The organism is Chryseobacterium daecheongense (assembly GCA_027920525.1).
GTDB lineage: Bacteria > Bacteroidota > Bacteroidia > Flavobacteriales > Weeksellaceae > Chryseobacterium > Chryseobacterium proteolyticum.
Genome location: CP115858.1, coordinates 3,287,275 through 3,344,945, shown reverse-complemented (window position 1 = coordinate 3,344,945; position 57,671 = coordinate 3,287,275). Strand labels below are relative to the sequence as shown.

Here is a 57,671-nt window from a genome sequence, read left to right as displayed (position 1 = left end):
CTTAATGCAGGCACCAATGAGATCACGAATCCATATCAGTATAATTCTGCAGGAGGTAATGTTTTCGTTCTGGTAACTTCACAATTCGGATGTACCACTACTGCAAAAATCACCTTAGCATTCCATCCTGTAGTCGTGGTAAATGAGGCTACCCTTAGATCTTGTTTCATTGAATCGAATCCTTCAACGGCATCTTTCAATCTTACAGCTGCTTCCGTAACAACACAGCCGGGTATTACTAAAAAGTATTACCCATCCATGACAGACGCTGTTAACGGAACCAACGAAATCACTACGCCATCTCCGTACATTGCACCGAATGGTGTGGTTTATATCAAAGTGACCAATGCAAATAATTGTTATACTGTTGCAAAAGTAAATCTGATCGTATTACCTCCTGTAAAATCTACAGTCCTTGCAGATAAAATAATCTGTATGGAAGACACAACTACACTGGATGCAGGACCTGGATTTGACGGGTATTTATGGAGCACAGGTGCTACGACACAAACCATCAGTAATGTAACTGTTGGTACTTATTCAGTACAATTGAAAACCGGGGAATGTACTACCAACCAAACTGTAACAGTTTATGCATCTGAGCAACCTGTTATATCCAATGTTGATATAGCAACAAATACGATTACTGTAAATGTAATCGGAGGTACTCCGCCATATAAATATTCATTGGATAATATCAACTGGCAAGATTCTAATGTATTCAATAATATACCAAGAGGAGATAATCATATTTATGTTAAGGATTCTTATGATTGTGAACCGATTGACATCAATGTGGTTGTTCCAAATTTAGTCAATGTGATCACTCCTAATAATGATGGTGTGAATGATGTGATTGATTATTCTGCACTGGCAGGAAAGCAAAACCTGATATTAAGTATTTATGACAGATACGGTGCAAAAATATTCCAGGCTGACAAAACGAATGGTTACAAATGGGATGGTACTACCAACGGAAGCAAAAAAGTTTCAACAGGGACTTACTGGTATTCTGTGACATGGAATGAAAATGATAAGAAAAATACACCTATCAAATTCTCCAGTTGGATTATGGTAAAAAACAGAGAATAGTCATATTTTTTGATAAAAACCGCTTTTTTAAGTGGTTTTTATTAATTCGAGCGAACTATAATCCAATTATTTTGTTATTTTCGCTATTTTTGTTACATTAAATTCATTTTAAAATGAGAAAATTCTTACTTCTTTTTATTTTATTTACTTATCAAATATATTTTTCACAGTCGGACTGTATCACTGCAATTCCCGTATGTGGAAATTCTGATATTTCCTACACCCCTAGTGGTCATGGTAATGTTCAGGAAGACTTAATGGGATGTTTGGCCACTGACGAGCATTATAGTGTTTGGTATTCTTTTACCATAGCCACTTCAGGAACTTTAACATTCCTTATTACTCCTAATCAGTATTCTGATGACTATGACTTTGGTGTTTATGGTCCTAATCAAACATGTGGCGCTTTAAGCCCACCAATCAGATGTAATTATTCTCCTGCAGACGGACCAACTGGTTTAAGTCTCACACTTACCGGCACAAACACTGATGAGGCTATGAGTGCGTATATGGACGTAGTTGCCGGAGAAACTTATTATTTGATTGTTGATAATTACTCACACACAGCACATGGTTTTTCCATGACATGGGGTGGAACAGCTACTTTAACTTCAGCATTTAATGATCCGGCAGTAACACCGAATCCATTTATTACACCTGGGGTACCTGGTCCTACTCCGGATTCTCCAAATGAAATCCTGAAGTGTGCTTTGCCAACTTCATTTGACTTCAACTCATTAACAACAGGGATTCTAAATGGAAATGCAAATTTTACCGTTACTTATCATGATAATGTAAATGATGCGATAACGGGATCAAACCCATTACCAAGCCCTACGATGGTAGATGCTACAACGATCTACTACTACCGATTAAAATATACAGATCCGAATAACCCTAACAATCCGATTAACGGCTGTTTCCAGACAGGGAAATTTAAATTCAGGCAGGGAAACATTGTGGCAAGTGACGATACCATTTATGCTTGTAATAATAATGGTGCGGGGACGGGAACATTCAACCTGACGTTGGCCAATACATATTCTGGTACCGCGACAAAAAAATATTATCCTACATTGAACGATTTAAATGCAGGAACCAACCAGATTATGAATCCTGCCGCTTACGTTTCAGGAGAAAAAACAGTATATGTAAAAGTAACAACACCTGAAAACTGTTCAGACGACTCGGCAATCACCTTGAAATTCTTTCCGGTAGTAGTGGTGAATGATGCAGAAATTGAATCCTGCTATATTGACACCAATATTACAACAGCAAAATTTGACTTAACAACAGCTAACGTATCAAGCCAGGCGCCCATCACGAAGAAATTTTATGCAACCATGGCCGATGCGGTAAGCGGAACCAATCCAATTGCTAATCCTACAGCTTATGTTTCTGCCAATGGGAATGTTTATGTAAGGGTATTCAGCGCAAATATGTGTTATGCTATTGCTAAAATCACCCTTAAAGTTCTTCCTCCGGTAAAATCGGCGGTTTTAAAAGACGTTACAATTTGCCCTGAAGATACTACAACATTGGATGCGGGGCCTGGTTTTGACGGATATGAGTGGAGCACAGGAGCAACAACACAATCTATCCAAAACGTTGCGATAGGAAGTTATTGGGTAAAACTTAAAACAGGAATTTGCTATACAGTACAGCAAGTAAGTGTAAAGGCTTCCCAACAACCAGTGATCAGCAGTGTAGACATTACAAACAATACAATTACCGTAAATGTTTCAGGAGGAACACCACCATACAAATATTCACTGGATGGTACCAACTGGCAGGATTCTAACGTATTTACCGGACTTCCTAGAGGGGAAAACAAAATATACGTAGTGGATTCTTTTGATTGTACTCCGATTGATATTCAAGTGACAGTTCCTAACTTAATTAATGCCATCACACCTAACGGAGATAATGTAAATGATTACGTAGATTACTCTGAGCTAGGATACAAGAAAAATTTAGTATTCATCGTTTATGACCGATATGGAAATAAATTGTACGAAGCTGATAAACTGAGAGGCTACAAATGGGATGGAACTACCGGCGGTAAAAAAGTGATTACCGGAACGTATTGGTACACCATTTCTTGGAATGAAAATGATAAAAACAATACTCAAACGAATTATAGCGGATGGATATTGGTAAAAAATAGAGAATAATTGAAATTATAAATAGAATTTAAAAAATCACCTCAAAATCGAGGTGATTTTTTTATTAACATTGCTTATCTTTTATTGGTGGTATTTTAATAACCCTTAAGAATAATTTGTTGATTACTATTTTTTAATTTTTTTTTAAATAAACTATCTTTGCACAATGGCGCAGAAAGAAACATTATCATCTCTTACGCATGGAAATTTTGCGAAAGAATTGTCAATTGCAGATGGAAAAATGCCTCCTAATGCAGTGGATTTTGAAAGATTGATTATAGGAACTTTTTTAATTGATAAAAAAGGTCTTGACCATTCCATCGACCTTCTTACTCCGGAGGTATTTTATGATCCCAGACATCAGGTGATATTTGCTACCATTTTGAAATTATATGAAGCCAACCATCCGGTTGACTTAATGACTATTATACAAGACCTAAAAAAGGAAGACAAATTAAATTCAGCAGGAGGGGATCATTATATTATTGATCTCACCATGGGAGTAAGCTCCTCAGCTCACATAGAATATCACGTTCGTGTTATCCTAGAAAAATATATTTTGAGAAGTCTGATTAATGTTTCAGCAAACGTTATAGACTCTTCATATAAAGAATCCACGGATGTTTTTGAGCTGCTGGATAAAGCAGAACAATCTTTTTTTGAAATCACCAACGGGACCATCAAAAAAGGCTTTGATACTGCAAATTCTTTAGTAAAGCAGGCTATCGATACAATTAAATCCCTGAAAGACAAAGAAGGACTTTCCGGAGTACCCTCAGGATTTAGGGATGTGGATAAAGAAACCGGGGGCTGGCAAAATTCCGACCTTATTATTATCGCGGCTCGTCCTGCGATGGGAAAAACAGCATTCCTTCTTTCCATGGCTCGAAATATTGCGGTAGGATATAAAATCCCAATGGTGCTGTTCTCTCTCGAGATGGCATCTGTTCAGCTTATCACAAGGATGATTGCTTCTGAAACCAGAATTTCATCTGAAAAATTAAGAAAGGGAACCTTAGATGATGAAGAATGGCAAAGATTGTTTTCCAATGTATCCGAACTGGAAAACGCTCCGCTTTTCATTGACGAAACCCCATCACTTTCTATATTCGATTTCCGGGCAAAATGCCGGAGACTTGTAATGCAGCATGGTGTAAAGCTTATCATGGTCGACTACCTTCAGCTTATGACCGCAGGAGGAGGTGGAAAAGGGACAGGAAACCGTGAACAGGAAATCTCCATGATCTCGCGTTCATTAAAAGCAATTGCAAAAGAACTCAATGTCCCTGTTATTGCACTTTCCCAGCTTTCAAGAAGTGTGGAAACACGTCCGGGGAAAAGACCTCAGCTTTCAGATCTTAGAGAATCAGGAGCGATTGAGCAAGATGCTGATATTGTATCTTTCATCTTCAGACCTGAATATTATAAGATCACGGTTTGGGATAATGATGAAGAAGGCCAGGAAACTTCGACTGAAAATCAGGCCGAGCTTATTATTGCAAAACACAGGAATGGTGCTACTGCCGATGTACGATTATCTTTCCTTAAACATTTTGCAAAATTCGGAGATATCGAAGCAGCAACGGGTGGAAACCCAGGTTATCCCTCAGGTTTTAATTCGAATGAACCTAGTGGTTTTGATAAGATAAAAACAACCATTCAGCCGGGGGCAGCATTTGATCTTCCGGACAACTCCCAATTGTCAGGATCTTCGATGAATGATTTTGATGATGATGACGACTTCCCTTTTTAATGATGTTGAACTGATAAGAAAAGACAATTTCTGAAATTTTGAGAATTGAGATTTATACAGACGGAGCATGCAGTGGAAATCCCGGAAAAGGAGGTTATGGAATTCTCATGCGTGTTCCGGAAAAGAACTATCAAAAAACATTTTCTAAAGGATTCCGTAAAACAACGAATAACAGGATGGAGCTTCTGGCAGTAATTACGGCTCTGGAAAAGCTAAAGTCAACAGAAAATGATATCCATGTTTTTACAGACAGCAAATATGTAGCAGACGCGATCAACCAAAACTGGATTTCCGGCTGGATAAAAAGAGGGTGGAAAAATGTGAAGAATCCCGATCTCTGGAAAAGGTTTGTTATTCTTTACAATCAATATACTCCTAAAATGCATTGGATCAAAGGGCATGCCGGTCATTTTGAAAATGAGCTGTGTGATAAGCTGGCGGTTGCAGCTGCAGCTTCTTCTGATTTAGAAATAGACACCTATTTTGAGAATATTGAAAACAATTCTCTATTTTAACGAATAAGAATCAAAAAGCACCCCATTATCAAATTCAATTATTCTGTTAAATAATTTAGTTATTTTACTATCCAAATTAACTTTTATTAAAAAATCATTAATATTTTCTGCAAAATTAACACTGAACACATATTTATTACTTAGGATTTAATATATTTACATGTCCAATTTTTAAACATCCTAATTAATGAATAAAAATCTACTATTTTATTTCACTATATTTTTATCCTGTTTATCCGGAAATCTTTTTTCCCAAACCTATCAGCTCACCGGAAATCCTGTGAATACGACAGGGTGGACAGTTGTTCCTTCTGCCGTAGTTAACACAGATTTTGTCATGCTGACTGATGATCTCACCAACAAATCAGGAGCAATCAAACTTAATGATCCTATCAACCTGAAGTACTGTGATAAATGGAGAATCGAGTTTGATTTCAGACTTGACGGTAACGGAACGTCGTCGGGAAGAGGAGACGGTTTTGCATTTTGGTATCTACAGAATCCTCCAGTAACCAGCCAGTTAGGCTCAGGTCTGGGAATTCCGCAAAATGCAATCGGCCTTATGATCGGCTTTGACCTCTACAATAATACTACAGGGGGACAGATGAATAAAGTTCATCTTGCCTATGGTGTGGTTCAAAATACTACTGACACAAATAATATCGAGTATTTCAATACTGTCGGAAGCTCCTTTCACTCACCTGATCTTACGTCTACCATTCCTTTGGTGGGAGCTACTTACAAACATGTGGAAGTAACCGGACAGGTGGATCCTGCTACTCCGGCCAATTGGATTATCAACCTGAAAATTGACGGAACATCAGTCATTAATCAATCATTTGCACCTGCAGGTGCTGCAGCTTCAATGGGAGTGGGATACTTTGGATTCTCAGCCTCTACGGGAGCGGCTTCAGTGAGGAGCTCCATAAAAAATGTAAAAATCTATACAGACAAAGTATCTATTTTACAGAACTCAGTTACCCAATCCTTATGCCCGAATCCTTCAACAGGAAATGGCACGGTCAATCTTACAACCTTTAATTCACAGTTTGTGAATACCCCGGCCAATTACACATTTACATACTATGTACTAGGGAGTTCAACACCTATTGCCAACCCCACCAACTATCAATTCAATACCAATACAACAATCTCTGTTGTTATTAAAGACAATGCAGGTGTCCTTTGTGATAATCCCGACGGAAAGATTCAGTTGGTTCTGGCGCCTTTTACAGCAAATAATGTAACTATTTCCGCTTGTAACAACAATAAAGCCGGGACAGCAACATTTAACCTAAGTACTGCAGCTGTAACGGGAGTACCGGGAGCCGTTAAGAAATATTACAAAACACTGGCTGACCTCAACGCAGGAACCAATGAAATCACTAACTTTTCAAACTACATATCTGCTCCGGGAGTCGTATATGTAAAAGTGACAACACCACAAGGTTGTACAGGAACAGCTCAGATAACGCTGGCATTTCTTCCTGAAGTAGTCGCTAATGATGATACTATTCGCTCCTGTTTCATTGACACCAATACAACATCCGCTTTATTTAACCTGACCACTGCCAATGTAACACCACTGGCCGGAGCAATAAAAAAATACTACACAACTTTAGCAGACGCAATGGGCGGAACGAATGAAATTGTAAATCCGCAAGCATATGTGTCTACAAATGCCGTAGTCTATGTAAAAGTAATTGATGGAAATAATTGTTACACCATTGTGAAAATTACCCTTGTTGTTTTACCTCCTGTTCCATCAACTGTTCTTAAAGACCAGACAATATGTATAGACGAAACTGCAACATTAGATGCAGGTCCAGGTTTTGACGGCTACCTATGGAGCACCGGTGCAACCACTCAATCCATACAAAATGTTCCGGTGGGAATCTATTCGGTTCTGCTTAAAACAGGAAGTTGCTTCACCAGTCAGATTGTAAAAGTACAAGCTGCACCTCAACCGGTGATTTCAAGCATTGATATTACTAATAACACGATTACAATTAATGTAAATGGAGGTACACCCCCATATCAGTTCTCATTAAACGGTACAACATGGCAAAGCTCTAATGTATTCTCCGGTTTATCCAGAGGAGAGCATAAAATATTTGTTAAAGATTCATATAACTGTGATCCTATTGATGTACAAATCACTGTACCGAACCTGATTAATGCAATTACTCCAAATGGGGATAATGTAAACGATTATATTGACTATTCTGCTTTAGCCTATAAAAAGAATCTGATATTCATCGTTTACGACAGATATGGAAATAAGCTTTACGAAGCTGACAAATTAAGAAACTACAAGTGGGATGGTACCGCAAGTGGTAAAAAAGTACCTACTGCAACATATTGGTACACCATCTCCTGGAACGAAAATGACAAAAACAATACTCAAACAAACTATAACGGCTGGGTATTGGTTAAAAATAGGGACTAACAAAAAAAGACCACTCCAGCATTGGCAGTGGTCTTTTCAATACAAATCACTATTTTAAAGAAAGCATCCGAAATTAAATAAATGAATAAATAACAACTCCTTATTTCACCCACTCCAAATGAAAAAACTTTTACTCTTCTGCCTTTTTGTTCTTTTAACCAATCTACCCGGAAATCTTCTATCCCAGACTTATCAACTTTCAGGAAATCCCGTCAATACTACGGGATGGGATCTTGTTTCAAGTGCAAACGTAAATACTGATTTCATACAACTTACTGCTGATCAGGGAAACTTATATGGAGCTATAAAATTAGCCAGTCCTATTAATTTAAGATATTGTGATAAATGGAAAGTAGAATTTGACTTCAGAATTGATGGAAACGGAACCGCACAGTTTGGAAGAGGAGATGGATTTACCTTCTGGTATTTAGCTAATCCTCCTACAGGATTCGTTTCAGGAGGAGGCCTTGGAATTCCGGCTAATGCGTCGGGCTTAATGGTAGGATTTGATATTTTCAACAATACTACAGAAGGACAAATGAGTAAAGTTCATATTTTATATGGAACCAACAACTCCCTTAACAATAACATTGAATATAACAACACTCCGGGAAGCACATTTCATTCACCGGATCTTAATCCTACACAGCCATTTGTTGGCTCAACCTATAAACATGTAGAGGTAAATGGCGAAACAGACCTTGCCAATCCCACCAGCTGGATTATAAAGGTAAGAATTGACGGAGTCTTAATTGTGGATCAGTCATTTGCCCCCTCAGGAGGAGCAATTGGTATGACTCAAGGATATTTTGGATTTTCAGCAGCCACAGGGGGAGCCAGTGCAAGACATTCAATAAAAAATGCTAAAATATTTGTGGATAAGGTTCCCATTTTACAAAGCACCGTTACACCGTTTGTTTGTGTTAATCCTGCGACAGGAAACGGGACAGTGGATTTAACCTCATATAATTCGCAATTTGTAAATATTCCGGCTAATTATATTTTCACTTATTATGTTTTAGGAAACTCTACTCCAATTGCCAATCCTACAAATTTCCAATATTCCGGACCCACAACAATTACGGTAGTAGTAAGAGACCCTTCTTCCACTTTATGTGATAATGGCGATGGGGTTATTCAGCTAAATCCTACTCCTTTTGCTGCGGATGACGTAACATTAACAGGCTGCAACAATAATAATGCAGGAACCGCAATATTTGACCTGACAACAGCTGCCGTTACTACTGTTCCAGGCGTTACTAAACAATATTACCCGTCTTTGACAGACCTAAATGCGGGAACTAACGAAATAGTAAACCCTACAGCCTATGCATCACCTGCCGGTTCAGTATATGTAAGAGTTACAACTCCACAAGGCTGTTTAGATGTGGCAAAAATTACACTCACCATCAACCCTGTTGTGGTTGTCAATGATGCTATATTAAGATCCTGTTTTATAGAAACAAGTCCGGCAACAGCTTCATTTAATCTTACAGCTGCTTCAGTAACGACACAAGCTGGCGTCAGCAAAAAGTACTACCCATCATTAACCGATGCCTTAAACGGAACAAATGAAATTACCACACCTGCAGCTTATATCGCCCCTAACGGTGTCGCTTATATTAGAGTTACCAATAATGCAAACGGATGTTATTCCGTTGCTAAGGTTACATTAGTTGTACTAGCACCTGTACTGTCTGCAGTTTTAAAAGATAAAACAATATGTATTGAGGACAAAACAACTCTTGATGCCGGCCCAGGCTTCGCTTCTTACCTGTGGAGCACGGGAGCGACTACCCAGGCTATCACCAATGTAGGTGTTGGTGTCTATTGGGTACAGCTCAAAACCGGTGAATGCACCACTACTCAGAGTGTGACTGTCCACCCTTCCGAACAACCTGTTATTACTAATGTAGACATATCTGGCACCACAATGACGGTCAATGTTATTGGCGGAACACCAGCATACCAATACTCATTAGACAATATCAACTGGCAGGATTCTAATGTATTCACTAATCTTCCGAGGGGAGAAAGCCACATATATGTAAAAGACGCTTACGACTGTGAGCCTATAGATATTAGCGTAACTGTTCCGAACATAATCAATGTGATTACGCCAAACGGAGATGGAGTAAATGATGTTATAGATTATTCTGCATTAGCTCACAAACAAAACCTTGTCTTTAATATTTATGACCGGTATGGAGCTAAGATTCACCAGGGTGACAAATCCAATAAATATAAATGGGACGGAACAATAGCAGGCAGAAAAGTCTCTACGGGCAGCTACTGGTATTCAGTTTCATGGAATGAAAACGATAAAAAGAATACAGCGATTAAATATTCCGGCTGGATTCTGGTAAAAAACAGAGATTAATAAAAATAACCAACCATATAAAAAATAAAGAATCACTTCTATTTCCGGAGTGATTCTTTTTACCAAAAAATAGAAGATTTATAAAACCATAAAAAACTAATACCCTTTATAACAATGAAAAAAACTATACCCTTTTATACTCTCCTTTTTCTGCTCTGTTTCCCGGTAATGATTTTCTCACAAACCTATCAATTAACAGGAAACCCTGTGAATACTACAGGATGGACAATGGTTGCACCAACGGTTGTAAATACCGATTTTGTGCAGTTAACTCCGGATATCAATGACAGATCAGGTTCCATAAGATTAAACGAACCCATCAATCTGAAATATTGTGACAAATGGAGAGTAGAGTTTGATTTCAGAATGGATTCCAATCAGACTTATACAGGTGACGGAATTGCATTTTGGTATCTCGCCAACCCTCCTGTTGCAAGTATTCTGGGCTCCGGACTGGGAGTATCCCAAAATGCGATCGGTTTTATTACCGGATTTGACACATATAACAATGCAACCGGAACCTCCGGAATGAGTAAAGTACATGTTGCATATGGCCAGGTTGCAAATACTACAGATACCAACAATGTTGAGTTTTTTAATGTTCCCGGAAGCTCTTTTCACTCCCCTGATCTGAATGCCACACAACCCTTCCAAGGTACAACCTACAAACATGTAGAGGTAAGCGGAGAAGTAGATCCTGCAGCTCCGGCCAACTGGATCGTAAAAATAACCATTGATGGAAACTTAATCGTTAATCAATCTTTCGCACCTTCAGGAGCTGCTGCTGCCATGACAGTAGGTTATTTTGGGTTTTCAGCTTCTACAGGAGGGGCAAGATCGAGACACTCTATAAAAAACGTAAAAGTCTATGTAGACAAAATTCCTCTGCTACAAACAGCTATAACAAAATTCATATGTCCTGACCTTGCCGGAATGGCAAATATAGACTTAACAACATTTAATCCTCAACTTACAGCAACTCCTAGCAATTATACATTTACTTACTATATTACAGGAAGCGGAACCCCGATTCCAAATCCTACAAATTTCCAGTATACCACAGATACCAATATTTCTGTAGTTATAAAAGACCCATCGTCGGTATTATGCGATAACAATGATGCAACAATAGCCTTAAAAGTAGCCCCCATTGTCACTGTAAATGATGCTACCCTAAGGTCCTGTTTTATTGAATCGAGTCCTGCAACAGCATCTTTCAACCTGACGGCCGCTTCGGTAACTACACAATTAGGGGTAACCAAAAAATATTACCCATCGCTAACGGATGCAATGAACGGAACCAATGAAATTACCACACCGGCAAATTATATTGCCCCTAATGGTGTTGTATACATCAGAGTTACGAACTCAAACGGATGCTATGCGATAGCAAAAGTCACCCTGGTGGTGATCGCTCCTGTTCTTTCGACGATTTTAAAAGACAAAATAATCTGTATTGAAGACAAAACTACTCTGGACGCTGGTCCGGGTTTCGCATCCTATCTTTGGAGTACCGGAGCAACAACCCAGAGCATTACTGATGTGGGAGTAGGTGTTTACTGGGTAAAATTAAAAACCGGCGAGTGTACTGCTACTCAGAATGTAACCGTATACCCTTCTGAACAACCGGTCATAAACAATGTTGATATTTCCAGCAATACCATAACCGTAAATGTAATAGGAGGAACACCTCCTTATCAATACTCGTTGGACAATATCAACTGGCAAAATTCCAATGTCTTTTCTAATTTACCACGAGGTGAAGCCAATATATTTGTAAAAGACGCCTATGACTGTGAGCCAATAGATATTACCGTTACCGTTCCAAATCTGGTCAATGTGATCACTCCAAACGGCGACGGAGTGAATGATGTTATCGATTACTCCGCACTGTCCGGTAAACAAAATTTAGTTTTCAGTATTTTCGACCGGTATGGGGCGAAACTCCATCAGGGTGATAAATCCAATAAATACAAATGGGATGGAACGATAGCTGGCAGAAAAGTTTCTACTGGCAGCTACTGGTTTTCCGTAACGTGGAATGAAAACGACAAAAAAAATACCGCTATCAAATATTCCGGATGGATATTGGTAAAGAATAGAGAATAATATCCGTATTCACATAAAAAAAGGATTGTTTCATTTTTTGAGCAATCCTTTTTCATATTATTTATAAACAGATATTTCCTGATAACTCCATTTTATTCATATTCAATTCTTAAATTTGTCTTATGAATTATTTGGAAGCTTTAAGCAGAAGATATTCTGTAAAAAAATTCAACAAAGAGATTATTCCTCAGGAAACCCTTCATAACATTCTTGAGTCGGGGAAATTGTCTGCCAGCTCTTTGGGACTTCAGCCGTACAAGATCTTAGTTGTTGAAAGCGAAGAAATGAAACAAAAGCTTATTCCGGCTTTCTATAATCCATCTCAAATTTCTACATGTTCTCACCTTATTGTAATTGTTTCTAAAAAAACAATTGATGAAAGTTATATAAGAGGTTATTTTAACCACATTTCTGAAGTGAGAAATATTCCACTGGAAACACTTGATCCTTTCAAAAAGAGCATTAACCAGCATATTGTTCAAAAAAAGGATGACGAAATTTTCAATTGGGCTGAAAAACAATCCTATATCGTCTTAGCAAACCTAATGTATGCTGCCGCTATTGAAAATGTAGATACTTGCCCCATGGAGGGGTTTCGCGAAGATCTTATCGAAAACATCCTAAATCTGGATCCGAAAACAGAAAAAGTAACGGTTACACTGGCAATGGGCTACAGATCTGAAGAGGATCATTTTCAGCACATGAAAAAAGTACGGAAACCAAACGAAAAATTGTTTAAATTTATTTAATGATTAGACCATTGTCTTAAAGCAAGCATATGATAAAAGCGGATGTATTAATAATTGGTTCCGGAATCTCGGGACTTTCTTATGCAATTAAAGTTTCTGAACAACTTCCTGATGCCAATATAATAATAGTAACAAAATCTGATGAAGATGAAAGCAATACAAAATATGCTCAGGGCGGCTTAGCTGTCGTTACGGATTTCAAGAAAGACAATTTCGAAAAACACATTGAAGACACCATGCGTGCCGGAGATGGAGAAAGTAAACGCGATGTGGTAGAAATGGTGGTGAAAGAAGCTCCCGCAAGGTTTAATGAAATTGTAGAATGGGGTGCTCAATTCGACATGAAAAATGGAGAATTTGCATTAGGAAGAGAAGGAGGACATACAGAAAACAGAATTGTTCATCATAAGGATATCACGGGATTTGAGATAGAAAGAGCTCTTTTACAGACGGCCAAAAATAGTCCAAACATCGAAATTCTCGATCACCATTACGTTATTGACATTATCACTCAGCACCATGTTCCCGGAAAAGAATTAAATGAAGGAGACATCCACTGTTATGGTGCATATATTTTGGATGAAAAATCCAAAACCATAAAAAAAATAACTTCAAAAATAACACTCGTTGCAACCGGAGGTGCTGGCCATGTTTATAAAAACACAACCAATCCCACTATTGCGACAGGTGACGGAATTGCATTTGTAGCCCGCGCAAAAGGAAATGTTTCCAACATGCAATATTACCAGTTCCACCCTACAGCCCTGTATAGCAAAATTGACGGAATGTTATTTCTGATTTCAGAGGCAGTACGTGGTGATGGTGCAAAACTCAGAACAAAAAGAGGAGAAAAGTTCATGCATAAATATGATGAACGTGAGGAACTTGCCTCCAGAGATATAGTAGCAAGAGCTATAGACAACGAAATGAAAATTTCCGGAGATGAATATGTAGGTCTGGATTGCCGGGAAATGAATCAGGAAAAATTTTTAGACCATTTCCCTAATATTTATAAAAAATGCAAAGAAGAAGCCATTGATCCTTTCACTCAATTAATTCCTGTAGTTCCCGCCTGCCATTATCTGATGGGAGGAATTGAAGTGGACAGAGACGGGCAATCTTCTATCAAAAATTTATTTGCCGTGGGCGAATGCACCAACTCCGGCTTACACGGAGCTAACAGACTTGCTTCCAACTCTTTACTAGAAGGACTTGTGTTTGGGCATAATGCAGCGATGAAGACCGTAGAGCTGTTAAAGGATAACAACTTTAATTTTGATGATCTAAAAGCTGTTCCGGAGTGGAACGAGGAAGGAATGAAAATTATTGATGAAATGGTTATCGTAAGCTACCTCAGAAAACAACTTCAGGAAATGATGAGTGACCTGGTAGGTATCGTACGAAGCAACAGACGTTTAAAAATGGCTCTTCAAAAGCATCATGAAATTGCCGCGGCTGTAGATGAAATCTATCGCTACTCTATTCTTTCCCCTCAATTATCCGAACTAAGAAACTTAACAACCGTTGCTCATCTCATCATTACCCAATCTATGGAAATGACTGAAAATAAGGGGGCATTTTATAATAAAGATTTAGCTTAACCAAGTATAAAGAACATGAAAAAGCCAAACTACGTAACAGATAAAGCACTTAAAACATTTATAAAATCTGCTCTGGAAGAAGATATCCAGGATGGTGATCATTCTACCCTATCAACAATTCCAAAAGATCTTAAACAAAGCGCTCAACTTCTGGTTAAGCAAAATTGTATCCTTGCAGGAGTTGAATTAGCTGAAATTATCTTTACAACTTTCGATAAAAACCTAAAAGTTGAAACCTTTATTAAAGACGGTGAGGCAGCCAAAGTAGGCGATATTGCCTTCATAGTTACAGGACCAGCTCAATCAATTCTTTCAACAGAAAGGCTGATCCTGAACTGCATGCAAAGGATGAGCGGTATAGCAACCCTTACACATGAATGGGATTCAAGATTAGTGGGGACAAAAACCAAATTATTAGATACAAGAAAAACTACTCCTAATTTCAGGATATGTGAAAAATGGGCGGTTGCTATAGGAGGCGGAACCAACCACAGATACGGGCTTTATGACATGATCATGCTGAAAGATAATCATATTGATTATAATGGCAGTATTACCAATGCGGTAAAAATGGCAAAAGATTATATTAAAAAGAACAAGAAAAAACTGAAAATAGAGGTTGAAACAAGGAATCTTGAAGAAGTTGAAGAAGCTATTAAAGCAAAGGTAGACAGAATCATGCTCGATAATATGGATGTGAAAACAATGAGACAGGCGGTTGAAATGATTAACGGCAAATGTGAATCCGAAGCTTCCGGCGGAATTACCCGTGATGAGCTAAAAGATATTGCCTCTACAGGTGTTACTTACATTTCTGCCGGAGCCCTTACACACTCGGCTAAAAACATAGATCTAAGCCTCAAAGCCGTGAAATAGCATTGTATTTTTAACAAAAATAATATTACTTTTTTATGTATTATGCAATGCATTTTTTTAACATAAAAACAGGTAAAAAAGCTAAAATACTATAAATCAACAAATTAATAATTCTTAATATTCGTTAAAAATTAACATTGGGTTAATATTGGTTAAAATTTAAATACCGACTTTTGCATAAAATTTAAATCTAACTATTACTAACGATTATGAAATTAATCAACAAATCGATACTGACTGTAGTAATTACATTGTCTACAGCTAGTGTTTATTACGCTCAAGAAACACAGGACACGATTAAGAGGTCTAAAGACATTGAGGAGGTAATTTTACAAGGTGTAACAGATATCGCTAAAGATAGAAAGACACCGGTTGCTGCATCTACTATTAAAGCAGCACAAATTATCGAAAGATTAGGAAACCAAGAACTTACCGAGATTTTAAACACTACACCTTCAGTGTACGCTACTAAATCCGGAGGTGGTTACGGTGACGGAGGTATTACCATGAGAGGTTTCGAGTCCCGAAACATCGCAGTAATGGTAAACGGTATGCCTGTAAATGATATGGAAGGAGGTACTGTATACTACTCTAACTGGACAGGTTTAGCTGACGTTACTAGTTTTGTTCAAGCACAGAGAGGTTTAGGTTCTTCTAAATTAGGGATAGCTTCTGTAGGGGGAACTATTAACTACATTACTCGTTCTGCGGACATGAAAAAAGGAGGTGTGATAAGATTAGGAGTTGGTAATAATGACTACTTAAAAACATCATTTGCATATAATACTGGAAAACTTGATAAAGGATGGTCTTCATCTTTTCTAATGAGTAGAACTGCAGGAGGAACTTATATCGAAAACACAGACTTTGAAGCTTATGCTTACTATTTCGCATTAGGTTGGGAGCCGAACAAAAAGCATAACTTCCAATTCACTATAACTTCATCTCCACAGTGGCATGATCAGAGAACCTTCTCTCCTACTATTGCAAACTATATAAAATATAATCCGGACCAAGATGGTACTCCATACAGACAATACAATTCTGATTATGGTTACTATACCGATGCAAATGGAAATAAAGTGGCTTTAGCAAACAGATCTAATTATTACGCTAAGCCCGTAATGATGTTGAACTGGGATTGGAATATGAATGAAAAATCCAAATTAAGTACTGTTCTATATATGTCTAATGGTAGAGGTGGTGGAACTGGTGATTTGGGTAGAGTTGGCGGAAAAGGAGCTACTGGTTACTATGACAATATGGGGCATTTCAATTATGATGCTATTTTTGCAGCTAACCAGGCTGTTGACCTAAATAATCCGGCTACTCCAGCAGGAAGTACATTAATCCGTAGAGCAAGTATTAACTCCCACAACTGGTATGGGATTTTAGCAAATTTCCAACATAAAATCAATGATAACTGGAATTTCTCAGTAGGTACAGACGACAGATATTACTATGGTTATCATTATCAAGTAGTTTCAGATCTTTACGGAGCTGCAGGGTATAAAGAAGCCGGAAACAAAAATGTGGCGCCATACATTGTTAATAAAGTGTATGATTACAAGAGCCTTTCATGGAATCCGTTTGGAGGAAAAACTGCTCCAATAGGAGATCAAATAGGCTACAGTAATGATGGTGAAGTACTTTGGTACAGTGGATTCGCTCAAGTAGAATATTCTAAGGATAATTTATCAGCATTCTTACAAGGTTCCGTTTCAAATCAGGCATATCAAAGAATTGATAACTTTGTAAAAGATGGTGTAACCAGACAACCTAATGCAGTTACTGGACAGATAGTAAATACAAAAACTGGTTTCAAGAATCTTTTCGGATACAACATTAAAGGGGGGGCAAATTATAATATTAATGATAACCATAATGTTTTTGCTAATATCGGATATTACAGCAAGCAGCCTTTCATGAACTCTGTATATCCAAGTAACTTTCAGGTTCTTAACCCTACTTTGACTAATGAGAAAATCTTCTCAGCTGAAGTTGGTTATGGATTCAGATCATCTAAATTAAACGCAAATGTTAACCTTTACAGAACTGAGTGGAAAGACAGATGGTTCAGAAGAGGAGGAATGACATTTGAAGTAGTAGATCCTTCTTCTCCAACAGGAACGTCAACATTAACCGGTTACGCAGAAATCAGTGGAATTACACAGGTACATATGGGAATTGAAATAGATGCAACCTATAAGCCAATCCCCATGCTAGAATTCCAAGGAATGTTATCTATTGGAGACTACAAATATAAAGGTAATGCTAGTGGGGCTACATTTGATGATAACAACAATCCAGTAGTAACTTCTGGAAACGCTTCTAACAATACTACTCTTTACCTAGATGGTGTAAAAGTAGGGGGAAGTAGCAGTAACAGTATTCCTCAGATGACTGCTTCATTGGGAGCTACCATAAGACCTGTAAAAGATTTAAGTATCTATGGTACTTGGAGATACGTGGGTGAAATTTACTCATCTATTGATCCAGGATCATTCTCCAAACCTGAAAACCAGGCAAGAGGATCACTTAAATTACCAGATTTTAACCTGTTTGATGTAGGATTTTCTTATAAAATAAGATTAAATAACACGTCACAATACTTCACTGTAGGTGCTAACGTTTACAACTTATTAGATACTACTTATATTTCAGATGGAGCAACTAACATCTTTGCTAAAGGAGAGGGAGATTTCTCAACGCCTCAGCAATATGCTGCATATCAAGCTACTTTATACAAAGGGCTTGACCCATCGAACAGAGTTTATTTCGGTTTCGGAAGAACTTGGTCTGCTAATTTATCTTTCAACTTCTAATAATATAAATTTAGATTTTATAAATATCAATCCCGGCTTTGGCCGGGATTTTTTGTTATCTTTGTCTACTAGAAAAATAGAAAAAAACAGGATATGGATTTTTACAAGATTTTACTTAGTGCCCACAAAGGATTTGGGTATCTTGAGCTTCTTTTGGTAGCACTATTTATTATTGCACTTTTAGGGACCATGTTTGGCTTCAGTGGAAAAGTGAACAAATTTTTAAAGAAGACCACTCTTTTCACCATGATCTTCTTCCACGTTCAATTTTTGATTGGAATCATTATGCTGATCACCAACTTTACAAAAGGATTGGATATGGGAGCAGTAATGAAAAATGCAGACCTAAGATTTCAATATGTGGAACATCCATTTTCTATGCTGATTGCAGCCGTATTGATGACGATCATCAATAAAAAAGTAAAATCCAATGATACCATTTCGTTAGGAATTGTAATCATGGGACTTATTGCGGTTGGCTTATTTGCATTCGCGTTCCCGTGGACAAGGGTCTTCGGGGCATAATATATTAACTTAAACATTGTAATCATTAAGATGAAAGTAGCTGTAGTAGGTTCAACAGGAATGGTTGGACAAGTTATGCTTAAAGTTTTGGAGGAGAGAAACTTCCCTGTCACAGAATTAATTCCGGTAGCTTCGGAAAAATCTATTGGTAAGAAGGTGAAGTATAAACAGGAAGAGTATACGATTGTAAGCATTAATGACGCTATAGCTGCCAAACCTGATATTGCTATTTTTTCAGCCGGAGGTTCTACATCTTTGGAATTTGCTCCCAAATTTGCTGAAGCAGGAATTACTGTAATCGACAATTCTTCTGCGTGGAGAATGGATCCTACCAAAAAACTGGTGGTTCCTGAGATCAATTCGAATGTTTTAACAGCCGAAGATAAAATTATTGCCAACCCCAACTGCTCTACCATTCAGTTGGTTATGGTTCTGGGACCACTTAATAAGAAATATGACCTTAAAAGAGTGGTTGTTTCAACCTACCAGTCTGTGACCGGAACTGGGAAAGCAGCCGTAGATCAGTTAAATTCTGAAATTAAAGGCGATGATTCCGTAGCAAAGGTATATCCTTATCAGATCTTTAAAAATGCTTTACCACACTGTGACGTTTTCAGTGATGACGATTACACGAAGGAAGAGATTAAATTAATGAAAGAGCCTAAGAAAATCTTAGGGGATGATACTTTTAATTTAACGGCAACGGCAGTAAGGGTTCCGGTTCAGGGCGGACATTCGGAAAGTGTGAATATCGAATTTGAAAATGAGTTCGACCTCGATGAAGTAAGAAAGATCTTATCTGAAACCCCGGGAGTTATAGTAATAGATGATGTGAAAAACAACCGATATCCGATGCCACTAGACTCAGAAGGAAAAGATGAAGTCTTTGTAGGAAGGATAAGACGGGATCTGTCACAACCCAAAACGCTCAATTTGTGGATCGTGGCGGATAATCTGAGAAAAGGCGCTGCAACGAACGCAGTACAGATCGCAGAATACCTGGTATCAAAAAACTTAGTTTAAACTAACAAAATAAAAAAGAGTCTCAAAATTGAGATTCTTTTTTTTATCAAACTAGTAAGATTAAAGAATATGAATAAAAATAAAATAGGCTTTCAAAGATTAATTGCCGTTTTTGGAGTTATTTTGTTCATCGGTAAAATTATCGCCTGGAAACTCACTAATTCCGATGCTGTTTTTTCAGACGCTATGGAAAGTGTCGTGAACGTTATCAGCGCATTTATGGGACTCTATTCACTCCATCTGGCCGCAAAACCTAAAGATGAGGGACACCCTTACGGACATGGAAAAGTTGAATTCGTAACTTCCGGAATAGAGGGAGCACTAATCGCCATTGCAGGTATTATGATCATCTACGAAGGTACCCATAGTTTAATCGTCGGTAAGACGCTTAATAAAATGGACTGGGGAATTGCAATCATTGCTGCCACTGCAGTAGTCAATTATCTGCTGGGTTATATTTCCATTAAAAAAGGGAAAGCGGATAACTCATTGGTTCTGATCTCTTCAGGAAAACACCTCCAGTCTGATACCATTACCACTCTTGGAGTTGTTCTTAGTTTAATTGTTGTTTACTTTACAAAGATCTATTGGCTAGATTCTGTCGTTGCCTTAGTATTTGGAGCCTATATTATATTTGTAGGATATAAGATCATCCGCAAGTCTTTAAGCGGAATTATGGATGAACAGGATCCCGAGATACTGATCCAGATTGTTCAAGTTCTTGAAAACAACAGAAAAGCAGAATGGATTGATGTACATAATATGAAAATCCAGCAATTCGGAGCTTCGCTCCATATCGATGCACATATTACGCTACCATGGTATTATAGCCTTCGTGACGCCCATAAAGAAATGGAAAATGTGATTATCCTCCTGGCAAAAAATATCAACCGTACCATTGAATTTAATTTTCATATGGATGACTGCAAAACGATTTCATGCCCGGTCTGCCAGATCATGGATTGCCCAGTCCGCGAAAGGGATTTCGTAAAAAGAGTGGAATGGACTACAGAGAATATAACACTGGAGGTTAAACATACTGCAACATAGACTGATATATCTAAGCTCTTTTTAATAATTGTTGCCTGTAATAAAACATAGGAACAACAAGAAGTATAATCAAAGGCTGGATCACAAACCTTCTCATATAGAAAGAAAAAAGATATCCCACTTCAAACCTGTCGTGAATACAGTAAAGATAGATGGGAAAAGTAATAAGAAAAATTATAGTAATCAATACTCCACCCTGTAGGGTCCAGGTCTTATTTTTAAATAAAAAATGAATAATAAGGCAGGAAAAAAATAAATTCAGAAGAAATCTTAGGACATGCCCAAGAATCAGCTTTCCCCAATCAAAAGCAGGAAAAGCAATAGTCTTATCGGCTTTATGAAAATACTCAAGAAAAGGATCATAAAAGATCTTATTTTCAAATACCCGTACACTCATAAGTCCCGCAACTCCAAGTATCACTAAAACCCAGTTAAGTATTTTCATTCTTTAAAGCAAAAAATTTAATCCAAACAAGCCACAGGATAACTACCGTTCCATAGATCACAGCAGGAAAAAGAAAATCATGGGCCATCTTTTCATACTGCTTGTAATCACTGACCAAAAGATTAATTCCTACGATCCTAAGAACATTGATCACATAAAGTATCACAAGGCCGATCAAAACAAAAATAAATGTTTTAGCTCCTTTATAGAATGCAAAAACAAAAGATACGAAAAGAATCATTACGGAAATTGCATTACATCCTTCAACCATTCGTGTAACGTAAACATTCTTTACATAAAACCAGACCTGTTCTTTTTCAACGTCATTATACAGCTGTGTAGGATATTTCAAAACATTCTGAATATAGCTCACCTGTTCAGCAATCATCCTTGAAAAAGGATCCAGCCCCGTTTCCTTGTAGCTGTTCAGATAAAACTGATAACCCAACAGCAACACCACATAAATGATGATGAACCTCAACAGAATACTTAAAACCGGCTTAAAATCCTTTAGCATAATACAAAGATAAAAATTAGACTCTAATTTAGTATATTTGTTTCCATATTATGACTTCTGAAAACGCACAACGATTTTTTGAAAACTATATAGGTAAAAAATCTTCTGAGTTCGTCACATTGGCTCAAAGCGGATCCGCGAGAGTGAATTTTCTGGCGCAGGCAGATAACAAAAAGTATATTATTACCTATAATGAAAATATTCAGGAAAATGAAAGTTTTTTTTATTATTCAAATATTTTCTCTCACTTACACCTCAACACTCCTGCTATTCTTATTATTTCCGAAGACCGGAAAACATATGTTCAGGAATTTTTAGGAGAACACACCCTCTCCGAAATTATTGCAAAAGAGGGTCTTTCCGTGAAAGTAAAAGCCATGGTCAGGCAGACTTTAGAAAAGCTTTTTCAGTTACAAATACGGACAAGTGGGGAAATAGATTTTACCAAAACATTTGAATATGAGAACTATGACGAACTTCCGGTCATCCACGATTTGTATTATTTTAAGAATTTCATTGCCGATGTCCTGGAGCTGGAATACCATAAATCAACCCTACTAAAAGAATTCAAAGCCATAGCCTCTCTTATTGAAAGTCTTGAGCCAAAAGGAATAATGATACGGGATTTTCAGGCAAGAAATATAATGGTTAACGAAAATAACCATGTTTCCTTCATTGATTATCAATCTGCAATGAAAGGCCCTCTTATCTATGATGTTATTTCCTTTCTTTTTCAGGCTAAAGCAAACTTTCCCGAAGATTTCAAAAATGAAATGTTAGAATTTTATATTCAGCAATTTGAAAGTGAGCAGACACAACATCAACTAAGAAACTCGGTAAAACCTATTCAAATGATGAGATTTCTCCAGGTTCTTGGTGCATACGGTTTTAGAGGTCTTATTCAAAGAAAGCCACATTTTATATCAAGCATCAATCAGGGGATTGAAAACGTGATCCGTTTCGCGGAAACTTGGGAAGGTATAAATGAATATCCTGAGCTCAAAAAATTAATACAACAATTAGATCACGAGAAAGTACATTTAAAAATAAACACAATTTTAAACCCGTAAAAGCCCTAAGAAAATACATCTAAATCTTAAAGGGTAAATAAAAAATATATACTTATGTTACACATAGACATCCACAGTTTTTCATACAAGAAAGGAGGAATTCCCAAAGACGAAACCGGTAATGGTGGAGGTTTTACTTTTGATTGCAGAGGAATTCTTAATCCCGGAAGAATTGAGGAATATAAAAGTCAGACAGGAAGCGACAAAGGAGTCCAGGAGTTCCTTGAAAATGAAACCGAGATGCCACGATTTCTGGAATTGGTAAAAGGAATCATATCCATCAATATTGATAATTATCTTTCCCGGGGATTTGAAAATCTGCAGATTAATTTTGGGTGTACCGGAGGACAGCACAGATCGGTATATTCAGCAATAAAAATAGCCGAATTTATCAAAGAAAAATATCCTCAGGGAACTGAAATAAGCTTACATCATGATGAGCAACATCATCTTAATTCATAATTGATAAACGATCAATTATATAAATAATTAATGTACTCAGTGTATGTTTTAATAATCATCTACCCATTATAACAAATGAAAGCTCTAATCTTCGCTGCCGGTAAGGGAACACGCCTCAAGCCTTTTACAGACCATCATCCGAAAGCCCTGGCAAAAGTAAATGGAATTCCACTACTGGAACGAAATATCAAATACCTTAAAAGTTTTGGAATTAATGATTTTGTCATCAATATCCATCATTTTGGAAATCAGATCATTGATTTTTTAAAGGAAAATAACAACTTTAATTGCAATATTGAAATATCTGATGAGCGTGAAGAATTACTTGAAACCGGAGGTGGTTTAATTTTTGCTAGAAGATTTCTTGATCATGGAGAAGATTTCTTAATCATGAATGCGGATATTCTTACCGATATTAATATTAATGATCTTGTAAGTTATCACAAAAAGATAAAAGATTTTGCTACTTTAGCCGTCTCGGACAGGGAAAGTTCGAGAAAATTACTTTTCAATGATGAAATGGTTTTAAGAGGCTGGCTAAACGTACAAACCGGAGAACAAAGGCTTGCAGAATTCAATAAAGGATTTAAAGCATTGGCTTTTAGCGGTGTACATTGCATTAACCCTTCTATCTTTGAAAAAATAAAAAGAACAGGCAAATTTTCTGTTATGGAAGAATATCTGGATTTAATGCAAACCGAACATATTCATGGATTTGTACACAATAATCTGCTGATAGATGTTGGAAGACCAGAATCTGTAAAAGAAGCCGAAAAACATTTTAAATAATTTTGCAATGGAAATGGATGGTACCAGAGACGAAAGTTTAATAAATCCGGAATTTGATGTTAATGAAACAAAACTACAAAACAGTTTAAGACAAAAAACCTGGGACGAAATCATTACTAAGGATAGCTGGATGGTTTTCAAAGTAATGGCTGAATTCGTAGACGGTTATGAAAAATTAGCTAAAATAGGCCCTTGTGTTTCCATTTTCGGGTCTGCAAGATTAAAGCCCGAAAGCAAATACTACGAAATGGCCGTAGAAATTGCAGAAAAAATAACGAAAATAGGTTTTGGTATCATTACAGGAGGGGGTCCAGGAATTATGGAAGCGGGAAATAAAGGAGCCTTTAATGCTAAGGGTAAATCTATCGGCTTAAATATAGACCTTCCTTTTGAACAGCATTTCAACCCTTATATCAACAAATCCTATTCGATGAATTTTGATTACTTCTTTGTAAGGAAGGTCATGTTTGTAAAATACTCCCAGGGATTTGTTGTAATGCCAGGAGGATTTGGTACCCTGGATGAACTGACTGAAGCTATCACCCTGATCCAGACGAACAAAATCGGAAAGTTCCCTATTGTTCTGGTTGGGTCTGAGTTTTGGAGCGGACTGTTAGATTGGTTTAAGGCAACTTTACTAAAAGAAGGGATGATTGCTGAAGACGATCTTGATCTTTACAGAGTGGTAGATACTGCGGATGAGGCTGTAGCACACATTAAAGCATTTTACGACAAGTATGCGGTAAACGTGAACTTCTAGTTGGCATATTATTTGTCACTTATAACGAACAATTATGATTGTAAATTTATTAATTAAGATGAAAAAACTTTTATATATATCAGGAATTTTAACATGTTTTATGTTAATGAGTTTTATGTATGTAGACTTTTTCTCTTCAATGACTAAGGTTGATTATATAGATGGAAGCAAAACATTGAAGTTCACCACGAAAATGAATACGAGTCATATTTCCGATGCTATTAAGATAAATCCGAATACAGCAGGTTTTGAGGCAGAAGTAAAAAAATATGTCAATAATAATTTTGATGTGTACGTCAACGGCTCTCCAAAAACAATAACATTTACAGGAAGTCAGGTAAGCGGAGAAACTGTATGGGTATATTTTGAAACCGGAGGTGTTTCAGATATCAATACCTTGAAAATAAAAAACACGATCCTTCTAAGCGCCTTTCCAAAACAGAGTAACATTGTTACTATCTCGTATAAAGGAAGTCAGAAAGTAATGAATTTCCAACGAGGGAAAGAAGTGAACGAAGTATCTTTTTAAAGAGTTAATTTAAATTATGAAAGCCACTACAGATGTAGTGGCTTTTTTATTTAGAAATTGTAGTTTTTTAATTACCCACTACTCTAACATTGTCTAGCTCCCAGGTGGCAGCAGCCGATGTTGTGGAGGTATATTTAAATGCAATTGAAATACTTTTATTAACATAGGCATTAAGATTAATATCTCCGGAATAAGTCCAGGTATTAAACGCAGCCGCATTTGTATCCAGTATTGCAGATAAAGGCACCCAGTTTGTTGTCGATGGATTTCCGGTGTAGTTTTCAGTAACAAAAACTTCAAGTGGGTTACCATTATATCTTGCGTCAGTTTCAAATGATAAAGCTGCCGAAGTAAAGCCCTGCAAAGAAATTGGTTTAGAAATCAGCCAGTCCTCATTAACATTATTACCTCCGGAAAAACCATTCATCACTACACATGGTTTTGGATTTCCAAACTGTTGAATATTCCATACCTGCGCTCCTGTGATACTTACAGCAAACCAATTATCATCCAGACTTCCATCAAAACCTTCAAAGAAAAACCTTTTCCCCGTAAATTGTACATCGTTCAAACTTCTGATCAGCATTTGCCATGAAGAATTGTAGCGGCTTACTACAAATGTCAGTTCCCCTTTTCCTTCAGGAATCAAAGCAGAGCCAGAAGTAAAAAACCCTGAATTTCTAATATTCGTTGCATTTCCAAAGACATCCACGATACTTCTATCAGTATCTACTCCTGCACCACCTACATAATCTATGTATTTCTTACCCATCTCAGAAGCAGAAAACTGAACATTCGGAACCTTCACCAGCACATTCAGATAATTAGCATCCTGGGCCAACTTCAGATTCGCCAATTCAAGAGGCTTTAACGTAGCAATATCAAGTCCGTTTCCATTACATACCCCAGACATATATCTGCTCAGTAAAGGTCCCGGGATTCTTCCTATAGCATAAGTATTATCCACGGAGCCTATCTTCACAACTCCTCTGTCAAGTCCAAGTCTTAATCCTTTTGCATTAATTCTGATATGGGCTCCCACAGGGAAATCAGCATAATTATTTGCTCTATCTACTTCAATTTGTAATCCCACGGTAGGATTTTCAGGTTTATCCTGAAAAGAAATCGTTTTATAGAAATTGCCGTTTTCATCTGAAGACACTACATAACCATCGAAAATCTGATCCGTATTGATGAGAATATAACCACTCGACGGAGCCTGGGCTTTAAAATCAGCCATAGTCATCGTAACCGCAGGAAATTTATTCGTGCACTTAACGGGTGGAGTTTCCCAATCATCTTTTTGCACGCAAGATGTAACAGAAGCTGCCAAAACCACTCCCATTACTATACTAAAGTATTTTTTTATATTCATTGTTGTTGTTTTTAATAATGGATGATAGAAATTAAAATCTAAGCTGAAGATTAATGAAATAAGATCTTCCCTGTGTATACCAGTATTTTGGGCCAAATAAAGTAAACTCCCTGTCTGTATCCTGAACAAAATCCGGGAATTTGGCATTTCTTGTTTGCTCAAAGCCTCCGGTGATATACCTCTTATTGTTCAAAATATTATTAACCGAAGCTGAAAGCAAAACGTAATATTTACCAATGACCCAGGATTTTCCTGCATTAGCATTGATAAAAAATGAAGAAGGCAGCTTATTGGGTTGCAACATTCTTCTCAGTTCAGATTCGCTAAGATTAATATAAGGAGTTGAAGAAACATTATTCTGAACAAATGATTCTGTCCTTATCAGAGCGGATGGATCCAAATAATTATCATCAAAATAATTCCAGTTGGCACCGAACCACCAGTATTTGGGAGAGTTATATCTGAACCCCAAAGAGTAAGCCTGCTGTGGAGTTCCTCCCTGACGATAATTTTTAATGTAAGCCTTTCCTAAATTCATATAAGAAAGTCCATTAGAAAAAATACCTGAAGCGTCGGAAGCAAAATAGGTAACAGGATCATTCTCATAGGTAAACTGTCCAAGGCTTACTAACCCCTGTAGTGATAATGTAGGAATAATCTTTACGTCTAACCCCAGCTCTGCCCCCATATTTCTTCTTTTAACGTCGGTCATTACCTGCGTTACAAATGCACTTTGTACAATAGTTTCATTTCCCTGGTCATCAGAATTACTTAACTGAATACCATCAGCAAAAAACCTTTGCACGGTGGTTTCATTGCTTGTATTCACCAAGTATCCTGTTAACCTCAACTTAAGAAACGGTGAAGAAATAACATAGCTAATATCATTGGCATTGATTACCATATTCTGAATATTAGGCGCTACAGATCCGTTTACTCTGGGATTGATAAAGAGATCTTCCAGATAAGGAGCCTGCGAATAATATGCTCCATTGTATACCAGAAAGTTCCTGCCATTCAGTTTATAAATTACCTGACCTTTCAGTCCATAATTCCAGTAATTGTAGTCCTGGCCTTTCCCATTAGAGTCTTTATACAAATAATGATTGAATAATCCTTCCCTGCTGGATGTTGAGTAGCCTGCAAGAGCAGAAACAAATACATCAAATTTTCCAGTTGCAAATTTTAGTCCCGGATTCACTTTAACTTCCTGTCTTCTGAAAATATAATCGTAAGTCATTCTGTCTCCGACCTTTTTCGTTACATTCTCTTCTCCATCATTGAACAATCCAGATTTTCCCGGTTGATTGGTTGCCGCAAACGGATCCCGGTTTAAAACAAAATCAGCACCTAAAAGATCCTTGACTTCCCTGTATTGTTCTGATTTATAATATTGATATGATACATTCAATAGGAACTTAGTTGTATCATTAAAATTGTGGATAAAGTGTGTTGCTGCATTAAAAATCTTATCATTACTTACATCATCAATCAGATAATATAAAGCCCTTCGTCCCGTCTGCCCGTAATACTTTCCTGCCGCCTGTTGCCCATTCCTTTTGTAAAGAGCATCCCAATTAAGCTGAGTAATTCCCGGATCTCCGGAAGTCCAGGCTGCCAGAGATGTCTGATATGCGTCCTGGGCAGTCGTCATCGTTCCACCAGGTCCTACAGCGACCGATGCATTAGGGTCTAAGGAATCATAATAACTTGGTAAATTCCTGTAATACGTAGGTGATGGATTTTGTACATTCTGCCAATCTAAGCGCGAGCCTCTATCCTTTCCAAACTGATACGAGACAGAAGTCCAGAGACTTGATTTCTTGTCAATTTTCCAAAAATCCTGGATTTGGAATATCGGCTGAAAACCCTTTCTCACTCTTTCACTTCTTTGTTTACCGTCCTGATATCCCCAATAGGAATTATAATGCACTCCTCTGTAATCATATACTTCCTGTGTACTTGGGCTTGCTGTCGATCTTCTATAAGGAGCTCCAATAAAATTGAAGGTCATACTATGCTTGTCATTGAATTTCTTTTCAATACCCAAATAAGCTCCATATGCATCGTAAAATGTTCCTTCCTGAATTCCATCTTCCGCCCATCTTCTTGCTCCCATTACTGTAAATGCCCACCCGTTTTTATTCATCCCGGAGCTATAGCGTAGGGAGGTCCTGTTTCTGTAGTTTCTATTGGTAAGAGATTGTGTAAACTGAAACCCTTTCCTGTACTCACTAGCCTTGGTATTTTTGTAAATAACCGAACTATTTCCCCCAAACGCGTATTCTGATGGGGAATGGTTCGCAGAAATTTCAGGGTATCTCGTCACTTCATTAAGTCCTCCCCAATTTCCAAAATCTACGTTTCCTTTATCAGATTTGATCATAGAAACTCCGTTTAACATAGTTTCTCCCATTCGTCCATCAATTCCTCTGGGCCGAAACCAGTAAAAACCTAAATCAAACGCTGCAATTCTGCTGAATACATCCTGGGATGATTGAAGAAGTCCAACCGTGGAGGTCTGGCTGCCGCTACCGTCGTCGTCATTATCACTGTCTATGATAGCCAATCCCTGATCAACATTAGTTAAATTAGAATACAGGATAATAATGCCCAAATCTTTCCTCTTTTCATCATGAGTCACATCGAATTCCATAACTTTGGTTTCGTAATTCGATTTTGTAATAACAATCTGGTAATGTCCGGGCTGCAAATCGACAAATTGAAAGTAGCCAATCTTGTCTGCCGTAACATCATTTTCATTCCCTTTTAAATCTACTTCTGCCCTTTCAATAGGTTTTCCATCTGCATCTTTTAAATAAGCAAACACAGTTGTCTGCGCGAAATAATAAGAAGCCGGAAGTAAAGTAAACAAAGAGACTAATGATAATTTTTTAATCATAAGCAAATGTATTTTTTATAGTTTTCCCTTAGTTTTCAACGCGTTAAAAAAGTAGGGAAATATAAATTTAACAAATTTTTATAATCTGAAATACTTTTAAAATTATGTTATCTTAATATTGCGGCTTTGTAATGTATCCGGCTAAACGCTCCGTTCAATTATTTTAAATTTACTTATATTTAAAGATGAAATGAGTTATAAATCAATTGTCTACTTATTAATCTTGACGCAAAATGAAAAAAAATTTAAGCCTTTTTATGTTCCTTTTATCAATGTTTACCTTTGCCCAGCAAGGCCAGCTAAGAAAGGTAGCGGCAGTAGGTTTTTTGAATGTGGAAAATTTATTTGATACTATACCTTCAGCTGATTATATTGATGGCACTAAAGCAATAAACAATCCTGCATTTCATCGGAGTATCCCATTAGATTCAATCAGATTTCTGGAGGCTGAAAAGTATGATGGCCCATGGAGTGATGGCTTGTTAAAAGGGAAAAAAGCAGTGAGATATCAAAGCGGATATGAAGAATTCACCCCCAAAAGCTCTAAAAACTATAATACTAAAGTTTATAAAACCAAACTTGCCAATGAAGCAAAGGTCATTTCTGAGCTTGGGTCTCAGTATACAAAAACAGCTCCCGCGGTTGTTGGTCTTATAGAAGTGGAAAACAGGCAGGTAATTCAGGACCTTATCAAAGAACCCGCTTTAGCTAAATATGATTATGGGATCATTCATTATAATTCTTACGATTACAGGGGAATTGATGTTGCATTGATCTATCAGAAGAGAAGATTTACGGTTACGAACTCTTTAAAAAAGGAATTAAAAATTTTCAATGAGACCGGAAAAAGAGAATATACAAGAGACATCCTGGTGGTAACAGGTTTTTTAGACAATGAAAAAGTAGCTTTCTTTATGAATCACTGGCCTTCCCGAAGAGGAGGAGAAGCGGTCTCATTACCTAAGAGAAATGCCGCAGCAGTACTTCTGAAACAACAAATGGACAGTGTACGGGCAGCAGATCCTTCTACTAAGCTATTTGCAATGGGAGATTTTAATGACGACCCGGTAAGTTCCAGTTTAAAGAATCACTTAAAAGCTGTAGGCAATTCAAAAGATCTTAATGACAACACCCCCTATCTGAATCTGATGTATCCTCTATACAAAAAAGGAGTTGCTTCTCTGGCGTATCAGGATGCACCTAACCTATTCGATCAGATCATTGTCTCCAAAAACCTTATTTCCGATCAGGTAACAAAAGAGTACTCTGTTTACAGGGCTGAAATTTATGCTCCCGCATATCTCGTCAATAAAGAAGGAAACTATAAAGGTTATCCTTTCAGGTCCTGGAATGGGGATCAGTTTACCGGAGGATATAGCGACCATTTTCCAGCATTTGTTATTCTTCAGAAGGAACCCTAACTAAAGTACTTTTTGCGTAACTTTATAAGTATGAAAAATCTGATTTTAATAGTATGCATGTTTTGTCTGCCTTTTAGCTGTTTGTCTCAGGACAAACCTAAATCGGACAAAGAGAAATCTGAGATAAAACCGGCCAAAAATGACGATGGAGAGTGGGATATCACTGTATTGGATACTCAATATGATTATTTTTTAAATGCTATTGCAAAACCGATGAACCAATACACAGAGTCTTACTTAAAATCAAGAAATATAATTCTGGTCAGTGAATGGAATTCCTATTATAATACAGGAAAATATAGGAATGTAATCGAATCGTCGATCAGCTATGATCCAAAAGAAAATTACGGATTAAAGTTTGAATACAAACTTTACCAGGTTTTCGCTTACGTCAATTGGAAATACGGTTTACGAATGAACGGTTTGAGCGGTAGTGATGTCACAAGATATTAATAAAAAAAGGATCAGAAATTTCTGATCCTTTTTTTTATTTTTATTGGAAACGATCAACTATTTGTTGAATAATTCCTCTACTTTATCCCAGTTTACTACATCGAAAAACGCTGTAACGTAGTCAGGTCTTCTGTTTTGATAGTTTAGGTAATAAGCATGTTCCCAAACGTCTAATCCTAAAACCGGAGTTCCCTTAACATCTTCCACAGGCATTAATGGATTGTCCTGATTAGGAGTAGAAGATACGGAAACTGAACCGTCTGCATTTTTAATCAGCCATGCCCATCCTGAACCAAATCTTGTTTTAGCAGCCTCAGAGAAATCTGTTTTAAATTTATCAAAACCACCATAGTTTTCAATAGCAGCCTTTACATTTCCTACAGGTTCTTTGCTTCCTCCCGGAGTTAAAATTTCCCAGAATAAAGAATGGTTAAAGTGTCCTCCTCCGTTATTTCTTACTGCAGGCTTATCTGTTCCTGTTTTGCAGATTTCTTCTATTGTTTTTCCAGCCAGGTCCGTACCCTCGATTGCTTTATTCAAATTATCTATATAAGCCTGGTGATGCTTTGTATAGTGAATTTCCATTGTTTTCGCATCAATAGTTGGTTCTAATGCATCGTACGCGTATCCTAGTTTTGGTAATTCAAATGACATAATTTTATTTTTTAATGTTATATTTCAAAGTTAGCCAATAATTGACCGATTATCAAAAATAGCGTATTATTTTAATAAATCTTTAACATTGATATATTATATTCCACATCCTGTTTAAAAGTAAAAAGCACAGATTATGAAAACCCGTGCTTTTTATTTAACAATATTAAATTAATCTATCTATTCATAGACATCAGGAATTCTTCGTTATTAAGAGTTCCTTTGATATTTTTATTAACAAATTCCATGGCTTCCACAGGATTCATTTCAGAAAGATATTTTCTAAAGATCCACATTCTCTGAGAAGTTACTTCATCCAGAAGAAGATCGTCCCGTCTTGTACTGGAAGAAACAAGGTCAATAGCAGGATAAATTCTTCTGTTGGCAATTTTTCTATCCAACTGAAGCTCCATATTACCTGTACCTTTGAATTCTTCAAAGATAACCTCGTCCATTTTAGAACCTGTGTCAATCAATGCTGTAGCGATAATTGTCAGGGAACCACCGCCTTCAATTTTTCTGGCTGCTCCGAAGAATCTCTTCGGCTTATGCAAAGCATTTGCATCAACCCCTCCGGAAAGAACCTTTCCAGAAGCCGGCGTTACCGTATTGTATGCTCTTGCCAATCTGGTAATGGAATCTAATAAAATAACAACATCATGGCCGCACTCAACCATTCTCTGAGCCTTTGCCAATACAAGATTAGCAACCTTAACGTGCTTTTCTGCTGCTTCATCAAATGTAGAAGCAATTACCTCTGCATTTACACTTCTTTCCATATCTGTAACTTCCTCAGGACGTTCATCGATAAGAAGAACCATCATATAAACTTCAGGATGATTAGCTGCGATAGAATTCGCAATGTCCTTAAGCAACATGGTCTTACCTGTTTTAGGCTGCGCAACGATCATTGCTCTTTGCCCCTTTCCGATTGGAGCAAACAGATCTACGATTCTCGTAGAAATGGTTGAATTGTTTCCTGTAAGGTTAAATTTTTCTTCCGGGAAAAGAGGTGTAAGGTATTCAAATGCTACCCGATCTTTGATAAATGCCAGATCACGGCCATTCACCTCCGTAGGTTTTAATAAGGAAAAGTATTTCTCACCTTCTTTTGGAAGCCTTACGATACCTTTTACTGTATCTCCGGTTTTTAATCCGAAATTTCTGATCTGTGCAGTAGATACATATACATCATCCGGAGAAGAAATATAACTAAAATCTGAAGAACGTAAAAACCCATAATTATCAGGTAAAATTTCTAACACACCTTCTATACTTACCATTCCATCAAAATGGAATTCTTTTTTAGATTCGTGTTGCTCTTCCTGCTTATCAGAATGTCTGTTTTGATTCTGATTATGGTTATTTTGGTTCTGGTTCTGATTTTTGTGAGAGTTTCCACCGTTTTGTGGATGGTTCTGGCCTTTCTGAGGTCTGGCCTGAGCTTGGGGATTACTTTGCTTTTCTTCTGCCGGAGCAGATTCCTGAGTATCTGTGTTTTTTTGTACTTCCGTCCTTTCCTGAGCAGAAGCTTCAGTGGTATTGGTATTTGGAGTAACTCTTTTCCTTTTTTTCTTTGCTTGTGGCTGCTGTGAAGCAGTATTTTCTTCTGTAGTTGAAGTAACTTCTTCCTGCTTTGGAGTTTCAGTGACAGTTTCTTTTTCTTCTGTTTTTTCTTCAACCTTTGTTGCTGTCTCTGATGGCGTTGGAACCTTTGCCTCCGTTTTAGGTTTTGCCGTCCTCTTTGGGGCGGCTTTCTTGGCAGGAGCTTTAGTTTCTTTTTCCACCGTTTTGTCTTCAGTATTCATACTGTTCTCTGTGGTGTTGAAATAATCTTTTGTAACTTTAGGGTTAGAAGCTTGAAAATCAAGAACAGCAAAAATTTTATCGTTTTCAGAGCTGTTTCTTGCAACCTTAACGCCTAAATCCTTTAAGATTTTAGTCAATTCCGTTACGGATTTTGACCTTAACGTTTCAATGTTAAACATATGTATGTAAAAATGTAATTAATTGTGAGTAAGAAAAGTAAGTCCGGTGACTTTTGTTTTCAAGTACATTGTATAATGCAAATCTACACTTATTTTTGAATTGTGCAAAATTTATGTTATTTTTGCCAAGAATTTAATATTCAATGCTACAAAGAATACAAACTATATGGATTTTTCTGGCAGTTTTAGCTGCTGTTTTTCTTTTCATCACAGGACAAGATGTTGCTGTTTTTGGTAACATTCCTGTAATAGACAGTGCATGTATTGTACTTGTTTTAGTTGGATTACTAAGTGTATTCAGCTTTAAAAACAGAAAAAGACAAATTTTGCTGAATACAATCAGCATCATTATAAACGCTTTGTTGATTGGTGTATTGGCTTATTGGCTACTAAATTTATCCGGAGGAATTCAATTTCCTGAGAAGGGTATTGAGCCTGTTTTTCCATTAATCGCGATTATCTGTTTGTTTATTGCAAACATATATATCCGTAAAGATGAGAGGCTCGTAAAATCTGTAGATAGACTTCGATAACCTTACAACGATTTTTTGAGTAAGAACAGCTTCTTTTGAAGCTGTTTTTTTCTTTTAGACCAAGATTAAGTTTTCAATTTCTGTATTTCCTTCTTACCTCTCCATATTTTTTTTAAAATCAATGCAACATTTTCTATGTTTCAACGACATATACTTATATAACAGGACTCCAATGAAAAAATTAACTTATCTCGCATTCTCGTTTTTCTCAGTAATTACCTTTGCCCAGGAAGTTCAGAAAAGTACAGTAACAACTGTTCTTTCCACACTGGCATCTGATGAAATGAAGGGCCGGGAAATCGGGACCCCGGAAAACGACAATGCCGCCCAATATATTGCCAAACTTTTTAAAGAAAACAACTTAGAATACTGCACCGGGAACTCTTACCTTGTCCCTTTTGATTATAAAGGGAAAACCGCTTATAACGTTTGTGGTATCAAAAAAGGAAAAAGCGACAAGTATTTAGGCTTTTCAGGACATTTCGATCATATCGGCACCAGTAAAAAAAGTGGTGATAACATCTACAATGGGGCAGACGACGATGCAAGCGGAATTACCACTCTTGTAGGAATAGCAGATTATTTCAAAAATAAAACTTCTGAATTTTCAATGGCATTTATTGCTTTTAACGGAGAAGAGAAAGGAATGTTAGGTTCAAGGGCGATTTCAACTAACAAGGATCTTGATCCTATTTATAATAACATGTCTGCCCTCTTTAATTTTGAAATGGTAGCTACGGAATCACAATTCGGGAAAAATGCCCTCTTCATGACAGGTGATGAATTTTCTGATCTTGATGAATTGTTTAATCAACATGCAGCAAACGGCTTGAAAATATATCCTGATCCATATGCCACACAACAGTTATTCTACAGATCCGATAACGTAAGTTTCGTTAAAAAGAAAATCATTGCACACTCGTTCTCTACAGTTGACATGACCAAAGCAACACATTATCACAATGAAAGCGACGATGTATCCGTTGTAGATTTCAATAACCTGACCCAAATCATCAATAACCTTGGGAAAACTTTTGAGAAATTAGGACCAAAGAATTTTACACCAAAATATAACGATAAAGTAAAATTCAATTAAGATCGTCTACTCTTTTAAAAATACCTAATTTTGCCTTTCCAATTTTTCATTAATGAACGAATATAAAAAAATATTAAAATTCGCACGGCCTCACCAGAAATACATATACGGAAGTTTGTTTTTCAATATCCTGTATTCTGTGTTTCAGATAGCTTCCTTAGGAACTATCCTTCCGGTCCTGGGAATGCTTTTCGGAACAATAAAACCGCAGAAATATGAATCTGCACCTGTGTATTCAGGAGATGTTATTGATTTCTTTTCCTACATAAAAGACTATTCCAATTATTATGTACAAAGCCTTGTTACTGAGTATGGTTCGCTGAAAGTACTTGCATGGCTTTGCGTTGTCACTGCTTTTATGTTTCTCTTAAGAAATGCGTTCCGTTATTTCGGATCTTTTCTTTTAATTAATTACCGGGTGGGAGTTACCAAGGATCTCCGTGGTGCGATGTACCGCAAAATACTTTCATTGCCTGTGTCATTCTTTACCGAAAGCAGAAAAGGGGATCTGATGTCCCGTATGTCCAATGATGTCGGTGAAGTGGAAGGTAATATCTTAGGTAGTTTAATTGACCTGATCAATGCACCGTTTATGCTGATCAGTACTTTGATCACACTTTTCTTTTTAAGCCCTGAAATGACACTTTTTTCATTACTTATTTTACCGGTAATGGGAACAATGATTGCTTTAATCGGAAAAAGCCTTAAAAAAGACTCTCATGAGGCTCAACATGAATTAGGAAATATATTCTCTATCGTGGATGAGACCCTTAAATCATCAAAGGTTATTAAAATCTTTAATGCTGAAAAAATAATGGATAACCGATTTATGCAATCGATGCACAAATGGATTTCCAGCTCTATAAGTTTAGGACGAAAAAAAGAATTGGCTTCGCCAATGAGTGAATTCCTGGGCTCTATTACATTTTTGATCATTGCTTGGTATGGAGGAAAGCAAATCATCGTTGATCAAAGTATTTCCCCTGCAGATTTCCTTGTATTTTTAGGGATGTTTTTCCAGATTTTACCTCCGGCAAAAAGTTTATCTACTTCGATTTCCAATGTTCAGAAGGGAGAAGCTTCTCTGAAAAGGGTATTGGAAATTCTGGATGCAGATGTTAAAATCGAAGAAATTGCGGCACCGGTTTCTATTACAACACTTGAAAACAATATTGAATTCAGGAATATCGGATTCTATTATGATAAGGATAATGTAATTCTTAAAAACTTTAATTTAACGATTCCTAAAGGAAAAACAGTTGCTTTAGTCGGCCAGAGCGGAAGCGGGAAGACAACAATAGCCAACCTGCTTGCCCGTTTCTATGATGTTTCCGAAGGTGAAATTTTAATTGACAATGTTGATATCAAACACCTGAAGCTACAGGAGTACAGAAAGCTATTAGGCATGGTAACCCAGGAATCCGTTCTTTTCAATGATTCTGTTTATAACAACATCTTAATGGGTAAACCTGATGCTACCAAAGAAGAGGTTATCGCAGCTGCTAAAGTGGCCAATGCAGATACTTTTATTACACAGCTTCCAAAAGGTTATGACACCAATATCGGAGATGATGGTGGTAAATTATCCGGAGGACAGAAACAAAGGGTTTCTATTGCAAGAGCAGTTCTTAAGAACCCACCGATTATGATCCTTGATGAAGCAACTTCAGCATTAGATACAGAATCTGAAAAGTTTGTACAGGATGCTCTCGAGAAAATGATGGAAAACAGAACCTCTTTGGTTATTGCCCACAGGCTTTCGACAATACAAAAAGCAGACTGGATCGTAGTGATGGAAAAAGGGGATATCGTAGAACAGGGAAGCCACCACGATCTGATCGCGAAAAGAGGTGTTTACCACAAATTGGTTGAACTCCAGAATTTTGATTAAACCTTTTTAAATTAAATTTAAAATGAACCCCATACAAGAGTATTTCTACAGAATTGAAGAACCTGATAGAAGTACTCTTTTGTTTTTGCGGAAAAAGATCTTGGAATCTGATCCGGATAACATAACAGAGACACTAAGCTTTGGATTGCCCTTTTTTAAATACAAAAAGAAGATGCTTTGCTATTTGTATTACAGCAAAAAATATAAGAAACATTATGTAAGCTTTTATCATGGAGACAGACTGAATGCTCCGGAATTGCTCCAGGAAGGCAGAGAGAAGTTTAAAATCCTTTTAATTGATATGGATAAGGATTTACCCATACAGCTTATTTTAGAACTTGTAAACGAGGTAAAAAAATTTATTAAGGTTTAACCTTAAACAAAAAAAGCAGCTTCTCCTGAAACTGCTTTTATATTTTTCTGATTGAAATTACTCTTTCATTTTAGCAATGATATCCAACCCTCCTTTTGTGATATCTCCGATTTTACAAATAATCTCCGTGTCCAATGGTAAGAAAACATCCATTCTTGAACCGAATTTTATAAATCCAAATTCGTGCCCTGCCTTTGCCTGATCTCCTTCATTACAATAGAAAACAATCCTTCTGGCTACATAACCCGCAATCTGCCTGAAAACAACTTTGTGATTCGTTAAACTTTCTATCGCCACAGTTGTTCTTTCATTTTCAGTAGAAGACTTTTCGTGCCATGCTACCAAATATTTTCCAGGATGGTATTTTTTATAGATCACCTCCCCGGAAACGGGATATCTGCAAATATGCACATTCAGAGGTGACATGAAGATAGAAACCTGTATTGCCTTCCCTTTCAGAAATTCCGTTTCTTCCACTTCTTTAATCATAACCACTTTCCCATCTACCGGTGCAATCACATTCTCTTTATGATCAAGAATTTCCCGGTTGGGAACTCTGAAAAACCAAAATATAAGGCTGTACACAACCAATAAAGGCATAATGATCAAAAGCGACCACATTTTAAGAAAATAAATTGCTGCAACACCAATAATGATGAAAAGGATGGTTGCTACAGTGATCGTTCCTTTCGATTCTCTATGTAATTTCATGAGTTTAAATAAATTTTTCTAAAATAAAGTACAAATATACAACAGGAACGCAGATTATAAAACTATCCAGTCTATCTAATACACCTCCGTGCCCTGGAATAATGTTTCCGCTGTCCTTAACGCCAAAACTTCTTTTAAGCTGGCTTTCTACCAGATCCCCAAGCGGAGCAAATGAAGCGACGAGAAAACCTACAACGATCCAGTTTCCACGCAGATCGTGTTGATATTTTTCAATAAAGTAAGACAATACTAATGTGAGAATAACACCTCCCGCATAACCTTCCCAGGTTTTTTTAGGAGATATCTTGGGTGCCATTTTATGTTTTCCAAAAAATTTTCCCGTAAGATAGGCAAATGTATCACTGCTCCAGATCAGAATAAACAGGAACAACACTTCTAAAGAAAACGAATTATCAAAATTAGAATATTTTGGAAGTCCCAGAGCAAAGCTAAAAGGCAGTGCAACATAAATGACCGTAAAGATCAATTTCCCGCTATCGTAGTATAATTCTGTAGGATACTTAAATAAAGTAACTACAGCTATCCCTATTAATGATAATGCCAATATTTCGCTTAGCCTGAAATCAAAAAAGAAATCATGATAGAAGTATCTTTTGGAAAACATGTAAAAGATAACTGCAATAACGGGAAAAACAACCCACTTTTCATATCCTTTTCCAAACTTCATGATCTTCACACACTCCCATGAACCCACCAGCATTAAAAATGTTATTAAACCGTAGTACAGGTATTGCTGTTTAACGAGGTCCGGAGATATGGTATTGATCAGTTGGGCTCCGAGTGGAGTTGCACAAAGGATAATAACCGCAACGTACACAATCCCTGAAATGGTTCTTTGAATGAGATTTTTGTCCAAAATGTATAATTTAGAAATTGATGCTTAATCTTCAAGCAGCAATAAAAACAGTTTTGTATTGGAATTAGAGGATGTATCTAATTTTGACTGGCTTCCGCTGATTGAAGTCAGGTTTTTAATATTCCCATTACGCTTTATTTTTCCCATGGCATCATTCAGGTTATTAACGATCTGAGATACGTTAGCCATGATAATAATCTTACTGGGTAGTCTCGACGAATGATAATGGAGAATGTTATTGTGCGACAGCATAATTCTTCCGTCGTAAGCAATAAGATATTCACAGGTTATAAATGCAGCATCATTGGAATGTTCCAGCTCTGAAGTAAAGGGAGTTTTTACAACATTCAAAAAATTCTGCAGTTCCTTATCCCAACAAAATATATTGTGAATGCCCTCTATTTTAATGATTTGATTCAAAGTTTGTAGAGCCTCCGCTTCATCTGCACAATAATTAAAAAATCCCCCCGAATGCGTAAATAATTGCGCAAACTTATAATCGAGATCTGCATTTTTCAGCGAATCCCCTAGCTTTTCCAAACTTTGGTTGTCATCTTCCTCGGGTTGGTTAGTTAGTTTGCTTACAATTTTTTTAAATAAACTCAACTTAATGTTTTTTAGTCAACTTTATACAAAAATAGAAAATAAATTATAATAGATTCCAAAAATGTACGTTTAAATATGAAAAAACCTGGCAATTTTGAAATTACCAGGTTTTATTTCTTTTATTTTTTAAGAATTTTAAAGTTGAGTCGGGCTTTCCGGAGCCTGAATTTCACTTTCTTCTTCTTTATCCTTGATTAGAGGAATTGTATTCGTTACCGGTCTTTCCGTCAATTCAGGATCCCAGGCTCTTTTACCGAATATTTCTTCTAAATCCTCACGGAAGATTACCTCTTTTTCCAGAAGCTTACCAGCCAGCGCATCCAGCTTATCTTTGTTTTCTGTAAGGATCTGTACTGCACGTGCATATTGATTTTCGATAATCGATTTGATCTCTACGTCAATCTTATTCGCAGTTTCCTCAGAGTAAGGTTTTCCAAAATTGTATTCCGACTGTCCTGAGCTATCATAGTACGAAATGTTACCGATATTCGGACTCAATCCGTAGATTGTAACCATAGCCTGAGCTCTTTTCGTTACTGTTTCAAGGTCAGATAATGCACCGGTAGAAATATTATTGAATATTACTTGCTCTGCTGCTCTACCTCCCAGAGTTGCACACATTTCATCCAGCATCTGCTCAGTAGTAGTAAGCTGCCTTTCTTCCGGAAGATACCATGCTGCTCCCAGGGAACGTCCTCTTGGAACGATCGTTACCTTTAAAAGTGGAGAAGCGTGTTCTACCAACCATGAAATGGTTGCGTGACCGGCTTCATGATAAGCAACTCTTTTCTTTTCAGAAGGTTTTATTGCTTTATTTTTCTTTTCAAGACCTCCAATAATTCTGTCTACCGCATCAAGAAAATCTTGTTTTGTCACCGAAGTATGGTTATTTCTTGCTGCAATCAGTGCTGCCTCGTTACAAACATTGGCAATATCGGCTCCACTGAAACCAGGAGTCTGTTTTGCTAAAAACTCTCTGTCCACATTATCATCCAGTTTGATTTTCTTTAAGTGAACATCAAAAATCTGTCTTCTTTCGTGTAATTCCGGAAGGTCTACAAAGATTGAACGGTCAAAACGCCCTGCCCTCATTAAAGCTTTATCTAAAATATCAGCCCTGTTGGTAGCAGCCATTACAATAACATTGGTATCAGTCCCGAAGCCGTCCATTTCTGTAAGAAGTTGATTGAGGGTATTTTCTCTTTCGTCATTTCCTCCTGAGAAATTATTTTTTCCTCTCGCACGTCCAATGGCATCGATCTCATCAATAAAGATAATGGCAGGAGATTTAGCTTTCGCCTGAGCAAAAAGGTCTCTTACTCTTGACGCCCCAACTCCTACAAACATTTCAACAAAGTCTGAACCCGAAAGCGAAAAGAAAGGTACTTTTGCTTCTCCGGCTACTGCTTTCGCCAATAATGTTTTACCAGTTCCCGGAGGCCCTACCAAAAGAACTCCTTTTGGAATTTTACCTCCCAGTTTTGTATATTTTTCAGAGTTTTTAAGAAAATCTACAACTTCTTGTACCTCTTCTTTTGCTCCTTCTAATCCTGCGACATCTTTAAATGTTACCTGAATTCTTTCTTTTTCGTCAAAAAGTTTTGCCTTAGATTTACCGATAGAGAAGATTTGTCCTCCAGGACCTCCACCTCCACCCATCTTTCTGAAAAGAAGGAAGTAAAATAATCCTAAAATAGCAATCCATATCAATGCAGAGAATAAAATATCCATGAAAGGATTTTTACCCGCTCCATAATCTTTAGTTGTTTTAATAGCCGCATTTTCTGCTTTTATCTGATCAAATTTTTGAAGGAAAAGCTGAAGATCTCCGTATTTCACTGTGTAATCAGCTTTAGGAGCCATATCGAATGCTGACAAAGGATTGTTTTCTTTGGTGTTTTTATTCACCATTGCTGTTTTAGCAGCCTGAGTTAAAAATACATCAGCCTTTTCAGTGTCTTTATATATAATAATATTCTGAACTTTTCCCGATTGCATTTCTCTGAAGAAACCGTCTTCATCAATAGCTTTTGCGCTGTTGTCTCCTAAAAAGTTGGATCCAAAAAATAACAAAAGAGCTATGATCGCAATTGGAAAAAACCAGTTAAATCCTTTATTGTTCATTTATACTTTTTAAAATTAAATTTCATTTTCAATTTTGGTGATTTTCGCATCACCCCACAATTCCTCAATATCATAGTACTCACGCACCTGCTTTTGGAATATGTGAACGACCACTGTTACATAGTCTACCAAAACCCACATTGCATTATCCGTTCCTTCTACGTGCCAAGGTCTGTCATGAAGTTCGTTTCTAACTTTCTTCTCTACACTCCCCGCCAATGCAGAAACCTGTGTATTAGAGTTTCCACTGCATATTACAAACGTTTCTGCTACTGAGTTTTCGATGTTGGAAAGATCAAAGATCATAATGTCTTCTCCTTTTACATCCTGGATAGCTTCAACGATTTTATCTATTAATTCTTGCTTTTCTACTGTCTTATTCATTAAAAAAATACTATAATCTGCAAATTTATTGTTTTTTCTTTACTTTAACCTTACTTTTACCCTTTTAAAGTCTTAAAGTTTTCTTAAATGGCCCAACTGTTCTATCTAAAAGAGTGCCCTTCTACTAATGACGAAATTTCAAAGTTTTTACTTTACGAAAATTCAGATTTTATTGCTTTACATACATTTAATCAAACCAAAGGTCGCGGGCAATATGGAAATACATGGTCTTCCACTGCTGAAAAGAATGTAGCTTACACATTAGCTGTGAGCACTCATCATTTCACGCTTTCGGATTTTATGTTCAATTATTATACCGCAATTATTATCAGGGATTTCCTTGCCAATATGACTGAATGTGATGTAAAGATAAAATGGCCTAATGATATTATTCTTAAAAGTAAGAAAATAGTTGGAATATTGATTGAAAAGAAAAAAATTAATCAAAAAAATTATTTCATCATCGGCGCAGGATTCAATGTTCTACAGGAGAATTTTGATGAAATTTCGAACGCAAGCTCGCTTTCTGTTCTTACAGGTAAGAGATTCCGTCTTGAAGAATTTACTGTAAGCCTTCATGATTTCCTGATTGAAAAACTGAGCAACATTCCGACTGATGGAGAAATCCTGAAACGATTCAATGATCTTTTATTCCGTAAAGATGAGATCTCTGTTTTTGAAATCGATAAAAAGAGACAAAATGGCATTATAAAGTTTTGCGACGAAAAGGGAGAAATCTGGATTGAACTGGAAGAAGGCCTTCGTTCTTTTTACCATAAAGAAATCAAACTTCTTTACTGATTTGCTCTTTTCAAATAAAGATATAACGCAATCGGAAAGAAAATAAGGTTGGGAAACCACATGGCCAGAGCCGGAGACATGCTCTTATTTTCGGAAACTACTTTTAAAGCCTCAAATGAGAATACAAATATAAATGCAAGAGAAATACCTATTGCAAGGTTAATTCCCAAACCTCCCCTCTTCTTTTGTGAGGAAAGTGAAAGAGCCAGAAATGTCAGGATAACAATAGAAACAGGCATGGAAGTCCTTTGGTACAACTCATTCAAATGGGTATTCAGGTTACTGTTTCCTTTTTCTTTCTCCCTTTGGATAAACTTTAAAAGCTCCGGAGTGGTTTTATTCTGCCCCAAAAGCTCATTTGGGAAAAGTTCTTCAGGTGCATGCCCATAGCTTTTCCTTAGTTCAGTTCCGTTTTTCAGCTTTTCAGAATCATCTTTATTAACATTTTTCTCAGTATAATTATTGAGAACAAATTGTTTTTTATCCTGATCCCAATACACATCAGAAGCTTTCAGTTCATAAAGCATCTTTCTGTTGTTATCAAATTTCTGGAATATAAAACCGGACCCCCTTCGCTCCCTCTTGTTCCAGGAGTTGATAAAAATATATTCTGTTCTGCTGAGCTGTGCCGTTACCGGTGCTGTTCCCAAAACTTTTTCTTTATTGGCTGCATTGTAAGTATAAGCTTCCAGCTCATTTTTTTTGATATTTGCCCATGGGAGCACAAAATGATTGACAACCAAAGATATAGACGCAATAAACAAAGAAGTAATTAAATAGGGCTTTGCAAAGCGATGAAAACTCGCTCCACTACTGATCACAGCAACAATTTCTGTATTATTTGCCATTCTGGAGGTAAAATAAATTACCGATATAAATACCAGAATAGACAAGAATGTCATGACCAAATTAATGATCCAGAACGGGTAAAAATGAACGAGAAAATAAGATAGATTTAATTTTGCATCAATTGCTGTTGCATTTTCTATCCTTGGAATTTTCTGCTGAACATCGATCACCAAAACAACTATAGACAATAATATAAGCATGAAACCAAAAGTTCCAAGATATTTTTTGATGATATACCGGTCTATAATTGTAAACATAATTTCCTTTTATAATCTTTGTCTGAGAACAGGAATAACAGATTGTTTCCATTCATAGAAATCACCTGCCAAAATATGCTCCCTTGCAACTTTTACCAAATCCAAATAAAAAGCCAGATTGTGGATAGATGCAATCTGCTTGCCTAAATATTCTTTAGAAACAAATAAATGACGAACATATGCTTTTGAATACTCTTTGTCTACAAAACTTGTCCCAAACTCATCCAAAGGCGAAAAATCACGTTTCCACTTCTCATTTTTTAGGTTCATAACCCCTTGCCAGGTAAAGAGCATGGCGTTTCTGGCGTTTCTGGTTGGCATTACGCAATCCATCATATCGATACCTAAGCCAATAGATTCCAAAATATTCCAGGGAGTTCCTACCCCCATAAGATACCTTGGCTTTTCTTTAGGAAGAATATCTGTTACCTCATCTGTAATTCTGTACATTTCTTCTTCAGGTTCTCCTACAGAAAGTCCACCAATTGCGTTCCCTTCAGCACCGGCCTCTGAAATCACCTCTGCGGATATCTTTCTCAAATCGGAATAAGTAGAACCCTGAACAATAGGAAACAATCTCTGTTTATAACCATAGAGCTCCTGGTTTTCTTCAGTCCAGTCAATACATCTTTTCAACCAACGGTGCGTAAGTTCCATTGATAATTTTGCCTGATTATATTCGCATGGATAAGGAGTACATTCATCAAATGCCATAAAAATATCTGCCCCGATCTGTCTTTGGATTTCCATAGATTTCTCCGGAGTAAAAAGATGATAACTTCCATCGATATGCGACTTGAATTTCACACCTTCCTCAGACATCTTTCGGCTTCCTGAAAGCGAAAAAACCTGAAAACCTCCGGAATCTGTAAGAATAGGAAGATCCCAGTTCATGAATTTATGTAATCCTCCGGCCTCCTGCATAACATCCATTCCCGGACGTAAATAAAGATGGTAGGTATTCCCTAATATGATCTGCGCCTTAATGTCTTCTTTTAATTCTCTCTGGTGAACTGTTTTTACACTCGCAACAGTTCCTACGGGCATAAATATAGGTGTCTGAACCTTACCATGATCGGTTATAAGTTCACCTGCCCTAGCTTTCCCTTCAGAGGTTTTTTCTATATTAAAAAATTTCATTTATATATTTTATTAATTCATCATCATTGGTTGATCTCCAACGAATACATTCTACATTAGTTTGATAAAACAGGAGGACTTAAATTCTTCTTGATTCTATCTTTGACATATTGATCTGCTTTCGGATCTTTTTTTAATAATATTTTTTGAGCATCATCAGCAATCCCACTCATCTTTTGCTCTACCACATAATACTTAAAACTTGCAACAAAGTCATCCGGCTTTACATTATGAGTTTTAAGAACAAAGCGGGTTCCGCTTTCCAGATTGGTATTCTGAAACATAAAAGTAGCCTGATCATTGATTGCCAAATCAGCAAGAATCTCTGACATTGTACCCTCAGAAACAAGATTCTTAGGCTTATCAATGTACTTCTTACAGGAAAATACAAGCATCAAAACAAAAAGAAAAATTAATTTTTTCATAATCTGTTAATTAATGATTTCCATTTTAAATTTAAAACCCCAAAAACCGCTTCATGGATAATTCCGCCATTCATTTTACTTTCTCCTAAAATACGGTTGGTAAAAATAATAGGAACTTCTACAATTTTGAAGCCTTTCTTAAATGCCCTGAATTTCATTTCAATCTGAAAACCATATCCTTTTAATCTTACATTATCCAGATCTATATTTTCCAGAACCTTTCTTGAAAAACACACAAAGCCTGCCGTTGTATCATGAATTGGCAATCCCAGGATGAACCTCACATACTTTGAGGCAAAATAAGATAGCAAAACCCTGCCCATAGGCCAGTTAACCACATTTACTCCTTTGGAATAACGGGAACCAATAGCCATATCAGCCTGTAAGCAAGCCTCATACAATCTTGGAAGATCATCCGGATTATGGGAGAAATCGGCATCCATTTCAAAAATATAATCATAATTATTTTGAAGGGCCCATTTAAATCCATGGATGTAAGCTTTTCCCAAACCGTCTTTAACATGTCTTACGGATAAATGTAAAGAATGAGGAAACTTTCTTTGAAGCTCCTTTACAATGGTGGCTGTTCCATCCGGTGAAGAGTCGTCCACCACAAGAATATGAAAGTCATCTTCCAATGCAAAAACCGCGGAAATAATATTTTCAATATTTTCCTTTTCGTTATAAGTTGGAATAATGACAAGTTTTTTCATTTCAGTTTGCAAAGATAGTTTATTTAACCTTTTTATTTTATACAAAATATTCTATAATTTTGCAAAAAACAATCGATTGCTATTATCACAAAACTTCGTAAACCATGTAAGGATTCCTGAAAACAATGATTGGGTAATCTTTATATTGCTGGGCTGCATATTTTTGTACCTTTTTATGATGAATATTGTAGAAAGAGGAGCCAATCTAAAAGATTTCCTTCTTCAAAAATATTTTGATGCCAGTAATAATTTAGCAAGCTGGATAATAACTTCCTGTGTGGCCACCCTCACCCTGGCTGTACTTCTATCTCAATATATTCCAATTGTTCCTAAATATATTGCCGACCTACAGATTTTAGGATATCAGATGAACAAATTTGGATATTGTCTATTTGCAATCAGTATTTTTTATTTAATAAAATCAACTTTAGGTTTTTTATTTTACCAAAGTATAGGTGACACAAAAAAATGGCTTATTTTTTATTTTACCTCCACTAAATTTTATTTCATTTTGTCTTTTTTACTAATAATTCTGTGTATAACCCACTATTATTTCCCAGTCGACAGAAATAAAATATTTTCTTACTATTTGATATTCTTTTCTTTTGTGTTTATTTTTAAAGTTTTTTTCTATTTATTTCACAAGAACAAGGTCTTACCTGAAAAATGGTATTATAAATTTTTGTATATTTGCACCCTCCAAATCGCACCATTATTGTTGCTTTGGAAATTGTTATTTTTTTAATAAAAGTCAATGATGAGAATAAAGTCTATATTGGTTTCTCAACCAGCGCCTAGTGAGTCTTCTCCATATTTGGATATAGCGAAGAAGGAAAAAATAAAGATCGATTTCCGTCCGTTCATCCATGTAGAGGGGGTTGACAATAAAGAACTTAGGACACAAAAAATAGATCTTACGCAATATACTGGCATCATCTTTACCAGTAAAAATGCTATAGACCATTACTTCAGATTAGCAGAGGAACTGCGTTTTGCAGTCCCGGATACCATGAGATATATCTGCCAGTCCGAAGCAATTGCGAACTACCTTCAAAAGCACATTGTCTACAGAAAGAGAAAAATCAGCTTTGGGGAGAAAAACTTCTCAGACTTGCTGCCTCTTTTCAAAAAGTTTCCTACAGAAAAATATTTATTGCCTTCTTCAGATGTTTTAAGTCCTGATATCGTTAAAACATTAGATGCGGCAAATATTGACTGGACAAGAGCTATCATGTACAGAACGGTATGCAGTGATCTGAGTGATATCAACATTAAAGATTATGATATGCTGATATTCTTCAGTCCGCAAGGAATTAAGTCGCTTCAAATGAACTTTGAGGATTTTAAACAAGATGAAACCAAAATTGCCGTTTTTGGAAATACGACTTTAAATGCAGCCGAAGAAGCAGGATTGAGAGTAGATGTAATGGCTCCTACCAAGGAAACACCATCTATGACAATGGCACTTGAAAAATATATTAAAAGCCTTCATAAATAGGTTTTAATATTTTACATAAAACAGCCGTCTTTTCGATTAAAGGAAAGATGGCTTTTTTTTAATTACATTTGACCAAGAATTAATATTGAATGAAATGCCTTATTCATATTTCTATAGTGAAAAATTGATATGGCATTCCACATGATTCACAGACCTATAAAAATCAAACTACCGGATGAAAGCTCCCCAGCCAAAAAAAATAGAAAAAATACTCGAAATACACGGAGACAAAAGAACTGATAATTATTTCTGGCTCAATGAAAGAGAAAATCCCGAAGTCATAGAATACATCGAACAGGAAAATGCTTACGCAGATTTCATGATGAAGGAAACGGAAGATTTTCAGGAAGAGCTTTATGAGGAGATGAAGTCCCGCTATAAAAAAGATGATGAATCACTTCCTTATTTTTTTAATGAATACTGGTACATGGTTCGTTATGAGGAGGGAAAGGAATATCCTATTTTTTGCAGAAAATATAAAACCCTTGATAACCCTGAGGAAATTGTACTCGATGTAAATATCCTTGCTGAAGGAGAAAGCTTTTTCGAAGTTGGAAGTGTTGCAGTAAGCCCGAGTAATAAGATCGCTTCTTTTTCATCTGACAATGTCGGAAGAAGAATATATTCCATCAATTTCAAAAATCTGGAAACAGGAGAAATCCTTTCGGATAAAATAGAAAATACAACAGGAAAGGCAGTCTGGGGAAATGACAACCAACATGTTTTCTACATCAGAAAAGATGAGAGTTTACGTGCGTTCCAGGTATACAGACATCAACTGGGAACTGAGTCATCGGAAGATGTTTTGATCTTCCATGAAAAGGATGATACCTTTGATGTAAATGTCTTTAAAACAAAATCTTTGCAATATATATTCATTGCAAGTTCAAGCACTATCTCTGATGAACACCGGTTCATTCCATCTGATGATGTCTTCGCTGAATGGAAAATTATACAGCCCAGAATAGATGATCTGGAGTACTCCGTTGAGCATTATGAAGACGAATTCTATATCATCACCAATGCTGATGATGCGTTCAATTTTAAGCTTGTAAAAACTAAAATTGACAACTGCGGGATGGAAAACTGGGTAGATGTAATTCCCCACCGTGCTGAAGTCCTGCTTGAAGGGTTCGAAATATTTAAAGACTACCTTGTCCTTGAAGAAAGGGAGCAAGGTTTGTTACAGATAAAAATCATAGACGAAAAAACTCAGGAAGCCTATTATCTTCCTTTCTCAGATCCTACTTACACAGCCTATATTGGAATCAATCTGGAGTTCGATACGGAAATTTTACGATACGGTTATACATCTTTAACCCAACCAAGTTCCACTTACGAATACAACATGAAAACCAAAACCACTGTACTTCTTAAGCAGCAGGAGGTTTTAGGAGGGAAATTTTTCCCTGAAAATTATATCTCGGAGAGAATATGGGCGGATTCAAGAGATGGAAAAACAAAAATTCCTATTTCACTGGTTTACCATAAAGACACAGAAAAATCAGAAAATACTCCCCTACTGCTTTATGGATACGGAAGCTATGGGCATACCGTAGATGCCAGCTTTTCAAATGTCAGGTTATCTATTTTGGACAGAGGCTTTATCTATGCAATTGCCCATGTCCGCGGTGGTGAATACCTGGGAAGAGAATGGTATGAAGATGGTAAAATGTTATTTAAAAAGAATACCTTCTTTGATTTTATAGATGCCGCAAAATACCTGATCAAAGAAAACTACACTTCATCCAGGCATCTTTATGCAATGGGAGGAAGTGCCGGAGGATTATTGGTAGGGGCTGTAGTTAACTATGAACCTAACCTGTTTAACGGTATTGTTGCGCAAGTCCCTTTTGTAGATGTGGTAACCACAATGCTGGATGAAACCATCCCATTGACCACGGGAGAATATGACGAATGGGGAAATCCTAATGATGAAGAATATTATCATTATATGAAGGAATATTCCCCGTATGATAACGTAGAAGCGAAAGATTACCCGAATATGCTCATCACCACAGGACTGCATGATTCCCAAGTACAGTATTGGGAACCTGCAAAATGGACTGCCAAGCTGAGAGAACTGAAAACAGACCAGAATCTTTTACTTTTCAAAACCGACATGAGTGCAGGACATGGAGGAGCAAGTGGAAGATTTGAATCATTAAAAGAAGATGCATTAGAATATGCGTTCCTGTTGATGATTGATAAAAGATAATGTATAAACGATAAATAATGGATAATCCGGATTACAATCAAATTTTCGCATTGAAAACAAAACAATTAGCCATTAGTATTATCAATGAATTATCAAATCTACCTTATCAGGAAGCTTTTGCTGTGATCAGAAAGCAAATATATCGCTCTTCTACTTCAATGGCGGCTAATTATAGAGCAATGTGCAGGGCCAGATCACAAGCCGAAAGATATTCAAAAATATCAATCGTGATCGAAGAAACAGATGAAACTCTCTTCTGGCTTGAAATGCTTGAAGAGCTAAACTATGTCAAAAGTGAGACTTTAATAGATTTAAAAATTAGAGCTGAAGAAATTTTAAAAGCAACTTCTTCATATAGAAAGATGTTAAAGACATAGTCTTTCATCATTTATAAACTATCATTTATCATTTATAAATTATGATTAACGAATCCGAATACTGGAAAAAAATAGAACAGTTTTTTGAAGATAACTTTCAGACTGAAAAAAATCCTCCCATTGAAACTTTATTGTTTCTGATTGGACTTCAGGAACTTGGAAGTGGTCATCAAAAATATTCAAAAGATGACAAACTCAATATTCTTCATATTGCAGTTTGCAGATTACTGGAGCCCTTTGGCTACTATAAGTTTACGCATTATGAAGATGGATGGCCCCAATTTGACAAATTAGAGGACCTTCCTGAACTTAGGGCTAATGAGCAAACCTTATTAATGAAAAAGGCCATCATCCAATATTTTCAGGATGAGGAGCTTCTTTAAAATTGAAATGTGGCAGTTAATCATTTTAAACTGCCACATTTTCGTTTTTAATATAATTTCTTAATTGTTGAATATATGTCATTCAATATTAATGAACGGCCAGAACTTCGTGAAGTTGACTCAAGCCCATTTTAAATCCTTCTTCAAAGCCCATTTCAAGATGTTTCTTTAAAGCCTCCTGGGATTCGAAATGGATGTTGGTTGTTACTTTCGTTCCCTCTTCAATTCCAGTGAATCCGATCAGCCATTGGGCTTGCGGAAAATCATTATTAATATTTCCGTTTTCATCACAAAAAGCATCTATCCCATCGAAGCTTCTGTGTTCCATAATTTCCCCATATTTAAGCTGTCCATACATTTTTTCCCCTTCGGGACCTATCATTGCATAATGCCAGATTCCATTCTCTTTAAAATCCATTTTTACCGTTTCACATTTCCAGGGTTTTGGAGCCCACCATTGGTCTAATAATTCGGATTTGGTAAAATAATCCCACACTTTTGAAACATCAGCTTTGTAAATAATCATTACATAAATGCTGTTTGCGTCAAAATCTTTGTTAAAAATGATATTTGATTCCATACGTAATTATTTTTAACAAACTTACTTCTTTATTTGTAGGTGAGGCTTTTCATAAGACAAGTTATTTTTGATTTATAAAAAAATTGTTAAAAAACATGGTTTTAAGAAAAAAAATACAATTTTTTGGCTCGTTTTTTGTTTATCAAGTCTGAAAACAATTAATTTTAACATTCATCATTCCGAACAACCTAAAACAAGCTAATGAATAATAAATTCATCCCAATAATTTCAGTGTTTATGACAATATCATTGATTGTCTTTGTTACACTCCAATTTTATTGGTTGAAAGGATATTATAATGCTTTAGAACAAGATTTTTCGAATAAAGTCTATGCGGCTTTAGAAAATACAGCAAAAAATATCTCTGAAATTGAAGTGGAAAAGTACCTGAATGAAGATTTTAAAAATTTCAGAAAAAATGTCATTTCCAATAATAATCAACCTTCTTTAACTACGATCCAGCAGGTAGAGGATTCTGGGGCTCAGAGGCAGATTATTTATTCTAAAAATATCATTGAAAAAACACAGCTTCCCATTTCTCAGAAAGGAGATTCATTAAAGCTGACAACCTTATATACGGACGAAGCCGCTTACAAACTGAAAAGAGATACCACCAACCGGGAACTGCTTACGGCTGACATTAATCAGGATATAGAAAGCGGAGATTACTCTATGAAGGAGTTTGCAAAAGTATATGGAAATAACCTTCCGATTACTAAAAGAGTGGATGATGCTATTCTGGATTCTGTTCTTGCCAAAGAACTGAAAATGAAAGGCATTACCGCAAAGTTTGGTTTCGGGGTTACTGATAAAAACAATAAACTCACAAGTGTTTTTAACAAAGTATATAAAGAGAAAAAGGATAATAATGCATATAGCTATCCCCTTTTTACAGACAAAAAGGACCGTACTTTATACAGCCTGGCATTGGTTTTCCCTAAAAAGGAATATTCCTTAGCCATGAATAACTGGCCGATGCTTTTGGGAACCTTCCTTTCTTTGCTTACGATATTGGGAATCTACATCATCTCCATCAACTATATGATGAGACAAAAGAAACTGGCAGAAATAAAAACGGACTTCATCAATAATATGTCGCATGAGTTCAAAACTCCTTTAGCTACTATTTCCGTTGCTACGGATTCTCTGGCGAATGACAAAATTGCCACTAATCCGGAAAAGGTAAGATATTATTCCAACCTGATCAAGCAGGAAAATCTTCGGATGAAAAAACAGGTGGAGAATGTCCTTAATATGTCGAAGCTTGAAAGAAATGAAGTTAATCTGTTCCTCAAAGAAACCAATGTAAGAGAACTGATCAAAAAAACGACAGAATCATTTAATCTTATTGTAGCACAGAGAAACGGTTCACTGACGGAAGAGTTTACTGCTGACAGATATACTTTTAAGATCGATGAGTTCCATATTTCCAATATGCTGGTGAATTTACTGGATAACGCCAACAAATATTCTCCTGATACACCGGATATCAAAATCAAAACAAAAAATGAAGGCAACTTCTATGTGATTGAAATTTCCGATAAAGGAATGGGTATGGAAACACAGAATAAAACTAAAATCTTTGAAAAATTCTTTAGAGAAGAAACGGGAAATATCCATAATGTAAAAGGTCAGGGATTAGGGCTTTCGTACGTTAAAAAAATTGTAGAACTTCATAAGGGCCAGATTATCGTGGAATCGCATAAGGGAGAAGGAAGTGTGTTCACGATAAAACTTCCCATGACATAGAAGAATAGACAGGAAGCAATAAAAGATAAACCAAATAACAAATATAAAAGAAGAGAGAGTGAGGAAGTTCATTCTTATTATTAATTTTTAATTTTTAAAATTATGAGCAACAGAATATTATTAGTAGAAGACGATCAGAGTTTCGGAGCTGTTTTGAAAGATTATTTAACCATCAATAATTTTGAAGTAACTCTTGCAACAGATGGAGAGCAGGGGCTCAAGGAATTCACAGAAAATGAATTTGACATTTGTATTTTCGACGTGATGATGCCTAAGAAAGACGGGTTTTCATTGGCAGAAGATGTAAAAAAAATAGATAAAAATACTCCTATCATTTTCCTTACAGCAAGAAATATGAGGGAAGACATCCTGAAAGGATATCAGTTGGGGGCAGATGATTATATTACAAAACCATTTGATACGGAATTACTTTTATACAAGATTAAGGCAATTCTTCAGAGAAGCTCAACCCTAGAAAATGAAGAACAGGAACAGTTTAAGATTAGCAATATTTTCTTTGATTCCATGCTGAGACAATTAAGAGTAGGTGACAAAGAATACAAACTTTCTCCGAAGGAAAATGAATTGCTTAAACTTCTTTGTATCCACAGAAATGATTTTATGCCAAGAGACCTTGCATTGAGAAAGATCTGGAAAAAGGAAAACTATTTTACTGCAAGAAGTATGGATGTTTATATCGCAAAACTTCGTAAGCTCTTAAAAGATGATGAAGGACTGGAAATCATCAATGTTCACGGAGAAGGATTCAGACTTTTAGTTAAGAATTAATTCCAAAAGAAGATTATAAATATAAAATTAGCAAAACAATTGAAAATGTTTTGCTAATTTTGTTTTATACGATAGGATATGAAAAATATATTTTTAGGTCTTGCTGCTTTTTCTCTGCTTACTGTTTCCTGTAAAAAAGATGAAAGAGCAACTTACATTAAAGAAGAGGCATCCATTCAGCAGCCTGCATTAGCTGTTAATAATACTCCAAAAGCTTCTATTTTAGATCAGGCAGGCATAAAGAGCAATGTGCAACCTGTAAATTCATCTCCACCTGTTACCGCTCCCGGAATGAATCCACCCCACGGACAACCGGGACACCGTTGTGATATCCCTGTAGGACAGCCATTAAACAGCAAACCGGCTCAGGCCCAGACCACTCAAAATGTTGTGGTAAATAATAATGGATCTCAAACGATACAAATCGATCCCAATTCACTAAAACCAGGAAAATTTACGGTGGATAATAAAACAGGAAAGGCGGTAAAAACTGCTCCGGGCATGAATCCACCTCACGGACAACCGGGACATCGCTGTGATATTCCTGTAGGACAACCTCTCAATAGTAAACCGTCTCCGCAGCCTGTTCAAAGTACTGTACAAAATATTCCCGTTTCAGCACCTGAACAAAGTCTGGCAACTGGTGAGAAACCGAAATTAAACCCCGCTCACGGAGAGCCTTTTCACAATTGTTCTGTAAAAGTAGGTGATCCATTACCATAATTTTTGTAATTTTGCCATCGTGAAGTTATTTCAGATCATAACCCTTATCTTCTGCTTAGGAATTTTCTTGATTCCTAAAGATAACTTCTATATGATGTCAACCCAGCAGACCTGCTGTAAGGCGGACGCTAAAAAAGACGACTGCTGTAAGAACCATCAATCAAAATCATCTAAAGAACACGAAAAATCAAAATCATCTTGCAACGATGATTGCTGTTCAACATGTGTGGCTTGTTTTTCATATATAGAAACTCCTTTTTCCAAAGGTTTTCTATTGGAATTATCATACTATAAAGCCAATAAAAAATTACTTTTCCAATATTGTGATCCTCATCTTTCGGATCGTTTAAAAGAGATTTGGGAACCGCCAAAGCTAGCTTAATTAAAAATACAGCAGGTTCATTAGAGCGCTAATGGACTATTTTTTAATTAATCTAAATTTTAAACAAAATGAAATTATTTATTTCCAGGATAATTCTTGGATTATGCTTATTATCTGCACCCTTTATATTTGCCCAAAATCTTAAAAGCCAGTTTCAGGTAAAAGGAAACTGTGAAATGTGTAAAGAAAGAATAGAAACCTCAGCAAAAAAAGCAGGGGCAAAAGCGGCAAGATATTCTATAGATTCTCAAACTTTAACATTAGAAACAGAAGGAAATGTTTCTCCGGATGACATTCTTAAAAAGGTAGCTGAAGCGGGACACGACAATGAGAAATTCAAAGCTACTGATGAAGTGTATCAAAGTCTTCCTGACTGCTGTCATTACGAGAGGACTCTTCAACCGTCCAATGCAAGCACAAGCGCGGTAGTACAAAAACCCAAAGCTGACAATGAATTTTATGTCAAAGGAAATTGTGCATCATGTAAAGCAAGAATTGAAAAAGCAGCAAAAGATTCCGGTGCTACTTCTGCAAATTGGAGCGCTGAGAAACAAACTGTTGTTTTAAACTTTGACAGCAACAAAACTTCTGCAGATAAAATTTTAAAAAAGATTGCTGATGTTGGGCATGACAACGAAAAGTATACTTCAACAGACAACGTTTATAACAATCTTCCCTCATGTTGCCTTTACGACAGAACTGTAGCATTGGGAGAAAAAGGATCTAACGTTCATTTTGAAGAAGATGAAAAAACAATGTCCGGTAACAATAATGTATCTGCGGAAAACGAGAACCACGATCATCATGAAAAAAAGATTGAGGAAGTAAAATTATCCGCGTCGAAAGCTTCAACTTCATTAAGCAAAAATGAAGCAGGTTTGGTTTTTAATATTGACAAAAAGGAATTGTTGAAAGCAGCCTGTTGTAATCTCTCGGAAAGTTTTGAAACAAATGCTACCGTAGATGTTTCCTTCAGTAATGCTGTAACAGGCACGAAACAGCTTAAAATGCTGGGTCTTGATCAGAAATACACCAGCCTAACCAAGGAACTTTTACCGGAGATCAGAGGTTTGGCTTCCGCTTATGGGCTGAATTTTATTCCCGGCAGATGGATCGAAAGCATCCAACTTACAAAAGGAGGAAGTACGGTAACCAATGGGTATGAAAGTATTACCGGGCAAATCAATACCGAACTTCTGAAAAATGCCAAAACTCCCGAAACATCACTCAATCTTTTTTCTGATTTCAACGGGAGAGCAGAGGCAAATATAACGAGTGTATCTCCTATTAATGAGAAATGGTCTCAGACTTTCTTGTTGCATGGAAACGGAACTTTCGGAAATACGGATATGAATAATGACGGATTTCTTGACCGTCCGAAAGGGACACAAATCAATGCAGCATATTTGCTTAATTATAATGACCTGGAAAAATCCGGTTTCGGATCTCACTTCGGAATTAATTTCGTGAAGGATAACAGAACAGCAGGACAGACCGATTTTGATAAAAGGCTGTCTCAGGATAAGCAAAACCCGTACGGGGTTGGAATTGATATTTCGAGATTTCAGGTATGGAACAAGACCGGATATGTTTTTAAAGGTAAACCTTATCAAAGTATAGGCTGGATGAATCAGTATGTATACCATCAGCAGGATAGCTTTTTCGGGTTGAGAAATTATTCAGGTAAACAGAATACTTTTTATTCCAATTTAATT

At 36.6% G+C, this 57,671-nt stretch carries 52 protein-coding genes (2 of these 52 only partly in view); 36 read left to right on the top strand and 16 right to left on the bottom strand.

Features of this window, described 5'->3' with window-relative positions; translation table 11 throughout:
* The 14 genes from PFY10_14865 to PFY10_14800 form a co-directional block, all read left to right on the top strand.
* Positions 1-1,092, top strand: the 3' portion of a protein-coding gene (locus tag PFY10_14865; GenBank protein WBV55508.1) for a gliding motility-associated C-terminal domain-containing protein. The gene continues 984 nt to the left of window position 1, outside the view; only the last 1,092 of its 2,076 coding nucleotides appear in the window; its start codon lies beyond the left edge, outside the window; it ends in the stop codon at positions 1,090-1,092.
* Between the two features lie 113 nt (positions 1,093-1,205).
* A complete protein-coding gene (locus PFY10_14860) occupies positions 1,206-3,266 on the top strand; it encodes a gliding motility-associated C-terminal domain-containing protein (GenBank protein ID WBV55507.1) in 2,061 nt (686 codons plus the stop codon).
* A 157-nt stretch (positions 3,267-3,423) separates the two neighbouring features.
* Positions 3,424-5,010 (top strand): replicative DNA helicase, encoded by a 1,587-nt coding sequence (gene dnaB / locus PFY10_14855; protein ID WBV55506.1) that lies wholly within the window; start codon positions 3,424-3,426, stop codon positions 5,008-5,010.
* 38 nt (positions 5,011-5,048) lie between these two features.
* Entirely contained in the window at positions 5,049-5,525 is a 477-nt protein-coding gene (gene rnhA / locus PFY10_14850; GenBank protein ID WBV55505.1) for a ribonuclease HI, read from the top strand.
* A 187-nt stretch (positions 5,526-5,712) separates the two neighbouring features.
* Positions 5,713-7,974: a T9SS type B sorting domain-containing protein gene (locus PFY10_14845; GenBank protein ID WBV55504.1), complete on the top strand. Its 2,262-nt coding sequence runs from the start codon at positions 5,713-5,715 to the stop codon at positions 7,972-7,974.
* Positions 7,975-8,092: 118 nt separating this feature from the next.
* Positions 8,093-10,354 (top strand): T9SS type B sorting domain-containing protein, encoded by a 2,262-nt coding sequence (locus tag PFY10_14840; protein ID WBV55503.1) that lies wholly within the window; start codon positions 8,093-8,095, stop codon positions 10,352-10,354.
* Between the two features lie 114 nt (positions 10,355-10,468).
* Positions 10,469-12,463 (top strand): T9SS type B sorting domain-containing protein, encoded by a 1,995-nt coding sequence (locus PFY10_14835; GenBank protein ID WBV55502.1) that lies wholly within the window; start codon positions 10,469-10,471, stop codon positions 12,461-12,463.
* Between the two features lie 122 nt (positions 12,464-12,585).
* Entirely contained in the window at positions 12,586-13,212 is a 627-nt protein-coding gene (locus tag PFY10_14830; GenBank protein ID WBV55501.1) for an NAD(P)H-dependent oxidoreductase, read from the top strand.
* A 29-nt stretch (positions 13,213-13,241) separates the two neighbouring features.
* Positions 13,242-14,813: an L-aspartate oxidase gene (gene nadB, locus PFY10_14825; GenBank protein WBV55500.1), complete on the top strand. Its 1,572-nt coding sequence runs from the start codon at positions 13,242-13,244 to the stop codon at positions 14,811-14,813.
* Positions 14,814-14,828: 15 nt separating this feature from the next.
* Complete coding sequence (gene nadC / locus PFY10_14820) at positions 14,829-15,689, top strand: carboxylating nicotinate-nucleotide diphosphorylase (protein WBV55499.1); 861 nt, start codon at positions 14,829-14,831, stop codon at positions 15,687-15,689.
* Between the two features lie 209 nt (positions 15,690-15,898).
* The gene (locus PFY10_14815) at positions 15,899-18,514 is read left to right on the top strand and encodes a TonB-dependent receptor plug domain-containing protein (GenBank protein WBV55498.1); all 2,616 of its coding nucleotides are present in this window, start codon (positions 15,899-15,901) and stop codon (positions 18,512-18,514) included.
* 93 nt (positions 18,515-18,607) lie between these two features.
* Positions 18,608-19,039 (top strand): hypothetical protein, encoded by a 432-nt coding sequence (locus PFY10_14810; protein WBV55497.1) that lies wholly within the window; start codon positions 18,608-18,610, stop codon positions 19,037-19,039.
* Between the two features lie 30 nt (positions 19,040-19,069).
* Entirely contained in the window at positions 19,070-20,062 is a 993-nt protein-coding gene (locus PFY10_14805; protein ID WBV55496.1) for an aspartate-semialdehyde dehydrogenase, read from the top strand.
* Between the two features lie 69 nt (positions 20,063-20,131).
* The gene (locus tag PFY10_14800) at positions 20,132-21,112 is read left to right on the top strand and encodes a cation diffusion facilitator family transporter (protein ID WBV55495.1); all 981 of its coding nucleotides are present in this window, start codon (positions 20,132-20,134) and stop codon (positions 21,110-21,112) included.
* 10 nt (positions 21,113-21,122) lie between these two features.
* On the opposite strand, the gene PFY10_14795 is transcribed toward PFY10_14800, so the two are convergent.
* Both PFY10_14795 and xrtF read right to left on the bottom strand, forming a co-directional pair.
* On the bottom strand, positions 21,123-21,557 hold the full coding sequence (locus PFY10_14795; GenBank protein WBV55494.1) for an exosortase F system-associated protein: 435 nt from the start codon (positions 21,555-21,557) through the stop codon (positions 21,123-21,125).
* Entirely contained in the window at positions 21,544-22,074 is a 531-nt protein-coding gene (gene xrtF / locus PFY10_14790) for an exosortase family protein XrtF (GenBank protein ID WBV55493.1), read from the bottom strand. The genes PFY10_14795 and xrtF overlap by 14 nt, the downstream gene beginning before the upstream one ends.
* Before the next feature lie 50 nt (positions 22,075-22,124).
* Between xrtF and PFY10_14785 the strand changes: the two genes are divergently transcribed.
* From PFY10_14785 to PFY10_14765, 5 genes are all read left to right on the top strand, one after another.
* Entirely contained in the window at positions 22,125-23,144 is a 1,020-nt protein-coding gene (locus PFY10_14785; GenBank protein ID WBV55492.1) for a phosphotransferase, read from the top strand.
* Between the two features lie 54 nt (positions 23,145-23,198).
* Positions 23,199-23,606, top strand: a complete 408-nt coding sequence (locus tag PFY10_14780) for an ATP-binding protein (GenBank protein WBV55491.1) — start codon at positions 23,199-23,201, stop codon at positions 23,604-23,606.
* Positions 23,607-23,681: 75 nt separating this feature from the next.
* Complete coding sequence (locus PFY10_14775; protein ID WBV55490.1) at positions 23,682-24,395, top strand: nucleotidyltransferase family protein; 714 nt, start codon at positions 23,682-23,684, stop codon at positions 24,393-24,395.
* Between the two features lie 13 nt (positions 24,396-24,408).
* On the top strand, positions 24,409-25,155 hold the full coding sequence (locus PFY10_14770) for a TIGR00730 family Rossman fold protein (GenBank protein ID WBV58948.1): 747 nt from the start codon (positions 24,409-24,411) through the stop codon (positions 25,153-25,155).
* Positions 25,156-25,213: 58 nt separating this feature from the next.
* A complete protein-coding gene (locus tag PFY10_14765; GenBank protein WBV55489.1) occupies positions 25,214-25,684 on the top strand; it encodes a M penetrans family 1 protein in 471 nt (156 codons plus the stop codon).
* A 67-nt stretch (positions 25,685-25,751) separates the two neighbouring features.
* Here PFY10_14765 and PFY10_14760 read toward each other — a convergent pair whose 3' ends face one another.
* Together PFY10_14760 and PFY10_14755 are read right to left on the bottom strand one after the other, a co-directional pair.
* Positions 25,752-27,059, bottom strand: coding sequence for a DUF5689 domain-containing protein (locus PFY10_14760; GenBank protein WBV55488.1), 1,308 nt, complete (start codon positions 27,057-27,059; stop codon positions 25,752-25,754).
* A gap of 31 nt (positions 27,060-27,090) precedes the next feature.
* Positions 27,091-29,961 (bottom strand): carboxypeptidase-like regulatory domain-containing protein, encoded by a 2,871-nt coding sequence (locus PFY10_14755; protein WBV55487.1) that lies wholly within the window; start codon positions 29,959-29,961, stop codon positions 27,091-27,093.
* Between the two features lie 233 nt (positions 29,962-30,194).
* On the opposite strand from PFY10_14755, the gene PFY10_14750 reads away from it, so the two are divergent.
* Positions 30,195-31,382: an endonuclease gene (locus tag PFY10_14750; GenBank protein ID WBV55486.1), complete on the top strand. Its 1,188-nt coding sequence runs from the start codon at positions 30,195-30,197 to the stop codon at positions 31,380-31,382.
* Between the two features lie 30 nt (positions 31,383-31,412).
* Positions 31,413-31,835 carry a DUF6146 family protein gene (locus tag PFY10_14745; GenBank protein WBV55485.1) on the top strand — a complete coding sequence of 141 codons (423 nt, stop codon included), beginning with the start codon at positions 31,413-31,415 and terminating at the stop codon, positions 31,833-31,835.
* A gap of 57 nt (positions 31,836-31,892) precedes the next feature.
* Here the strand turns inward: PFY10_14745 and PFY10_14740 are convergent, their stop codons facing one another.
* Positions 31,893-32,489, bottom strand: coding sequence for a superoxide dismutase (locus PFY10_14740; protein ID WBV55484.1), 597 nt, complete (start codon positions 32,487-32,489; stop codon positions 31,893-31,895).
* A 176-nt stretch (positions 32,490-32,665) separates the two neighbouring features.
* A complete protein-coding gene (rho, locus tag PFY10_14735; protein ID WBV55483.1) occupies positions 32,666-34,477 on the bottom strand; it encodes a transcription termination factor Rho in 1,812 nt (603 codons plus the stop codon).
* 143 nt (positions 34,478-34,620) lie between these two features.
* Between rho and PFY10_14730 the strand changes: the two genes are divergently transcribed.
* From PFY10_14730 to PFY10_14715, 4 genes are all read left to right on the top strand, one after another.
* Positions 34,621-35,010: a DUF4293 family protein gene (locus PFY10_14730; GenBank protein ID WBV55482.1), complete on the top strand. Its 390-nt coding sequence runs from the start codon at positions 34,621-34,623 to the stop codon at positions 35,008-35,010.
* A 172-nt stretch (positions 35,011-35,182) separates the two neighbouring features.
* Complete coding sequence (locus PFY10_14725; GenBank protein ID WBV55481.1) at positions 35,183-36,106, top strand: M28 family peptidase; 924 nt, start codon at positions 35,183-35,185, stop codon at positions 36,104-36,106.
* 52 nt (positions 36,107-36,158) lie between these two features.
* Positions 36,159-37,997 (top strand): ABC transporter ATP-binding protein, encoded by a 1,839-nt coding sequence (locus tag PFY10_14720; protein WBV55480.1) that lies wholly within the window; start codon positions 36,159-36,161, stop codon positions 37,995-37,997.
* A gap of 22 nt (positions 37,998-38,019) precedes the next feature.
* On the top strand, positions 38,020-38,370 hold the full coding sequence (locus PFY10_14715; protein WBV55479.1) for a DUF1801 domain-containing protein: 351 nt from the start codon (positions 38,020-38,022) through the stop codon (positions 38,368-38,370).
* Positions 38,371-38,427: 57 nt separating this feature from the next.
* Here PFY10_14715 and PFY10_14710 read toward each other — a convergent pair whose 3' ends face one another.
* The 5 genes from PFY10_14710 to rsfS form a co-directional block, all read right to left on the bottom strand.
* The gene (locus PFY10_14710) at positions 38,428-39,081 is read right to left on the bottom strand and encodes a phosphatidylserine decarboxylase family protein (GenBank protein ID WBV55478.1); all 654 of its coding nucleotides are present in this window, start codon (positions 39,079-39,081) and stop codon (positions 38,428-38,430) included.
* A 4-nt stretch (positions 39,082-39,085) separates the two neighbouring features.
* Entirely contained in the window at positions 39,086-39,958 is an 873-nt protein-coding gene (locus PFY10_14705) for a phosphatidate cytidylyltransferase (GenBank protein ID WBV55477.1), read from the bottom strand.
* Positions 39,959-39,982: 24 nt separating this feature from the next.
* Positions 39,983-40,564, bottom strand: a complete 582-nt coding sequence (locus PFY10_14700) for an LUD domain-containing protein (protein ID WBV55476.1) — start codon at positions 40,562-40,564, stop codon at positions 39,983-39,985.
* Positions 40,565-40,699: 135 nt separating this feature from the next.
* Positions 40,700-42,688: an ATP-dependent zinc metalloprotease FtsH gene (gene ftsH / locus PFY10_14695; protein ID WBV55475.1), complete on the bottom strand. Its 1,989-nt coding sequence runs from the start codon at positions 42,686-42,688 to the stop codon at positions 40,700-40,702.
* Between the two features lie 15 nt (positions 42,689-42,703).
* On the bottom strand, positions 42,704-43,072 hold the full coding sequence (gene rsfS / locus PFY10_14690) for a ribosome silencing factor (protein ID WBV55474.1): 369 nt from the start codon (positions 43,070-43,072) through the stop codon (positions 42,704-42,706).
* Between the two features lie 87 nt (positions 43,073-43,159).
* On the opposite strand from rsfS, the gene PFY10_14685 reads away from it, so the two are divergent.
* Positions 43,160-43,873 carry a biotin--[acetyl-CoA-carboxylase] ligase gene (locus PFY10_14685; GenBank protein ID WBV55473.1) on the top strand — a complete coding sequence of 238 codons (714 nt, stop codon included), beginning with the start codon at positions 43,160-43,162 and terminating at the stop codon, positions 43,871-43,873.
* On the opposite strand, the gene PFY10_14680 is transcribed toward PFY10_14685, so the two are convergent.
* From PFY10_14680 to PFY10_14665, 4 genes are read right to left on the bottom strand one after another with little or no spacing between them, the layout of a single operon-like run.
* The gene (locus tag PFY10_14680; protein ID WBV55472.1) at positions 43,867-44,979 is read right to left on the bottom strand and encodes an LptF/LptG family permease; all 1,113 of its coding nucleotides are present in this window, start codon (positions 44,977-44,979) and stop codon (positions 43,867-43,869) included. The genes PFY10_14685 and PFY10_14680 overlap by 7 nt on opposite strands.
* A 9-nt stretch (positions 44,980-44,988) precedes the next feature.
* Positions 44,989-46,119 carry a tRNA guanosine(34) transglycosylase Tgt gene (tgt, locus tag PFY10_14675; protein WBV55471.1) on the bottom strand — a complete coding sequence of 377 codons (1,131 nt, stop codon included), beginning with the start codon at positions 46,117-46,119 and terminating at the stop codon, positions 44,989-44,991.
* A gap of 56 nt (positions 46,120-46,175) precedes the next feature.
* A complete protein-coding gene (locus PFY10_14670) occupies positions 46,176-46,544 on the bottom strand; it encodes a DUF4296 domain-containing protein (protein ID WBV55470.1) in 369 nt (122 codons plus the stop codon).
* Complete coding sequence (locus PFY10_14665) at positions 46,541-47,257, bottom strand: polyprenol monophosphomannose synthase (protein ID WBV55469.1); 717 nt, start codon at positions 47,255-47,257, stop codon at positions 46,541-46,543. Before PFY10_14665 ends, PFY10_14670 begins: the two co-directional genes overlap by 4 nt.
* A 178-nt stretch (positions 47,258-47,435) precedes the next feature.
* On the opposite strand from PFY10_14665, the gene PFY10_14660 reads away from it, so the two are divergent.
* The 5 genes from PFY10_14660 to PFY10_14640 all read left to right on the top strand — a co-directional run bounded on the left by PFY10_14660 (position 47,436) and on the right by PFY10_14640 (position 51,733).
* A complete protein-coding gene (locus PFY10_14660; protein ID WBV58947.1) occupies positions 47,436-48,002 on the top strand; it encodes a DUF4271 domain-containing protein in 567 nt (188 codons plus the stop codon).
* A gap of 12 nt (positions 48,003-48,014) precedes the next feature.
* Positions 48,015-48,755, top strand: coding sequence for a uroporphyrinogen-III synthase (locus PFY10_14655; GenBank protein WBV58946.1), 741 nt, complete (start codon positions 48,015-48,017; stop codon positions 48,753-48,755).
* Between the two features lie 175 nt (positions 48,756-48,930).
* Entirely contained in the window at positions 48,931-50,973 is a 2,043-nt protein-coding gene (locus tag PFY10_14650) for a S9 family peptidase (GenBank protein WBV55468.1), read from the top strand.
* A gap of 17 nt (positions 50,974-50,990) precedes the next feature.
* Positions 50,991-51,350, top strand: a complete 360-nt coding sequence (locus tag PFY10_14645) for a four helix bundle protein (protein ID WBV55467.1) — start codon at positions 50,991-50,993, stop codon at positions 51,348-51,350.
* A 41-nt stretch (positions 51,351-51,391) separates the two neighbouring features.
* Entirely contained in the window at positions 51,392-51,733 is a 342-nt protein-coding gene (locus PFY10_14640; GenBank protein WBV55466.1) for a hypothetical protein, read from the top strand.
* An 88-nt stretch (positions 51,734-51,821) separates the two neighbouring features.
* On the opposite strand, the gene PFY10_14635 is transcribed toward PFY10_14640, so the two are convergent.
* Positions 51,822-52,313, bottom strand: a complete 492-nt coding sequence (locus tag PFY10_14635; GenBank protein ID WBV55465.1) for an SRPBCC domain-containing protein — start codon at positions 52,311-52,313, stop codon at positions 51,822-51,824.
* Between the two features lie 201 nt (positions 52,314-52,514).
* On the opposite strand from PFY10_14635, the gene PFY10_14630 reads away from it, so the two are divergent.
* The 5 genes from PFY10_14630 to PFY10_14610 all read left to right on the top strand — a co-directional run.
* Positions 52,515-54,062, top strand: a complete 1,548-nt coding sequence (locus PFY10_14630) for a HAMP domain-containing sensor histidine kinase (GenBank protein WBV55464.1) — start codon at positions 52,515-52,517, stop codon at positions 54,060-54,062.
* A gap of 102 nt (positions 54,063-54,164) precedes the next feature.
* Positions 54,165-54,851 (top strand): response regulator transcription factor, encoded by a 687-nt coding sequence (locus PFY10_14625; GenBank protein ID WBV55463.1) that lies wholly within the window; start codon positions 54,165-54,167, stop codon positions 54,849-54,851.
* 78 nt (positions 54,852-54,929) lie between these two features.
* Complete coding sequence (locus PFY10_14620; protein WBV55462.1) at positions 54,930-55,574, top strand: hypothetical protein; 645 nt, start codon at positions 54,930-54,932, stop codon at positions 55,572-55,574.
* A 19-nt stretch (positions 55,575-55,593) separates the two neighbouring features.
* A complete protein-coding gene (locus tag PFY10_14615) occupies positions 55,594-55,956 on the top strand; it encodes a hypothetical protein (protein ID WBV55461.1) in 363 nt (120 codons plus the stop codon).
* Between the two features lie 68 nt (positions 55,957-56,024).
* Positions 56,025-57,671: the 5' portion of a TonB-dependent receptor gene (locus PFY10_14610; protein WBV55460.1), read on the top strand. It continues 1,041 nt past the right edge of the window; 1,647 of the gene's 2,688 nt are visible here — the first part of the coding sequence; its start codon is at positions 56,025-56,027; its stop codon lies off the right edge, out of view.

Bases quoted from the DNA above. Each gene is read 5' to 3' on its own strand.
- PFY10_14620 (WBV55462.1), top strand. From the start codon at position 54,930: ATGAAAAATATATTTTTAGGTCTTGCTGCTTTTTCTCTGCTTACTGTT.
- PFY10_14845 (WBV55504.1), top strand. From the start codon at position 5,713: ATGAATAAAAATCTACTATTTTATTTCACTATATTTTTATCCTGTTTA.
- PFY10_14750 (WBV55486.1), top strand. From the start codon at position 30,195: ATGAAAAAAAATTTAAGCCTTTTTATGTTCCTTTTATCAATGTTTACC.
- ftsH (WBV55475.1), bottom strand. From the start codon at position 42,688: ATGAACAATAAAGGATTTAACTGGTTTTTTCCAATTGCGATCATAGCT.
- PFY10_14810 (WBV55497.1), top strand. From the start codon at position 18,608: ATGGATTTTTACAAGATTTTACTTAGTGCCCACAAAGGATTTGGGTAT.
- nadB (WBV55500.1), top strand. From the start codon at position 13,242: ATGATAAAAGCGGATGTATTAATAATTGGTTCCGGAATCTCGGGACTT.
- PFY10_14625 (WBV55463.1), top strand. From the start codon at position 54,165: ATGAGCAACAGAATATTATTAGTAGAAGACGATCAGAGTTTCGGAGCT.
- rsfS (WBV55474.1), bottom strand. From the start codon at position 43,072: ATGAATAAGACAGTAGAAAAGCAAGAATTAATAGATAAAATCGTTGAA.
- PFY10_14800 (WBV55495.1), top strand. From the start codon at position 20,132: ATGAATAAAAATAAAATAGGCTTTCAAAGATTAATTGCCGTTTTTGGA.
- PFY10_14760 (WBV55488.1), bottom strand. From the start codon at position 27,059: ATGAATATAAAAAAATACTTTAGTATAGTAATGGGAGTGGTTTTGGCA.
- tgt (WBV55471.1), bottom strand. From the start codon at position 46,119: ATGAAATTTTTTAATATAGAAAAAACCTCTGAAGGGAAAGCTAGGGCA.
- PFY10_14775 (WBV55490.1), top strand. From the start codon at position 23,682: ATGAAAGCTCTAATCTTCGCTGCCGGTAAGGGAACACGCCTCAAGCCT.
- PFY10_14795 (WBV55494.1), bottom strand. From the start codon at position 21,557: ATGAAAATACTTAACTGGGTTTTAGTGATACTTGGAGTTGCGGGACTT.
- PFY10_14830 (WBV55501.1), top strand. From the start codon at position 12,586: ATGAATTATTTGGAAGCTTTAAGCAGAAGATATTCTGTAAAAAAATTC.
- PFY10_14815 (WBV55498.1), top strand. From the start codon at position 15,899: ATGAAATTAATCAACAAATCGATACTGACTGTAGTAATTACATTGTCT.
- PFY10_14720 (WBV55480.1), top strand. From the start codon at position 36,159: ATGAACGAATATAAAAAAATATTAAAATTCGCACGGCCTCACCAGAAA.
- PFY10_14840 (WBV55503.1), top strand. From the start codon at position 8,093: ATGAAAAAACTTTTACTCTTCTGCCTTTTTGTTCTTTTAACCAATCTA.
- PFY10_14765 (WBV55489.1), top strand. From the start codon at position 25,214: ATGAAAAAACTTTTATATATATCAGGAATTTTAACATGTTTTATGTTA.
- PFY10_14710 (WBV55478.1), bottom strand. From the start codon at position 39,081: ATGAAATTACATAGAGAATCGAAAGGAACGATCACTGTAGCAACCATC.
- PFY10_14655 (WBV58946.1), top strand. From the start codon at position 48,015: ATGAGAATAAAGTCTATATTGGTTTCTCAACCAGCGCCTAGTGAGTCT.
- PFY10_14755 (WBV55487.1), bottom strand. From the start codon at position 29,961: ATGATTAAAAAATTATCATTAGTCTCTTTGTTTACTTTACTTCCGGCT.
- xrtF (WBV55493.1), bottom strand. From the start codon at position 22,074: ATGCTAAAGGATTTTAAGCCGGTTTTAAGTATTCTGTTGAGGTTCATC.
- PFY10_14650 (WBV55468.1), top strand. From the start codon at position 48,931: ATGAAAGCTCCCCAGCCAAAAAAAATAGAAAAAATACTCGAAATACAC.
- PFY10_14805 (WBV55496.1), top strand. From the start codon at position 19,070: ATGAAAGTAGCTGTAGTAGGTTCAACAGGAATGGTTGGACAAGTTATG.
- PFY10_14745 (WBV55485.1), top strand. From the start codon at position 31,413: ATGAAAAATCTGATTTTAATAGTATGCATGTTTTGTCTGCCTTTTAGC.
- PFY10_14660 (WBV58947.1), top strand. From the start codon at position 47,436: ATGAATATTGTAGAAAGAGGAGCCAATCTAAAAGATTTCCTTCTTCAA.
- PFY10_14725 (WBV55481.1), top strand. From the start codon at position 35,183: ATGAAAAAATTAACTTATCTCGCATTCTCGTTTTTCTCAGTAATTACC.
- PFY10_14860 (WBV55507.1), top strand. From the start codon at position 1,206: ATGAGAAAATTCTTACTTCTTTTTATTTTATTTACTTATCAAATATAT.
- rho (WBV55483.1), bottom strand. From the start codon at position 34,477: ATGTTTAACATTGAAACGTTAAGGTCAAAATCCGTAACGGAATTGACT.
- PFY10_14685 (WBV55473.1), top strand. From the start codon at position 43,160: ATGGCCCAACTGTTCTATCTAAAAGAGTGCCCTTCTACTAATGACGAA.
- PFY10_14730 (WBV55482.1), top strand. From the start codon at position 34,621: ATGCTACAAAGAATACAAACTATATGGATTTTTCTGGCAGTTTTAGCT.
- PFY10_14635 (WBV55465.1), bottom strand. From the start codon at position 52,313: ATGGAATCAAATATCATTTTTAACAAAGATTTTGACGCAAACAGCATT.
- dnaB (WBV55506.1), top strand. From the start codon at position 3,424: ATGGCGCAGAAAGAAACATTATCATCTCTTACGCATGGAAATTTTGCG.
- PFY10_14670 (WBV55470.1), bottom strand. From the start codon at position 46,544: ATGAAAAAATTAATTTTTCTTTTTGTTTTGATGCTTGTATTTTCCTGT.
- PFY10_14680 (WBV55472.1), bottom strand. From the start codon at position 44,979: ATGTTTACAATTATAGACCGGTATATCATCAAAAAATATCTTGGAACT.
- PFY10_14640 (WBV55466.1), top strand. From the start codon at position 51,392: ATGATTAACGAATCCGAATACTGGAAAAAAATAGAACAGTTTTTTGAA.
- PFY10_14780 (WBV55491.1), top strand. From the start codon at position 23,199: ATGTTACACATAGACATCCACAGTTTTTCATACAAGAAAGGAGGAATT.
- PFY10_14645 (WBV55467.1), top strand. From the start codon at position 50,991: ATGGATAATCCGGATTACAATCAAATTTTCGCATTGAAAACAAAACAA.
- PFY10_14740 (WBV55484.1), bottom strand. From the start codon at position 32,489: ATGTCATTTGAATTACCAAAACTAGGATACGCGTACGATGCATTAGAA.
- PFY10_14785 (WBV55492.1), top strand. From the start codon at position 22,125: ATGACTTCTGAAAACGCACAACGATTTTTTGAAAACTATATAGGTAAA.
- PFY10_14770 (WBV58948.1), top strand. From the start codon at position 24,409: ATGGATGGTACCAGAGACGAAAGTTTAATAAATCCGGAATTTGATGTT.
- PFY10_14630 (WBV55464.1), top strand. From the start codon at position 52,515: ATGAATAATAAATTCATCCCAATAATTTCAGTGTTTATGACAATATCA.
- PFY10_14835 (WBV55502.1), top strand. From the start codon at position 10,469: ATGAAAAAAACTATACCCTTTTATACTCTCCTTTTTCTGCTCTGTTTC.
- nadC (WBV55499.1), top strand. From the start codon at position 14,829: ATGAAAAAGCCAAACTACGTAACAGATAAAGCACTTAAAACATTTATA.
- PFY10_14665 (WBV55469.1), bottom strand. From the start codon at position 47,257: ATGAAAAAACTTGTCATTATTCCAACTTATAACGAAAAGGAAAATATT.
- PFY10_14715 (WBV55479.1), top strand. From the start codon at position 38,020: ATGAACCCCATACAAGAGTATTTCTACAGAATTGAAGAACCTGATAGA.